At 57.1% G+C, this 56,431-nt stretch carries 49 protein-coding genes (1 of these 49 only partly in view); 22 read left to right on the forward strand and 27 right to left on the reverse strand.

Annotated elements, in window-relative coordinates; translation table 11 throughout:
- Positions 1-294, forward strand: partial view of a YbaN family protein gene (locus AAEZ08_RS15155; RefSeq protein ID WP_102819583.1) — the 3' portion only. Its footprint begins 126 nt before the window's first position; 294 of the gene's 420 nt are visible here — the last part of the coding sequence; the start codon falls outside the window, past its left edge; the stop codon is at positions 292-294.
- A 73-nt stretch (positions 295-367) separates the two neighbouring features.
- On the opposite strand, the gene AAEZ08_RS15160 is transcribed toward AAEZ08_RS15155, so the two are convergent.
- The gene (locus AAEZ08_RS15160; RefSeq protein WP_102819582.1) at positions 368-958 is read right to left on the reverse strand and encodes a tRNA-uridine aminocarboxypropyltransferase; all 591 of its coding nucleotides are present in this window, start codon (positions 956-958) and stop codon (positions 368-370) included.
- 86 nt (positions 959-1,044) lie between these two features.
- Between AAEZ08_RS15160 and AAEZ08_RS15165 the strand changes: the two genes are divergently transcribed.
- Positions 1,045-1,716 (forward strand): glutathione S-transferase, encoded by a 672-nt coding sequence (locus AAEZ08_RS15165; RefSeq protein WP_102819581.1) that lies wholly within the window; start codon positions 1,045-1,047, stop codon positions 1,714-1,716.
- Positions 1,717-1,729: 13 nt separating this feature from the next.
- Here AAEZ08_RS15165 and AAEZ08_RS15170 read toward each other — a convergent pair whose 3' ends face one another.
- Entirely contained in the window at positions 1,730-1,855 is a 126-nt protein-coding gene (locus tag AAEZ08_RS15170; RefSeq protein WP_256054078.1) for a PA1414 family protein, read from the reverse strand.
- A 193-nt stretch (positions 1,856-2,048) separates the two neighbouring features.
- Entirely contained in the window at positions 2,049-3,770 is a 1,722-nt protein-coding gene (gene aceK, locus AAEZ08_RS15175) for a bifunctional isocitrate dehydrogenase kinase/phosphatase (RefSeq protein ID WP_102819580.1), read from the reverse strand.
- Positions 3,771-3,897: 127 nt separating this feature from the next.
- Here aceK and AAEZ08_RS15180 point away from each other — a divergent pair, with 127 nt between their 5' ends.
- Positions 3,898-4,812, forward strand: a complete 915-nt coding sequence (locus tag AAEZ08_RS15180; protein WP_102819579.1) for a DMT family transporter — start codon at positions 3,898-3,900, stop codon at positions 4,810-4,812.
- Between the two features lie 23 nt (positions 4,813-4,835).
- On the opposite strand, the gene cysK is transcribed toward AAEZ08_RS15180, so the two are convergent.
- A complete protein-coding gene (cysK, locus tag AAEZ08_RS15185; protein WP_003280608.1) occupies positions 4,836-5,810 on the reverse strand; it encodes a cysteine synthase A in 975 nt (324 codons plus the stop codon).
- Positions 5,811-5,933: 123 nt separating this feature from the next.
- Between cysK and AAEZ08_RS15190 the strand changes: the two genes are divergently transcribed.
- The 4 genes from AAEZ08_RS15190 to AAEZ08_RS15205 all read left to right on the forward strand — a co-directional run bounded on the left by AAEZ08_RS15190 (position 5,934) and on the right by AAEZ08_RS15205 (position 9,681).
- Entirely contained in the window at positions 5,934-7,004 is a 1,071-nt protein-coding gene (locus AAEZ08_RS15190; protein WP_500124643.1) for a DUF748 domain-containing protein, read from the forward strand.
- 144 nt (positions 7,005-7,148) lie between these two features.
- Positions 7,149-7,997: an AAA family ATPase gene (locus tag AAEZ08_RS15195; RefSeq protein WP_500124644.1), complete on the forward strand. Its 849-nt coding sequence runs from the start codon at positions 7,149-7,151 to the stop codon at positions 7,995-7,997.
- A 51-nt stretch (positions 7,998-8,048) separates the two neighbouring features.
- Positions 8,049-8,453 carry a GFA family protein gene (locus AAEZ08_RS15200; RefSeq protein WP_003280604.1) on the forward strand — a complete coding sequence of 135 codons (405 nt, stop codon included), beginning with the start codon at positions 8,049-8,051 and terminating at the stop codon, positions 8,451-8,453.
- Between the two features lie 49 nt (positions 8,454-8,502).
- On the forward strand, positions 8,503-9,681 hold the full coding sequence (locus AAEZ08_RS15205) for a vWA domain-containing protein (RefSeq protein WP_500124645.1): 1,179 nt from the start codon (positions 8,503-8,505) through the stop codon (positions 9,679-9,681).
- Between the two features lie 77 nt (positions 9,682-9,758).
- Here the strand turns inward: AAEZ08_RS15205 and AAEZ08_RS15210 are convergent, their stop codons facing one another.
- From AAEZ08_RS15210 to AAEZ08_RS15220, 3 genes are read right to left on the reverse strand one after another with little or no spacing between them, the layout of a single operon-like run.
- Positions 9,759-10,274, reverse strand: coding sequence for a DUF2937 family protein (locus AAEZ08_RS15210; protein WP_003280602.1), 516 nt, complete (start codon positions 10,272-10,274; stop codon positions 9,759-9,761).
- Complete coding sequence (locus AAEZ08_RS15215) at positions 10,268-11,050, reverse strand: class II glutamine amidotransferase (protein ID WP_003280600.1); 783 nt, start codon at positions 11,048-11,050, stop codon at positions 10,268-10,270. The genes AAEZ08_RS15210 and AAEZ08_RS15215 overlap by 7 nt, the downstream gene beginning before the upstream one ends.
- 44 nt (positions 11,051-11,094) lie before the next feature.
- Positions 11,095-11,571: a hypothetical protein gene (locus tag AAEZ08_RS15220; protein ID WP_003280598.1), complete on the reverse strand. Its 477-nt coding sequence runs from the start codon at positions 11,569-11,571 to the stop codon at positions 11,095-11,097.
- Positions 11,572-11,845: 274 nt separating this feature from the next.
- Between AAEZ08_RS15220 and AAEZ08_RS15225 the strand changes: the two genes are divergently transcribed.
- A complete protein-coding gene (locus AAEZ08_RS15225) occupies positions 11,846-12,286 on the forward strand; it encodes a universal stress protein (RefSeq protein ID WP_003280594.1) in 441 nt (146 codons plus the stop codon).
- A 50-nt stretch (positions 12,287-12,336) separates the two neighbouring features.
- Here the strand turns inward: AAEZ08_RS15225 and AAEZ08_RS15230 are convergent, their stop codons facing one another.
- Complete coding sequence (locus tag AAEZ08_RS15230) at positions 12,337-13,029, reverse strand: DUF6901 family protein (RefSeq protein ID WP_058064680.1); 693 nt, start codon at positions 13,027-13,029, stop codon at positions 12,337-12,339.
- Between the two features lie 151 nt (positions 13,030-13,180).
- Positions 13,181-15,082 (reverse strand): ATP-binding cassette domain-containing protein, encoded by a 1,902-nt coding sequence (locus tag AAEZ08_RS15235; protein WP_058064681.1) that lies wholly within the window; start codon positions 15,080-15,082, stop codon positions 13,181-13,183.
- Positions 15,083-15,352: 270 nt separating this feature from the next.
- On the opposite strand from AAEZ08_RS15235, the gene AAEZ08_RS15240 reads away from it, so the two are divergent.
- Positions 15,353-17,275, forward strand: coding sequence for a transglycosylase SLT domain-containing protein (locus AAEZ08_RS15240; RefSeq protein WP_500124646.1), 1,923 nt, complete (start codon positions 15,353-15,355; stop codon positions 17,273-17,275).
- A 53-nt stretch (positions 17,276-17,328) separates the two neighbouring features.
- Here the strand turns inward: AAEZ08_RS15240 and AAEZ08_RS15245 are convergent, their stop codons facing one another.
- From AAEZ08_RS15245 to yegS, 3 genes are all read right to left on the reverse strand, one after another.
- Positions 17,329-18,126 carry an MOSC domain-containing protein gene (locus tag AAEZ08_RS15245; RefSeq protein WP_102819574.1) on the reverse strand — a complete coding sequence of 266 codons (798 nt, stop codon included), beginning with the start codon at positions 18,124-18,126 and terminating at the stop codon, positions 17,329-17,331.
- A 77-nt stretch (positions 18,127-18,203) separates the two neighbouring features.
- Positions 18,204-19,136: a chemotaxis protein CheV gene (locus AAEZ08_RS15250; RefSeq protein WP_003280588.1), complete on the reverse strand. Its 933-nt coding sequence runs from the start codon at positions 19,134-19,136 to the stop codon at positions 18,204-18,206.
- 121 nt (positions 19,137-19,257) lie between these two features.
- Positions 19,258-20,169 carry a lipid kinase YegS gene (gene yegS, locus AAEZ08_RS15255; RefSeq protein ID WP_181066970.1) on the reverse strand — a complete coding sequence of 304 codons (912 nt, stop codon included), beginning with the start codon at positions 20,167-20,169 and terminating at the stop codon, positions 19,258-19,260.
- A gap of 374 nt (positions 20,170-20,543) precedes the next feature.
- On the opposite strand from yegS, the gene AAEZ08_RS15260 reads away from it, so the two are divergent.
- From AAEZ08_RS15260 to AAEZ08_RS15310, 11 genes are all read left to right on the forward strand, one after another.
- A complete protein-coding gene (locus tag AAEZ08_RS15260; RefSeq protein WP_181066971.1) occupies positions 20,544-21,971 on the forward strand; it encodes an undecaprenyl-phosphate glucose phosphotransferase in 1,428 nt (475 codons plus the stop codon).
- Positions 21,972-22,128: 157 nt separating this feature from the next.
- Positions 22,129-22,566 (forward strand): low molecular weight protein-tyrosine-phosphatase, encoded by a 438-nt coding sequence (locus AAEZ08_RS15265; RefSeq protein WP_500124647.1) that lies wholly within the window; start codon positions 22,129-22,131, stop codon positions 22,564-22,566.
- A gap of 13 nt (positions 22,567-22,579) precedes the next feature.
- Complete coding sequence (locus tag AAEZ08_RS15270) at positions 22,580-24,796, forward strand: polysaccharide biosynthesis tyrosine autokinase (protein WP_500124648.1); 2,217 nt, start codon at positions 22,580-22,582, stop codon at positions 24,794-24,796.
- Between the two features lie 128 nt (positions 24,797-24,924).
- Positions 24,925-26,004 (forward strand): glycoside hydrolase family 5 protein, encoded by a 1,080-nt coding sequence (locus AAEZ08_RS15275; protein ID WP_003280579.1) that lies wholly within the window; start codon positions 24,925-24,927, stop codon positions 26,002-26,004.
- Positions 26,005-26,022: 18 nt separating this feature from the next.
- On the forward strand, positions 26,023-27,210 hold the full coding sequence (locus AAEZ08_RS15280; protein ID WP_500124649.1) for a polysaccharide pyruvyl transferase family protein: 1,188 nt from the start codon (positions 26,023-26,025) through the stop codon (positions 27,208-27,210).
- Between the two features lie 2 nt (positions 27,211-27,212).
- A complete protein-coding gene (locus tag AAEZ08_RS15285; RefSeq protein WP_058064688.1) occupies positions 27,213-28,445 on the forward strand; it encodes an oligosaccharide flippase family protein in 1,233 nt (410 codons plus the stop codon).
- A 64-nt stretch (positions 28,446-28,509) separates the two neighbouring features.
- Positions 28,510-29,760 carry a Coenzyme F420 hydrogenase/dehydrogenase, beta subunit C-terminal domain gene (locus AAEZ08_RS15290; RefSeq protein ID WP_003280575.1) on the forward strand — a complete coding sequence of 417 codons (1,251 nt, stop codon included), beginning with the start codon at positions 28,510-28,512 and terminating at the stop codon, positions 29,758-29,760.
- Between the two features lie 44 nt (positions 29,761-29,804).
- Complete coding sequence (locus tag AAEZ08_RS15295; RefSeq protein ID WP_058064689.1) at positions 29,805-31,058, forward strand: hypothetical protein; 1,254 nt, start codon at positions 29,805-29,807, stop codon at positions 31,056-31,058.
- Complete coding sequence (locus AAEZ08_RS15300; RefSeq protein WP_102819568.1) at positions 31,018-31,893, forward strand: glycosyltransferase family 2 protein; 876 nt, start codon at positions 31,018-31,020, stop codon at positions 31,891-31,893. The genes AAEZ08_RS15295 and AAEZ08_RS15300 overlap by 41 nt, the downstream gene beginning before the upstream one ends.
- Entirely contained in the window at positions 31,886-32,653 is a 768-nt protein-coding gene (locus AAEZ08_RS15305) for a WecB/TagA/CpsF family glycosyltransferase (protein WP_427703142.1), read from the forward strand. Before AAEZ08_RS15300 ends, AAEZ08_RS15305 begins: the two co-directional genes overlap by 8 nt.
- A 450-nt stretch (positions 32,654-33,103) precedes the next feature.
- Positions 33,104-34,204, forward strand: coding sequence for a polysaccharide biosynthesis/export family protein (locus tag AAEZ08_RS15310; RefSeq protein WP_427703141.1), 1,101 nt, complete (start codon positions 33,104-33,106; stop codon positions 34,202-34,204).
- Between the two features lie 582 nt (positions 34,205-34,786).
- On the opposite strand, the gene AAEZ08_RS15315 is transcribed toward AAEZ08_RS15310, so the two are convergent.
- Together AAEZ08_RS15315 and pap are read right to left on the reverse strand one after the other, a co-directional pair.
- On the reverse strand, positions 34,787-35,971 hold the full coding sequence (locus AAEZ08_RS15315) for a thiolase family protein (RefSeq protein WP_500124650.1): 1,185 nt from the start codon (positions 35,969-35,971) through the stop codon (positions 34,787-34,789).
- Positions 35,972-36,534: 563 nt separating this feature from the next.
- Positions 36,535-38,034 (reverse strand): polyphosphate:AMP phosphotransferase, encoded by a 1,500-nt coding sequence (pap, locus tag AAEZ08_RS15320; RefSeq protein ID WP_500124651.1) that lies wholly within the window; start codon positions 38,032-38,034, stop codon positions 36,535-36,537.
- A 333-nt stretch (positions 38,035-38,367) separates the two neighbouring features.
- Here pap and AAEZ08_RS15325 point away from each other — a divergent pair, with 333 nt between their 5' ends.
- A complete protein-coding gene (locus AAEZ08_RS15325) occupies positions 38,368-39,105 on the forward strand; it encodes a 4'-phosphopantetheinyl transferase family protein (RefSeq protein WP_500124652.1) in 738 nt (245 codons plus the stop codon).
- A gap of 180 nt (positions 39,106-39,285) precedes the next feature.
- Positions 39,286-39,693 (forward strand): PA2817 family protein, encoded by a 408-nt coding sequence (locus AAEZ08_RS15330; protein ID WP_038658904.1) that lies wholly within the window; start codon positions 39,286-39,288, stop codon positions 39,691-39,693.
- Between the two features lie 207 nt (positions 39,694-39,900).
- On the opposite strand, the gene AAEZ08_RS15335 is transcribed toward AAEZ08_RS15330, so the two are convergent.
- The 13 genes from AAEZ08_RS15335 to AAEZ08_RS15395 form a co-directional block, all read right to left on the reverse strand.
- The gene (locus AAEZ08_RS15335) at positions 39,901-41,901 is read right to left on the reverse strand and encodes a polysaccharide biosynthesis protein (RefSeq protein ID WP_500124668.1); all 2,001 of its coding nucleotides are present in this window, start codon (positions 41,899-41,901) and stop codon (positions 39,901-39,903) included.
- A gap of 211 nt (positions 41,902-42,112) precedes the next feature.
- Positions 42,113-42,661, reverse strand: coding sequence for a sugar transferase (locus tag AAEZ08_RS15340; protein ID WP_500124653.1), 549 nt, complete (start codon positions 42,659-42,661; stop codon positions 42,113-42,115).
- Positions 42,662-42,679: 18 nt separating this feature from the next.
- On the reverse strand, positions 42,680-43,615 hold the full coding sequence (locus AAEZ08_RS15345; protein WP_500124654.1) for a UDP-glucose 4-epimerase family protein: 936 nt from the start codon (positions 43,613-43,615) through the stop codon (positions 42,680-42,682).
- Positions 43,616-43,625: 10 nt separating this feature from the next.
- Positions 43,626-44,753 (reverse strand): non-hydrolyzing UDP-N-acetylglucosamine 2-epimerase, encoded by a 1,128-nt coding sequence (gene wecB / locus AAEZ08_RS15350; protein ID WP_500124655.1) that lies wholly within the window; start codon positions 44,751-44,753, stop codon positions 43,626-43,628.
- The gene (locus AAEZ08_RS15355) at positions 44,746-45,756 is read right to left on the reverse strand and encodes a polysaccharide biosynthesis protein (protein WP_500124656.1); all 1,011 of its coding nucleotides are present in this window, start codon (positions 45,754-45,756) and stop codon (positions 44,746-44,748) included. Before AAEZ08_RS15355 ends, wecB begins: the two co-directional genes overlap by 8 nt.
- A gap of 32 nt (positions 45,757-45,788) precedes the next feature.
- Entirely contained in the window at positions 45,789-46,646 is an 858-nt protein-coding gene (locus AAEZ08_RS15360; protein ID WP_500124657.1) for a dTDP-4-dehydrorhamnose reductase family protein, read from the reverse strand.
- 6 nt (positions 46,647-46,652) lie between these two features.
- Positions 46,653-47,888, reverse strand: coding sequence for a glycosyltransferase family 4 protein (locus tag AAEZ08_RS15365; protein ID WP_500124658.1), 1,236 nt, complete (start codon positions 47,886-47,888; stop codon positions 46,653-46,655).
- Positions 47,889-48,087: 199 nt separating this feature from the next.
- Positions 48,088-49,146 (reverse strand): glycosyltransferase family 4 protein, encoded by a 1,059-nt coding sequence (locus tag AAEZ08_RS15370; RefSeq protein WP_500124659.1) that lies wholly within the window; start codon positions 49,144-49,146, stop codon positions 48,088-48,090.
- Between the two features lie 54 nt (positions 49,147-49,200).
- Positions 49,201-50,097 carry a glycosyltransferase gene (locus AAEZ08_RS15375; protein WP_500124660.1) on the reverse strand — a complete coding sequence of 299 codons (897 nt, stop codon included), beginning with the start codon at positions 50,095-50,097 and terminating at the stop codon, positions 49,201-49,203.
- Between the two features lie 69 nt (positions 50,098-50,166).
- Positions 50,167-51,315 carry an O-antigen ligase family protein gene (locus AAEZ08_RS15380; protein WP_500124661.1) on the reverse strand — a complete coding sequence of 383 codons (1,149 nt, stop codon included), beginning with the start codon at positions 51,313-51,315 and terminating at the stop codon, positions 50,167-50,169.
- Between the two features lie 2 nt (positions 51,316-51,317).
- Positions 51,318-52,781, reverse strand: coding sequence for a flippase (locus AAEZ08_RS15385; RefSeq protein WP_500124662.1), 1,464 nt, complete (start codon positions 52,779-52,781; stop codon positions 51,318-51,320).
- A 190-nt stretch (positions 52,782-52,971) separates the two neighbouring features.
- Complete coding sequence (locus AAEZ08_RS15390; RefSeq protein WP_500124663.1) at positions 52,972-54,507, reverse strand: MBL fold metallo-hydrolase RNA specificity domain-containing protein; 1,536 nt, start codon at positions 54,505-54,507, stop codon at positions 52,972-52,974.
- A gap of 131 nt (positions 54,508-54,638) precedes the next feature.
- A complete protein-coding gene (locus AAEZ08_RS15395; protein WP_500124664.1) occupies positions 54,639-55,919 on the reverse strand; it encodes a Wzz/FepE/Etk N-terminal domain-containing protein in 1,281 nt (426 codons plus the stop codon).
- Positions 55,920-56,431 lie beyond the last annotated feature (512 nt).

Here is a 56,431-nt window from a genome sequence, read left to right on the forward strand (position 1 = left end):
TTTCTTCTTTTGGCAGCCGCCTGCTTCGTGCGCAGCTCGCAGCGTTTCTACGACTGGCTGGTGGGCCATCCACGCCTTGGGCCCTGGTTTCGCGAATACCTGGAAGGCAACGGCATCCCGCTAAAAGGCAAAGCGTACGCAATCGCCACGATGTGGGTCAGCATCGGCATTTCCTGCTGGCTGGTTCCCCTCATCTGGGCTCGAATAGGCATGTTGCTTAGTGCGACGCTCGTGACCCTGTACATTCTCAAACAGAAAACGCTGACCGCTGGCAAACATTCCGCTGCGGAGTAAGGCGCTCTTTGGTCCGAGCCGGGCTTGGCACAGGCTCGGCAAGCGCTGATGTTCGCGCTCGGCTTTCTGCGCGTTATTGCCGGTCCGCATGGTTGCGACGATAGACCTCTTCGCCCATGGCATTGATCTGGCCCTCGATCAGCGCCTCGAACGGACGCAGCAATGCATCAAATTGACTGGGGGCCTCGAGGACATCCAGCGCCGTAACGATCGCCTCAATTGTCGATAGCGCGCCGGGCATTGGCGCCTTGCGCAACCGGTAGCGAGAAGTCAGCCCTTCAGGCAGTGCCACCCGCGGCAGCGCCGCCAACCATGGATTGAGATGCAGGATCTTGCGCGCCTTGCGCCATGTGCCATCGGGGACGATCAAACGTATGGGTGTTTCACTGCAGCCAAGCCTGCCGACGGGCACGGCATCATCGCCGGGGAAGAGCACATAACTCTGCAGTGCACCATCACAGTCGTCCTCGAAGTACTCGCCGACCTGCAGCGTCGCGTTACGCAGCCCCAAAGCCGCCAGCCTCGCCGTATTCAGGGCGTGCCCTGCTTCACTCGTATGCTGAAGTATCAGTATATGGGTACGGCTATCCAGCGCCGCCGGTATCAGCGCACACAGGCAGCGGGATATAGGGCGCTGACAGCGCGAACATCGTGGACGGGACATGATTCACCTCGGCGGCGGAGTCTGCCATATCAGGCAGCGATCTGCAGAGAGGCTATGCTTGCGCGGGTCCGTCAAAAGGAGCAGGCATGATCACCGTCCATCATTTGAACCACTCTCGCTCGCACCGCGTCCTTTGGCTGCTGGAGGAACTGGAGCTGCTTTACGAGCTGAAGCGCTACCCGCGAGATCCGAAAACGATGCTCGCACCGGCAGAACTGAAAGCCATCCATCCGCTCGGGAAATCGCCGGTCATCACCGATGACGACCTCACCCTGGCTGAATCGGCCGCGATTATTGAGTACTTGCTCGAGCGCTATGGAAACGGGCGACTGATGCCACAGAGTGGTGCCCCCGAATACCGCCGTTTTCGCTATTGGATGCACTATGCCGAAGGCTCTGCCATGCCGCCGTTGCTACTGAAGTTGGTATTTGATCGGGTTGCCGATGGCCCAATGCCATTCTTCATCCGCCCAGTAGCACGTGCGATTGCCAAAGGCGCCAATCGCGCCTTCATCGGCCCGCAGCTAAAGACCCATCTTGATTACATGGAGGCAGAGCTGGAAAAGTCGGAATGGTTCGCTGGAGAGGCTTTCAGCGCAGCGGATATACAGATGAGCTTTCCGATAGAAGCGGCCCATGCCAGAGCCGGACTGGACGAGAGTCGTCCCCGCCTAATGTGCTTCTTGCAGCGCATACAACAGCGGCCCGCCTATAAACGAGCCGTGGAGCGCGGAGGACCCGCCCTGCCCACCGCGTAGACGTCACCCAGCCTTAGCGGGAAGAGCGACGATCCTGTTCGCGGCGAGCGCGGACGGGAATGGGTTGCATACGAGGCGGCTCGATCAAGCCAAGAGCGATCGCCAGCTTCCAAAACATTTCATTGAGCCTTGCTTTCATGGTCAGACCCTCCTGCGAATAACGGGCTACATCGGAGCCATGCGGGCTTCGTGATCAGCATAATCCAACTTCCACCCCGGCGCTCGTGCGCATTGCTGCCGAAAGCCCCCGAACTACCGCCGCTTTGTTACGGCGCTTTACAACTGCGACCGGGGTGGCCCGAAGGCGTTCAACCAAATTCATCAACGGTGTTTCAATTACGGTCGGCCTTGCGCCGGTAAGGAAACACGTCGATCACCTTACCGCCGCGAATGGCGTCCTGCAGCCCCTTCCAATAATCAGCGTCGTACAGCTCGCCATGCAGGCTGGCAAATAGCCGACGCTGGCCATGGTCGGCGAACAGAAAGCGCGGAAACTCCTCCGGAAACACGTCGTTCGGCCCCACCGAATACCAGGGCTCCGACGCCATTTCATCCTCGGGATAGCGTGGCGGCGGGATGTGGCGGAAATTCACCTCGGTGAGGAAGCAAATTTCGTCGTAATCATAGAAAACCACTCGCCCATGGCGCGTAACGCCAAAGTTTTTCAACAGCATGTCACCGGGAAAAATATTGGCCGCAGCGAGCTGCTTGATGGCCAACCCATAGTCTTCCAACACCTCGCGCACTTGCTGTTCGCTGGCGTGCTCCAGATACAGGTTGAGCGGTGTCATGCGCCGCTCGGTCCAGCAATGGCGGACCAGCACGGTATCGCCCTGCACCTCGACCGTCGAAGGTGCAACCTCCAGCAGTTCGGCAAGGCACTCCGGATCGAATTTCGCTTTGGGAAAGCGGAAGTCGGCGAACTCCTGCGTATCGGCCATGCGCCCTACCCGGTCGACGCTCTTCACTAGCCGATACTTTTCGATCACGGTGGCACGGTTGACGCTCTTGATCGGCGAGAACCTGTCCTTGATCAGCTTGAACACGGTGTTGAAACCCGGCAGCGTGAACACCGTCATCACCATGCCACGCACACCTGGCGCCATGACGAAACGATCATCGATGTTGGCCAGATGATCGATGAGCGCTCGGTAGAATTCCGACTTTCCGTGCTTGTAAAAGCCAATCGAGGTATACAGCTCGGCGATGTGCTTGCCGGGCAGAATGCGCTTGAGAAAGCCAACAAACTCGGCAGGAATCGGCACCTCGACCATGAAGTACGAGCGGGTGAACGAAAAGATGATCGACACCTCGGCCTCGTCGGTGATCAACGCATCGGCCACGATCCCCTCGCCCTCGCAGTGCAAAAGCGGGATAACCAGCGGCCACTGTTCATCACAGGTAAAGATACGCCCAAGCAGATACGCCCCCTTGTTGCGGTAGAGCACAGAAACGAACACCTCTACCGTGAGTTCGGGGTCTTTGCAGACCCAGTCGGGCAACGTCTCCTGAAGCTGAGTCTGCATGCGTAGCAGGTCTCCCGACAGGTCACAGTACGGGACGGCAAAAGCGTAATCGCCCAGCAGCTGTTCCAGCATGCCGTTCAGATCGCCGTTAGGCCGGTAGGTGCGTGTCTGTGCCAGGCGTTCATGGGCGCGCACAGCGGGGCGCGTGGTATGGATGAACATGGTGCCGTCGCTGATGCAATCGTGGCTGAACAACCCGCAGAAGATCGAGTTGTACCAGGTCTCCGACAGCTCATCATCGAAGCGTGGATTGATCAGATCGATATACGCACTTTTGATTTGCGGCCAGGCATCGACCTGGAGCAGATCGGCTTGATCGAAATCGGCCAATAGGCGTCGTCGTGTTTCGCCGACTTTTTCTTCGTACAGATTGATCCGCGCAGCTGACGCACGCTGCGCTTCCTGCCACTGGGCTTGCTCGAAGCGCGCCCGAGCGCCTTCGGTGATCAGGCGAAACTGCTCACGGTAGTCGTCGAAGCCAAGAAGGATCTGCCGAGCCATTTCAGCGGCCAGTTTCTGCTGCACCATGATTCACCCGTTACTGGACATGAACGTCCGCCGAGCTTAGCAGCCAACAGTTTGAAAGTCGGTTTCGGATTGCCAGTCGGCGGATCGACGACAACACTTGCAGCTCCCTGAGTTGGAGTCCGTCTGAATGCGCCCGCTCGACATGCTTCGCCTGCTCGCCCTCGCCGCCATCTGGGGCGCGAGTTTTCTGTTTCTGCGCATCATTGCGCCGGTGCTCGGTACCTTTCCCACGGCGTTCTTTCGTGTACTGCTGGCAACCGCAGGGCTGCTGGCCATCCTTCTGTTGCTGCGCACGCGCTGGGATTTCCGCGGCAAGCTGGGCTTGTGCCTGGCGCTGGGCGTGATCAATTCAGGCATCCCATTTGCCTTGTACTCGGTAGCCGCGCAACTTGTGCCGGCTGGCTATTCGGCAATCTTCAACGCTACGACGCCGATGATGGGCGTACTGATCGGTGCACTGTTCTTTGCGGAGGAGCTGACGCTAACCAAGTTGATTGGTGTCTTCAGCGGGCTCGGCGGCGTTGCGCTGCTGGTACGTATCGGCCCGATTCCTTTCGATATGGAGCTGCTGCTTGGTGCACTGGCGTGCCTGGGTGCCACCGCCTGTTATGGCTTCGGCGGCTTTCTCACGCGGCGCTGGATCAACCAGGGCGCAGGCCTCAACAGCGAGATGGTGGCCTTCGGCAGCCAAGTCGGGGCCCTGCTTTGCCTGCTGCCATTGTTCGCCCTGTCGCTGCTGAATGCGCCGCCTGTGAGTTGGGGCGATTCACGAGTCTGGCTAAGCCTGCTTGGGTTAGGTCTCGTATGCACAGCATTTGCCTACATCCTCTACTTCCGGCTGCTGGCGGATATCGGACCGGTGAAGACCCTGACGGTAACGTTTCTGATCCCGCCGTTTGGCGTTCTGTGGGGCGTGCTGCTTCTGGACGAGCCGCTGTCGTGGGCTTATGTACAAGGCGGCGCGCTGATCGCACTGGCGCTGTGGCTAATCTTGCGCCAAACACCCGCCACCCAGACACAAGCCGATTTGCGGCGCAGCTGATTCCGCCAGCTACGCCGCGCGCATTACTGCACCAGTTCCTGGTCGCTGAACATGTCGCTGAACAGCATGCTGGACAGGTAGCGCTCGCCGGAGTCGGGCAGGATCACCACAATATTCTTGCCTTGCATCTCCGGCCGCTCGGCCATACGGACCGCTGCCACCATAGCTGCACCACAGGAGATGCCGCAGAGAATGCCCTCTTCGCGCATCAGCCGAAGAGCCATCTGCTTGGCCTCCTCGTCATCCACCAGCTCGACCCGGTCGACCATGGACAGATCGAGGTTCTTCGGCACAAAGCCTGCGCCGATCCCCTGAATCTTGTGCGGGCTGGGCTTGACCTCGTCACCCGCCAGAGTCTGACTGATGACCGGCGAGCTGGTCGGCTCCACGGCAACGCTGAGGATCTGCTTGCCCTTGGTGTTCTTGATGTAGCGCGACACCCCGGTAATGGTGCCGCCGGTGCCAACGCCGGCCACCAGCACATCGATACTACCGTCGGTGTCGTTCCAGATCTCAGGGCCGGTTGTCTTTTCATGAATCGCCGGGTTGGACGGGTTCTCGAACTGCTGCGGCATGTAGTACTGCTCGGGGTTCGAGGCGGCAATTTCGGTGGCCTTCTCGATTGCGCCTTTCATGCCCTTGGCCGGCTCGGTCAGCACCAGCTCGGCGCCAAGGGCTTTGAGCACCTTACGACGCTCGAGGCTCATCGACGCAGGCATGGTGAGCATCAGTTTGTAGCCGCGCGCCGCAGCGACGAAGGCCAGCCCTATGCCGGTATTGCCGGAGGTCGGCTCGACCAGCGTCATGCCGGGTTTGATCCGGCCACTGTCTTCGGCGTCCCAGATCATCCCGGCACCGATCCGGCACTTTACCGAATAGGCCGGATTCCGCCCTTCGATTTTGGCCATGATGGTGACGCCCTTGGGTCCGAGGCGGTTGATCATTACCAGCGGGGTGTTACCGATGGAGCGTGCGTTGTCTGCGAATATGCGACTCATGGGAATGCCCTGTCCGAGATGTACCAGACCGATCAGCCTATGCGCAGTCCAGGCGTCAGTCCAGCCGAACTCACGGTGGACAACCGGGGTCCATCGTCAACACCCGCTCATCCTCGGAATGCCATGACACGTCGCCTGCTACCTCTGTGGATCGTCCTCGCGCTCGGCCTGCTGCTGGTCCTGCTTCACGTCGCCCTGCCTCATCTGGTACGCAATTACCTGAACGAGAAGATGGCCGACATGGGCGACTATCAAGGCCATGTGGAAGACGTCGACCTGGCCTGGTGGCGCGGGGCATACCGCGTAGAAGGCCTACTGATCGAGAAGAAGGACAAGCGCGTACAGGCACCGCTATTAGAGGCACCAGCTATCGATATCGCGATTAGCTGGGACGGCATCCTGCGGCATCGCGAGATCGTCGGAGAGGTGGTTTTCGAGCAGCCACATCTGAATTTCGTAGACGGCGGCGAAAGCGGCAACTCGCAAAATGGTGAGGGTGTCGACTGGCGCGATCAGCTCGATGCACTGGTGCCAATCACACTCAACGAAATCCGTGTGGTCGACGGCCAGCTTTCTTTTCGCAACTTTTCCTCCGACCCACAGGTGCACGTCTACGCCAGTGACATCCAGGCCAGCCTGTACAACCTAACCAACACCGACGATGCCGACGGCACTCGCACGGCGGCGTTTGAGGGCACCGGCAAACTGTTCAACCAGGCACCGATCGAAGCGACTGCCAGCTTCGACCCTTTTACCGACTGGGAAGATTTCGAGGTCAACCTGCGTGTGACCGACGTACCGCTCAAACAGCTGAACGACCTCAGCCGCGCTTACGCCAAATTCGATTTCGCTGGCGGCACGGGCGACCTCGTAGTTGAAGTCCAGGCCAGCGACAGTCAGCTCGACGGTTATATCAAGCCGCTCCTTCGTGATGTCGATATTTTCGACTATGAGCAGGACATCAAGAACGAAGATAAAGGTTTCTTGCGCGGGCTCTGGGAAGCAGTTGTTGGCGGCGGTCAGGAAGTGCTGAAGAACCAGCGCAAGGACCAGTTCGCCACACGCGTGGAACTGTCCGGCACGACCAAGGACACCGATGTCAGCCCCTTCCAGGCGTTCGTAGCAATACTGCGCAATGCCTTCGTCGAGGCCTTCACAGCACGCTTCGAACGCGCGATGGGTGAAGAAGAGTAGCGCACTGCCGTCACCAGAAACGAGCGCACAGCCATTCAGTGACTGAATGATGCGCTCGCGTTCACAGCCGCACGGCCTTCCCTTATAGTCTTCAACCTGACTACAACGAGCGCCTGCGTGCCAGGCCCGCCGAAGGAATCCGCAATGAAATTCGAAGGCACCCAGTCCTACGTCGCCACCGACGACCTGAAACTCGCGGTCAATGCCGCCATCACCCTGCAGCGTCCGCTGCTGGTCAAGGGCGAACCCGGCACCGGCAAGACCATGTTGGCCGAGCAGCTGGCCGAATCCTTCGGCGCCCGGCTCATCACCTGGCACATCAAGTCCACCACCAAGGCCCACCAGGGCCTCTACGAATACGATGCGGTGAGCCGCTTGCGCGACTCACAGCTGGGCGTGGACAAGGTCCATGACGTCCGCAACTACATCAAAAAAGGCAAGCTTTGGGAGGCCTTCGAGAGCGACGAACGCGTCATCCTGCTGATCGACGAGATCGACAAGGCCGACATCGAGTTCCCCAACGACCTGTTGCAGGAACTCGACAAGATGGAGTTCTACGTCTACGAGACCAACGAGACGATCAAGGCGACTCAGCGGCCGATCATTATCATCACCTCGAACAACGAGAAGGAACTGCCTGACGCCTTCCTGCGCCGCTGCTTCTTTCACTACATCGCCTTCCCCGATCGCGAGACGCTGCAGCGTATCGTCGATGTGCATTACCCAGACATCAAGAAAGACCTGGTCAGCGAGGCGCTGGACGTATTCTTCGACGTGCGCAAGGTACCGGGGCTGAAGAAGAAACCCTCGACCTCCGAGCTGGTCGACTGGCTGAAGCTACTGATGGCCGACAACATTGGCGAGGCGGTGCTGCGCGAGCGCGACCCGACCCGGGCGATCCCGCCGCTGGCCGGCGCTCTGGTGAAGAATGAGCAGGACGTGATGCTGCTCGAGCGTCTAGCCTTCATGAGTCGACGCGCCAACAGCCGCTGATCGGCGCCGGCTTCGTTGGAGCCGGCCGCGTACTCATTGGAGGAAGAAATCATGCAAACGCATACCGGTAGTTGCCTGTGCGGCGTGGTGCGCTATCGCATCGACGCGCCCATCGACGAGCTGACTCATTGCCATTGCAAGATGTGCCGAAAGGCCCACGGCGCCGCTTTCGCCAGCTATGTGGGCGTACCGCTGGATACTCTGCACTTCATGGCAGGCAAGGATCAGTTGGGCGTCTACCACTCCTCCGAACACGTGACGCGCACCTTTTGCATCCGCTGCGGCTCCAACCTGCTTTTCGTCGACAACCGTGAACATGAGGTTGGCGTCGCTGCTGGCACGCTCGACTCGCCATTACCGGCTCCGCCGCAGTCCCACATTTTCGTCGACTCCAAAGCCGACTGGTACGAGATTCACGACGGGCTTCCCCAACACAAAGGCGACAGCACCAGCTGAGCGCCCCGTAAACAGCGCGCCATTCGCTGGCGCGTCAGAGGTTTCTGCCATGCTGCTTGGCCTGTTCAATGAGATGCGCGCCGCCAAGGTACCGGTATCGGTGCGCGAACTGCTGGATCTGATCGATGCGCTGAAGCATCGTGTCGTCTTTGCCGACATGGACGAGTTCTATTTCCTCGCGCGCACGGTAATGGTCAAGGACGAGCGCCACTTCGACAAGTTCGACCGGGCCTTTGGCGCCTATTTCAAAGGTCTGGAGAGCCTGGACCAGCATCTCGAAGCACTGATCCCTGAAGACTGGCTGCGCAAGGAATTCGAGCGCAGCCTGACGGACGAAGAACGCGCGCAAATCCAGTCTCTCGGCGGCCTCGACAAGCTGATCGAGGAATTCAAGAAGCGCCTCGAAGAGCAGAAGGAACGCCACGCCGGCGGCAACAAGTGGATCGGCACCGGCGGCACCAGCCCCTTCGGCTCGGGCGGCTACAACCCTGAAGGCATCCGCATCGGCGATGCCGGCAAGCGTCAGGGTAAGGCGGTGAAGGTCTGGGATCAGCGCGAGTACAAGAACCTCGACGATCAGGTCGAATTGGGCACGCGCAACATTAAGATTGCCTTGCGCCGCCTGCGCAAGTTCGCCCGCCAGGGCGCGGCGGACGAACTGGACATCGACGGCACCATCGACCACACCGCACGTGACGCCGGCCTACTCAACATCCAGATGCGCCCCGAGCGACGCAACGCAGTGAAACTGCTGATTCTGTTCGACATCGGCGGCTCGATGGATGCCCACGTCAAAGTCTGCGAAGAGCTGTTTTCCGCCTGCAAGACCGAGTTCAAGCACCTCGAATACTTCTACTTCCACAACTTCATCTACGAATCGGTGTGGAAGAACAACTTCCGCCGTACCTCTGAACGTACCTCGACGCTCGATCTCCTGCATAAGTACGCCGCCGATTACAAGGTCGTCTTCGTTGGCGACGCGGCGATGGCGCCCTATGAAGTGACCCAGCCAGGCGGCAGTGTCGAGCACTGGAACGAGGAAGCTGGCTACGTCTGGATGCAGCGCTTCATGGAGAAGTACAAGAAACTCATCTGGATCAACCCCTACCCCAAGGACACCTGGGGCTACACCACATCCACCGGCATCATCAAAGAATTGGTAGAGGACCGGATGTATCCGCTGACGCTGAGCGGGCTCGAGGACGGGATGAAGTTTCTGGCGAAGTGAGTTGATCCGTCCGATCGCCAGCCGCTGCCCGGGCCGCGACTAGCCCAGGCAGCCGCCAGTGCAACGCTTAATAGCCATCACGAGCGAAAAGCGCGGTAGCGACGCCGCGAGCGGAACGGGAAGCTTGCTGCCAGCAGCAGACTTTCCATCAACCAGGCCAGCAACAGCGCGCAGCTCAGCCCCCAGGCAATAGCTTCAGGTGCTAGCAGGACCTGAAAGCGGTAGCTGCCCCAGACCTGCTCACGCAGGCTGCGCTCGGCGCCGAGCAATACGTGTATGGCGCGTGCATACCAGGGGCGCTGCATCGCCTGCCACTCGCGTTCCAGCAGGCGGGCACGGCGCACCAGAAGGTCGACACTTTGCGCGTCGTTCTGGAACACCGGGTCGTCACTGTCACGATAATGCTGCACCAGCGCATCCAGATCGCCGCTGAAGAAGCGCTGCGCGGTCTCCTGAAAGCCCTGCAGCCCCTGCTGGGCCTCCAGGCGCCTCGCCTCGACGTGCTTGGCGTAAGCATCAATGAACCCCGGCACCTGCACGCCCACCAACAGCCCCAACGCAAACAGGGTTAAACGCAAATAGCTTCTCAGCATGCGGACACCTTTCCTTGCGCAACGCATTCACCTGACTGCCACAGACTCCACTGCCCGGGCTCGTGCAGCGTCCACTGCTCGTTATTGGTCAGGGGCTCAGTTGCCAGAACGGTAACGACATCGTCGGGGGTCGTTTCGGCATGGAAGTTCACGGTCAGCTCGGCATCGCGCAGCTGCGCGGGGCCGAATGGTGCGCGCCGGGTGATCTGCGCAAGCTTGGTGCTACAGAAACTGAACAGCCATTCACCATTGCTCAGCAAGCAATTGAATACACCTTTGCGACGATACTCATTACAAGCGCCGAGCAGCACCGGCAGCATGTTCTCCGCCGCGCTGCGGTCTGGAAAATCCAACCGAATACGGTTTAGCAGATCGCAGAAAGCTCGTTCGCTATCAGTATCGCCGACCGGCCGGTAAAAGCCCGTGGAGGGTTCGAAATCCGAGAGCTGACCGTTGTGCGCGAAGCACCAATGCTGCCCCCAGAGCTCGCGGACGAAAGGATGGGTGTTGACCAGTGAAACCTTGCCGACGTTGGCGTGACGGATGTGCCCGATCACCACTTCGCTCTTTATCAGGTAGCGCTGCACCATCTTCGCCACTTCGGATTCGCAGCTGGCGACCGGGTCCTGAAACAACCGTAGGCCGCGCCCTTCATAGAAGGCAATCCCCCAACCGTCCTTGTGTGGACCGGTCTTGCCGCCTCGCTGCATGAGGCCAGTGAAGCTGAAAACGATATCGGTTGGAACGTTGGCGCTCATGCCAAGCAGCTCGCACATGCGTTATCTCCCGATAGCTAGCTGAAACCGGAATGCTCTCACACCTAGATCCGGGGATCGGTGCGCAACCGCCCGCGGGACGGCGCGTAGTCCAATTCATCTAAATCGTCGCTCTCGTCTTCCATTCGCTCGCGCAGTGTCCGATTGTCCTCGTCGGCTGCGGCGGCTTCGCTCCGCCTTGCGTACTTGCGCTCGATGGGCCAACGGATCGCCACCAATAGCAAATACAAGCCAAGTGCGATCAATCCGTACATGGCCAAATCCGCTACAGCGCGCCAGGCGTTGTTACCCACCTTGAATGCCAGATCCATTGCGGTAATGGCCACCGCCGGCGCGAACAGCTCCTTGGCCGGATCGACGATGGTGGGGGTGAACAACAATACGGCCACGATCAACCGCAACGGCTCACGCAGCCAGCGCCACATCCAGCGCGTGACCCGGAACCAGAACAGCAGGCATCCCAGCGCTGCTATCCCGTACAGAGCCCAGGCAAGCGAATAATCGGAGTCGAACATCAGCATGGCGTTTTCTCGATGACAAGCCGTTCACAAATGCCAGCAACCGCTGGCAAAACAACTGAAGTAATTCAACGGCGCGACGAGCATGAACAACGGCGCGGCTAAAAAGGCGGCCATGATAACAGCCCATACCCCTTCGCCGTCATCGTCGGTGACAACAAGCCACTGGCGGACCGCCCAGCAAGATCGTATAAACCTGTTAAACGAAAGGGTAATCCCCATTATCGCCGGGACGACCACTGCCTCTGGCGACCGGCACGCAAGGAGAAAACACGCCATGCCCTACCAACACATTCTGGTAGCTATCGACCTCACCGAAGAGTGCCATCCGGTTGTCGCCCGCGCTCAAGCGCTTGCCAGTACATCGGACGCGAAGTTGAGCCTGGTGCATATCATCGAGCCAATGGCCATGGCCTTCGGCGGCGACGTTCCAATGGACCTGTCGATGCTGCAGCAACAGCAATTCGACCAGGCACGCGAGCGTATGAACGGCTTCGCTGACAACTATCCCGGTCTGGCAGCGGAACAGCGACATCTGGCCTACGGGCAACCTCGTCAGGAGGTGCACCGTCTGGCTAAAGAACAGGGTTGCGATCTCATCGTGGTAGGCAGCCATGGCCGCCACGGGCTCGCCTTGCTGTTGGGCTCCACCGCAAACGACATCCTGCACGGGGCACCTTGCGACGTGCTGGCCGTGCGCTTGAAGAAGGCTGAATAGCCTTCCTGAGCTGCGCAGAGTTTTCGCACTCTGCGCAAGATGCGCACGGTTCAGATGGTATCGACGCCCTCGCCTGCACTCATCACCAGGGGGCGGATCTTCTGCAGCTGAGTCTCCAGCGAATAGGTGAGGCTCGATGACATCGAGAAGAAGGCCAGAAACGCCTTGAGGTTGGAGTCGGCGTGACAGGTGTCATGGATGCGCTGCCAGAACGCTTGATTGACCAGCTGCAGTTGCTGGAAAGAGCGTACCAATCCGCGCAGCTCCCAATCGGCATGCCTGCCTTCGCGTAAATTGAAGTACTGCCGCGCCAGATAGAGCGTCACGGCCCGCAAAACGAACTCATGGTTGCTGGCGAATGGCAGGTGCTGCTTGGCCATGGGTTTGAGCCGAGCAAGTACGGGGCAGGCACTGGTCGCCATGATTACCCCGAGCAGCGCACGCAACCCCTCGTCCAGGCCAACCAATTTCGTGTATTCACGCTCGGGCGTGCGTACCCATACCAATGCCTTCTTTACGGCAGGCAGGCCCTGGAAATCCTCGATTACCCGGTGAAGGTCAACCGCGGCAGGACAATGGCTGAAATCGTCCTTGCTAAGCGGACAATTCGAACAACGCTGATGATCTAGACGGGTCCACTTGGGCGCCTGGGCGGCGACTTCCCTGTCGTATTCACGATCCAGCTCAATCCGGTAGCTGAAATCATGTTCATCATCCAAGGTGATACGGTATTCGATTGCCATTGACGCTCCACATGACTGCATTATCCGATGCGGATACTTAACTACGCGCCAGAACGCATGGCATTGATCCACCTCATAAGCCGTGACCGCGAACCATCTCGGCGCGACGCGGATCTGAGGTCCGCGTCTGTCGCCGATCGTAGGGAGCTGACTACTCCTCCAGTTCAGCCCAACGCTCGAGCAACCCGTCGAGCTCCTGCTGCAGCGCTTCGATACGGCTTAGCACCGCTGCCGTCACATCGGCCGACTGCTGATAGAACGCAGGGTCGGATATCTCAGCCTGGAGGGCCTCGATACCCTTCTCTACTTCATCGATCCTGCCCGGCAAGGCTTCCAGCTCACGCTGCAGCTTGTAACTGAGCTTCTTCTTGGCTGGCGCGACCTCAGCGACGGCGGGTGCCTGCTGCGGCTTTTTGCTCTCTTTGGCTTCACCACCCGACTCAGCGACGCCAAGCAAACGCGGCGAACCGCCCTGACGCAGCCAGTCCTGATAACCGCCAACGTACTCGCGCACTTCACCGCCGCCCTGAAACACCAGGGTGCTGGTCACTACATTGTCGAGGAATGCACGGTCGTGGCTCACCATCAACACAGTGCCCTGGAAGCCGAGCAGCACCTCTTCCAGCAGTTCCAGCGTTTCCACATCAAGGTCGTTGGTCGGCTCGTCGAGCACCAGCAGGTTGGCTGGCTTACTGAACAGCTTCGCCAGCAAGAGCCGTGCCCGCTCACCTCCGGACAGCGCCTTGACTGGCGTTCGGGCACGCTGCGGGCTGAACAGGAAGTCGCCCAGATAGCTCAGCACATGGCGATTCTGCCCGTCGATGGTGATGAACTCGCGACCTTCGGCCAGGTTGTCGACTACGGTCTTTTCCAGCTCCAGCTGGTGACGTAATTGGTCGAAATACGCCACTTCGAGTTTGGTGCCGAACTCGATCGAGCCACTGCTCGGCCGCAACTCATCCAACAACAGCTTGAGCAACGTGGTTTTGCCGGTGCCGTTGGCACCAAGCAGCCCGATGCGGTCGCCGCGCTGGATGACCATCGAAAAATCGCGAATCAACGGCTCACCGCCAGGATGAGCGAACGTCACGTTTTCAGCGACGATGACCTGCTTGCCGGACTTTTCCGCCGTTTCTACCTGGAACGTAGCTTTGCCCTGCACATTGCGTCGTTCGCTGCGCTCGGCACGCAGTTCCTTGAGTGCACGCACACGCCCTTCGTTGCGAGTGCGGCGCGCCTTGATACCTTGGCGAATCCACACCTCCTCCTGCGCCAGCTTCTTGTCAAAAAGCGCGTTGGCGGTCTCTTCGGCGGCCAGCTGCTGCTCCTTGTGCACCAGGAAACTCGCGTAGTCACCGTTCCAATCAATCAGGTGGCCACGATCCAGTTCGAGAATCCGGGTGGCCAGATTCTGCAGGAAGGCGCGGTCGTGGGTGATGAACAGTACGGCACCGTTGAAGCCGGTCAGCGCCTCTTCCAGCCAGGCGATGGCACCGATGTCCAGATGGTTGGTAGGCTCGTCGAGCAACAGCAGATCAGGCTCGGATACCAGCGCCTGGGCCAGCAATACACGGCGCCGCCAACCGCCGGACAGCTCAGCCAGCGTGCGATCGGCAGGCAGCTGAAGGCGGCTCAGCGTGCTGTCGACCAGTTGCTGCAGGCGCCAGCCATCCTTAGCCTCGAGCGCCTGCTGCACATGCATCAGCTTGTCGAGATCCGCATCGTTCTGGATGTTCTGACTCAGATGGTGGTATTCGGCGAGCAGCTCGCCGACCCCAGCCAGGCCTTCGGCGACCACATCGAATACGGTGCGGTCGTCCGCACGCGGCAGCTCCTGCGGCAGCTCACCAATCTTCAAGCCCGGCGCGCGCCAGATTTCGCCGTCATCGGATGCCCGATCACCCTTGACCAGACGCAGCATGCTGGATTTGCCGGTGCCATTGCGGCCGATGATGCAGACCCGCTCACCCCGCGCGATCTGCCAGGACACGCCATCCAGCAGCGGCGTAGTGCCGTAGGCAAGGGATACATCGGTGAACTTGAGCAGGGTCATGACTACCTCCGGAAAACAGGGCGCGCATTCTAGCAGATACCGCCTTTTATCGGCCGTTCCCCAACCAAGGTGCTGTTGCTGATCGACGCAGCGCAGGCGGCGAAAGCGTACGCTCGTCGGAAGTCTGGTTTAGTTTGTTACCGGAGCTTAATGCGCGTTTAACTGACCGGTGCGGCACGCTAAGCTAGCCCCTGCAGCAGGCCGTTTCATGTGCCGCTTTGGCGCAGCTCCCGCCTGTCATCTCAACGCCCCCCGTTCTACGGATGTACCATGCGCGGCCGACTCTCCAGTTTGTGTTTCTGCCTGTTCGTTTCAACCATTGGCCTGGATGCGTCCGCCGCCAGCCTCAGTCAGCAACGCCAGTACTATGACCAGGCCAAACAGGCCCTGGCCAAAGGCGACAGCGGGCCCTATCGCCGCTATCAGAGCGCCCTGCGTGACTATCCGCTTGAGCCCTATCTGGCCTACGACGATCTGACCCATCGCCTGAAGTCGACCAGCAATCAGGAAGTAGAGAAATTTCTCGCCGAGCACGGTGACCTGCCACAGATCAGCTGGATGAAGCTGCGCTGGCTGCGCCTGCTAGCAGCACGGGGGGACTGGCAGACGTTCACCCGCTATTACGATCCAAAGATGAACTTCACCGAGCTCGATTGCCTTTTCGGCCAATACCAGCTTCGCAACGACATTCCGGGCGCCGATGCTGCTGCCGAACGACTGTGGCTGGTCGGCAAATCACAGCACAACTCCTGTGATCCGTTATTCGAACTCTGGGAAGCCAAGGGCTTGCTTACCGAAGAGCGGCGCTGGAAACGCACCAAGCTGGCTGTGGAAAGCGGCAATTACGGCGTGGCCAGCTTCCTGGTCAAACGCTTGCCGACGCTGCAGACCCAAGGCCAGCTGATGATCGACGTCGCCCAGAAGCCACAGATGCTTCGCCAGCCAGAACGCTTCGCGCCAACCAGCCCTGCCATGGCAGATGTGGTTTCGATCGGCCTGCGCCGCCTAGCGCGTCAGGATCCAGAGCAAGCGCTGAGCCTGCTGGATAGCTATGCCCGTCGCTTCTCGTTCTCGTCGGAGGAAAAGGTCGCCATCGCACGGCAGATCGGGCTGACACTCGCCAAGCGTTTCGACGGCCGCGCCCTCAAGGTGATGGCTGAATACGATCCCGAGCTGCGTGACAACACCGTCAGTGAATGGCGCGCGCGCTTGCTGCTGCGCCAAGGCCAGTGGGACGAGGTACACAAGCTGACTCAGCGCTTTCCTGAAGACTTGGCCAACACCAACCGCTGGCGTTACTGGCAGGCGCGCAGCCTGCAGCTGGCCAAACCCGAAAGCAAACAGGCAGCCCTGCTCTATCAGCCTGTCGCCCAGGAGCGGGACTTCTACGGCTTTCTTTCCGCTGACCGTATTCAGGCGCCATACAAGCTGAACCACCAACCATTGGCACTCGATCCTAAGGTCGTGCAAAAGGTGCGCAATACCGCGGGCATTCGTCGCGCGCTGGAATTCCATGATCGCGGGCAGATCGTCGATGGGCGCCGCGAGTGGTATCACGTCAGCCGGCTATTCAGCCGCGACGAGATGGTCGCGCAGGCGCGCATCGCCTATGAGAAGGAATGGTATTTCCCGGCGATTCGCACCATCAGCCAGGCGCAGTACTGGGACGATCTGGACATCCGCTTCCCGATGGCGCATCGCAACACGCTGATTCAGGCATCAAGGGCGCGGGAGATTCATCCAAGCTGGGCGTTCGCAGTCACCCGTCAGGAGAGCGCGTTCATGGCCGATGCGCGCTCCCATGTTGGCGCCACCGGTCTCATGCAGCTGATGCCAGCGACCGCCAAGGAAACTGCCAAACGCTTCAACATCCCGCTGGCCTCGCCGCAGCAGGTGCTCAATCCCAACACCAACATCCAGCTGGGCACCGCTTACCTGAGCCAGATCTATGGTCAGTTCAACGGCAACCGGGTGCTCGCCTCGGCCGCCTACAACGCAGGGCCGGGTCGGGTACGTCAGTGGCTACGCAATGCCGAGCACCTTTCGTTCGATGTCTGGGTGGAGAACATCCCGTTCGACGAAACCCGCCAGTACGTACAGAACGTGCTGACCTATTCGGTCATCTACGGGCAGAAGCTGAACTCCCCGCAACCGCTGGTGGAATGGCACGAGCGCTACTTCGAATCGCAGTAGCCTGAGACGCGATAGGCGTGTGCGATAACTAGCTCGAGGCGCCAAGCCTTGGGCTATTCCAGCACCTCGACGGGCATGCCGACCGCCAACTGTCCGGTGCCTTCGGCTATCAGGTTCTGCCCGAAGAAGACACCACCCTGACCTTTGCGATACGACAGCAGCGTATTCAATGGCTCGCGATCCGGGGCACGCTCGGCACTGAGCGGGTCGATAGTGGGGATGACGCATCGCGAACAAGGCTTGACGATCCGGAATGTCAGCTCGCCGATACGGATACGCTTCCAGCTATCCTCTGCATAAGGCTCGGCGCCGCTTACGACTAGGTTTGGGCGAAAGCGCAGCATGTCCAGGGGACGTCCGACACGGCGAATCAGGTCATCCAGCGATGCCTGGCCAATCAGCAGAAAGGGAAAGCCATCGCTGAACGCCGTTTGCTCACCCAAACGCGAGTAGTCCAGATCGACCTGAATGCCGTCATCCTCCGGCAGATAAACCAAGCGACAGGCCTGGCCGAGAAAATACGACAGCCAAGTCGCTGCTGCCTCACCTGCGTCCGGCACAACAGGATTAGCGCTCCATATCTGCACGCAGCGCATCTCTTTGCGGCTCGGCACCTGAACCAGCAACTCCTGCATACCTGGGGCGGCTAGGCGTAACGCGCCATCCTGCCAGCGGGCCTGCAACAGCGCCATTTTGGGTATTGCTCGCTGAGTGAGAAACCGCCCGGTTCCGGCAGCCACCACCATCCAGCGGCGGTCGCCTGCCAACCCTAACGTATCGCTCGCGCAATGCTGCAGCGACTCACCGGCACCGGATTTGAGAGCAAAGCGATAGAGCGAGGAGAGTTGCATGCTGCGCCTCCATGGAGATTGCGCAGCAGCATATCAGGGAGCAGCCGCGTGTTTCAGCAGCTGGAAACAGGGATAGGTCAGCCCTGCTCTTCCATCTTCAACCGATCTTGAATCACATCAACCAGCTTCTCCGGCTGGAACTTGGACAGGAAGTTGTCACAACCAACCTTCTGCACCATCGCCAGGTTGAAACTACCGGACAACGAGGTGTGCAACACCACATAGAGATCACGCAGGCGTGGGTCATGCCGAATCTCGGTGGTCAGACGATAGCCATCCATTTCCGGCATCTCCGCGTCGGTAAAGACCATCAGCAGCTTGTCGGTCAGTACCTCACCGGCGTCCGCCCATGCCTTGAGCATGTTCAGGCCCTTCAAGCCGTCACTGGCGGTGTGGATCTTTAAGCCTAGCTGGCTGAGGGTCTCCCGCAGTTGCGACAGGGCAACCGTAGAGTCATCCACACAGAGCACCTCCCTGCCCCGGGCACGCTCGAGTCCGGGATCGGCCAGGCGCTCGGCGGAAATGCTGGTGTCGTAAGGCACAATTTCGGCGAGCACCTTTTCCACGTCGATCACTTCCACCAGCTCGTCATCGACCTTGGTGATGGAGGTCAGATAGTGCTGGCGACCCGCTGTGGTCGGCGGCGGCATCACCGACTCCCAATTGAGGTTGACGATACGGTCCACGCCGCCGACCAGAAAGGCCTGCACGGTACGGTTGTACTCGGTGACGATGATAGTGCTGCGCTCATCCGGCACCAGCGGCCGCAAGCCGATCGCCCGCGACAGGTCTACTACCGGCAGCGTTTGGCCGCGAAGGTTGACCACACCGCATACCGAGCTGTGTCGGTGCGGCATGAGCGTCATCTTCGGCAGCTGAACGACCTCCTGGACCTTGAAGACGTTGATGGCGAACTTTTGCCGCCCGCCGAGCCGGAACATGAGAATCTCGAGGCGATTCTGCCCCACTAGACGGGTGCGTTGATCGACAGAATCGAGAATGCCGGCCATTTCCAGGCTCCTTGGGAGAACAATGTAAAAGGCATATCGGCCGTATCCGCCGTGGCTTTATGCATCGCCAGCTGTTTTTTTTAACCGGCAGTCTCGTCAACGAAGCCCCAAAGTTTACCCTCTACTGGGGCTCGGCATTGCAACCTAGCAGCGGAGAATCTGCAGGCAGATGCACGCGCAATGCCCCGGCCCGCACCGCAAAACGCAAACGTGCGCCAGTAAGCGGCTCCCCATCGAGATTGATGTCGATTGGTGTTGGCGCGTCAACCTCGAGCCAAGGCACCCGGGCACTTACAGATACCGCGTCGACACCCAGCAGGCCGCCGCTAAGCAGCGTGCCGAGCGTACCGACAGCATCGGCAGGCGCCGGCACGATACACACATCCAGCAGCCCATCGTCGATCGTCGCCTGAGGGCACAATAGTTGTCCGCCACCTGCCTGCCGGCCATTGCCGATGCCAAGCGCTAGAAACTCACCCTCCCATTCGAAGCCCGGTCCGCTGAAACGCCCCCGAGCGGAGTGAATGTCGGCAAAACGGCTCAAGCCGGTCAGCAGATAAGCGCCGCCCCCCAATACACGTTTGAGGTCCTCGGACGTGCTGGCGGTAACTTGGGAGCCGAATCCTCCGGTAGCCATGTTGACGAATGGTTGACCGTTCATCTCACCCACATCGATCGCCCGCGCAGGCTCATCCAGCAGTGCCAGCGCTTCGAACGGATCAAGCGGAACGCCAGCCGCGCGCGCGAAGTCATTGGCACTCCCCAGCGGCACCAGAGCGAGCGTCGCCGTGGTATTCGCCTCGAGCATTGCCATCGCCACCTCGCGCAAGGTGCCATCACCACCGCCCGCAATCAGTGTCGGGTAACCGGCCTCCAGCGCCTCGAGCACCAAGCGTTGCGCATCGCCGGGCTCCCAGGTAACGCGAACTGCCAAGTCCCATCCCAGCTCACGCTGCTTGATGACAGCCTCACGAACCTCCTCATTAAGCGCTTGTTTTCCATGCAGTATCAGCAGCGCCTTGGTCTCGCTCATGGCCGTTCGTTCCTCACTGTTCTCACCGCTGCATCAGACCGATTTGCGACGAGGAAGTTGTGTAGAACAAGCGCAACGGTATTAATCCAAATGTTCGATCAATCGCGCCGCCGGTCAGCGCGCCTTTTCTGATTAGCTTCACCAGCACTCACGCAACTATAACTAAAAGCCTTTTAAAACAGCTGTTTGCGAACAGATTTGAGTTTTGCTCATTTTTTTGGCGGCTCGCTGGGTACTACTGAACTCATCCCGAGAGGCACGGTCGGAGCAGGAGTCCCAATCACGGTTGCGATGGCGGCCTGCTATCACTTTCCGCGTGCCGCGACGATTAATTCGAGATATGAGCCAGCTTTGAGCTGAGGATGGAGCCTTGTATGCGCGTACAGTCAGTTGGAACCCTTGAATATGCTCACCCGAGTTTCGTCGATTACTTTCTGGCAAGCGTCCGCCTGATCCACGGCCTGACGGCCATCCTGCCCGGCCTTCTACTGATGGCTTTCCTGAACGTCCCCACCACTGGGCCGTTCAGCGCATTCCTGGGCTTCTTTGCAGTACTCAGCATCATCATTTTCCACACCGCCGGCATCTACAGCGAAGAAGTGTTCAGCACCCTGCTGCGTTTTCGCGTAATGCTGCTCGCATGGGCAGCGGCGTTCAGCTTCTTGGTCTTCATGCACCAGGGCATGGGGTTGTTCGGCTATTTGGAAGCGAAACACTTAGCCTTCTGGTTCTTCACAAGCACCATTCTGTTCGGTGCGGAACGCCTGGCGATGCTCGCCTTGTTCCGCCGCCTCATGGCGCGCGGAATGTTCCTGCAGAACGCCGTGATCCTCGGCGGCACCGATAACGGCGTCCGCGTTGCCGAGTATCTCCAGAACCACCGAGACATCCGCACTGGCGTGCTCGGCTTCATTGACGACCGCCTCGAGCGCCTGCCGACCGAACTGGCCAACCTGCCGCTACTTGGCAACACCCGTGACCTGGAACGGATGATCCGCGAAGAGAAAGTCACGCAAGTGCTGGTAGCACTGCCTTGGTTCGCCGACAGCCGTATTGGCCAGGTCATCGCAGAACTGCGCAAGCTGCCGGTCAACGTTCTCCTGGTACCTGACATGGTTGCCTTCCGCCATGCCGACAAACGCATCACCGAGATCGGCGGGCTGCCGACCCTGATCGCCTCGGATCTGCCGCTGCGTGGCTGGTCACCGATGTTCAAGCGACTGGAAGACATCGTCATCTCCAGCATCGCCCTGCTCGCCGCCGCTCCGGTCATGCTGGCAATCGCCCTTGCCATCAAACTCGACTCACCAGGCCCCGTCCTGTTCAAGCAGAAGCGCTACGGCTACAACAATCGCCTGATCGAGGTCTTCAAGTTCCGTTCGATGTACCACGAAAAATCCGATGCGAACGCCGACCGCCAAACCACCCGCGGCGACGACCGAATTACTCGCATCGGACGCTTCATCCGCAAGACCAGCCTCGATGAACTGCCTCAGCTGCTGAACGTATTTCTCGGCAGCATGTCCATGGTCGGTCCGCGTCCACACGCCACCGCCACCAAAGCTGCTGGCGTGCTGTTCGAGGATGCTGTGGCCGAATACTCCGCGCGTCATCGCGTGAAGCCTGGCATCACCGGGTGGGCGCAGATCAACGGCTATCGGGGTGAAACCGACACGCTGGAAAAGATCGAGAAGCGCGTCGAGTTCGACCTAGATTACATCGAGCGATGGTCAGTCTGGTTCGACCTTTACATCCTCGTGCGCACTCCCCCGGCATTGATCTTCAACAAGGATGTGTACTGATCGGCGAGCCGCTCTAGTTGCCGCCGAAAAGACCGGAAAAGGTCACGCCGCATAAGGCGTGACAGGAAGGAACTAATGACGCTCCCAAAAATCTCACATTCGTTCACCGCGGGCCCCACCCCGGCGACTGCGAACCAGCAGCCACGAGGTTAACCCCATGTTCAAGAACATCTTGATCGTCTGTGTTGGAAACATCTGCCGAAGCCCCGCGGCCGAAGCGATGTTGACACACAGACTTCGCGGCCAGGACCTGACGATCAGCTCAGCGGGTATTGGTGCATTAGTAGGTAACCCGATGGACAAGACCGCCCACGAAGTACTGCAGGACAACGGGCTGGAGCTTCCGGCCCACTGCGCGCGCCAGGTCGACAGCCACATGCTGCACCAGGCCGACCTGATCCTGGTGATGGAGCATAGCCACATTCAGCACATTCGCCAGATCGCACCCGAGGTGCATGGCAAAACGTTTCTCATCGGCAAATGGCAGGACGAGCTGGAAATTCCGGATCCGTACCGCCAGTCCAAACCCGCTTTTGAACATGTCCACAATCTCCTGACGAAATCCGTCGAGAGCTGGCTTCCTTACCTGAAATGAAGAAGGAACTTCGATGACAACCATGCCCCGCCCAATCTATGAAACCAAAGAGGACAAGGACATCGACCTGGCCCACCTCTTTGACACCTTCATAAACAATCGCGTGCTGATCATGAGCATTACCGGGTTCTTCGCGGCCCTGGGGATCGCTTATGCCTTGCTTGCTACACCGGTCTATCTTGCCAGCGCGATGATCCAGATCGAGCCCAAGAGCGGCCTGCCGAGCCTGACCGATGTGGTCAACAACAATCCGCCGGTGTCCCCGGCGCAAACCGAGATCGCGCTGCTGAAGTCGCGCTCGGTCGTTGGCGGCGCGGTCAGCAACCTGAACCTCGACATCAACATCACGCCCCACCACTTCCCGATCATCGGCGGCTTCATGGCACGCCGGTTCGAGCCGAGCGAAGAAGGCGAGCTGGGCTGGCACCCGGCCGGCCTGGGCGGCTACGCCTGGGGTGGCGAGACCTTGAAGGTCACCCAGCTGGAAGTACCGGACAAGGTACACGGCAAGGAGCTGACCCTTGAGGCTGCCGAAAACAACGGCTTCATCCTGCGCGATCAGGACGGCGAAGTCGTCGTGCAGGGCGTAGTCGGCGAGCCGGTTGAAAACGAAGGCTATCGCGTCACCGTGGGTGAGCTGAATGCACGCCCCGGCACCACGTTCACCGTGGTAAAGAACCGTACCTACAACACCACCGAAAGCTTCCAGCAGCGCCTGTCGGCTGCCGAGCGCGGCAAGCAGTCGGGCATCGTCAACGTGACTCTCGAGGATCCCAACCCTGAACATGCCATCCGAGTGCTGGAAGAGGTGGCAAACCTCTACGTCGAACAGAACATTGCCCGCAATGCTGCTGAAGCGACCCAGAGCCTGGAATTCCTCAACGAGCAGATTCCGACGGTCCGTCGCCATCTTGAAGCGGCTCAAACTGCACTGAACAAGTACCAGACCGGTTCGCGCTCAGTGGATATCACCGCCGAAACGCAGTCCGTGCTCGATCGTATCGTCGACATGGAACGCCAGATCTCCGAGCAGAACCTCAAGCGTACTGAGATGGAGCGCCGCTTCACCCGACAGCATCCGAACTTCCAGGCGCTGATGAACCAGATCAACCAACTGCAACTGCAGAAGGAAGAACTGGAGAAGCAGATCGGCACCCTGCCATCGACCCAGCAGGAACTGCTGCGCTTGACCCGCGACGTGGAAGTTTCCTCGGAAACCTACTCCATGCTGCTGAACAAGACTCAGGAACTGGACATCATTCGCGCAGGTACCGTGGGTAATGTGCGCATCATTGACCACGCGGCTGCCGACCTGGAAAACCCGGTCAAGCCGAACAAGCCTCTGGTTGTGATCGTTGTAACGTTGCTGGGCGCCCTGCTCGCTACCGCCTTCGTCTATGTTCGTGAAGCGCTCAAGCGCGGCGTAGAAAACCCTGAAGACATCGAGCGTACCGGCACCCCGGTATATGCCTCGATTCCGTTCACCGAGAAGCAGGCTGTGCTGGAAAAACGCCTGGCCAACTTCAAGCGTGACAAGAGCACGGCCTCTTACCTGCTGACGGTCAACGACCCGGCCGACCTCGCCACCGAAGCCATGCGCAGCCTGCGCACCAGCCTGCACTTCGCGATGATCGAGGCCAAGAACAACGTACTGATGATCACCGGCCCGAGCCCGGCGGTAGGTAAGTCGTTCGTCACCACCAACCTCGCCGCGGTCGTCGCTCAATCCGGCAAGCGCGTGCTGCTGGTCGACGCCGACATGCGCAAGGGCTACCTGCACAAGGTCATGCGCTGTGACGGTGACAAGGGTCTGTCCGACATCCTTTCCGGCCGCATCACCCTGTTCGATGCCATCCAGAAGACTCAGTTGAACAACCTGCACGTGATCACTCACGGCCAGCTGCCGCCGAACCCGTCTGAGCTGTTGATGCACGAGAACTTCTCTCGCTTCGTCAAAGAGATCAGCCACATGTACGACCTGGTGATCTTCGATACCCCGCCGATTTTGGCGGTCACCGATGCAGCGCTGGTCGGCAGCCAGGCAGGTACCACGCTGATGGTCACCCGCTACGGCCTGAACGGTGTGAAGGAAATCGAAGCGGCCAAGCGTCGCCTCGAGCAGAACGGCCTGATGGTAAAAGGCGTGATCTTCAACGCCGTCGTACGCAAGGCGTCTACCTACGGCGAGTACGGTTACTACCAGTACGAATACGCCAGCACCACCAAATAAAGTGATTCGCATGGCGACGGAACCCCGTCGCCATGCCGAACACCGCATTCACCCCTTTTTATTCAACTGCCTAACAACTGGCCTTTCGAGCGTCAGTATTTTTTTTTGCCTGAGGATAGGTGCTAGCGATGACCAGACACCCCAACCGGCCAGTAGGACGCGCAACACGACTGGCTCTGGCGCTGGTTGCCACACTGACCGCTGCCGGCGCATGCGCTACCGATTGGCCGACTTCAGACAAGGGCCTGGCCCTGCTCGGGGTCAATATCTCTGGCGCCGGATTTGCCCCGCACGTGACTCCGGGCAAGAACGGCACGAACTACTTCTATCCGGAAAAAAAGCACTTCAAGTACTACGCCGATCAGGGCATTCGCCTGATTCGCTTTCCGTTCATCTGGGAGCGAGTTCAACACTCGCTCGACAAAGGATTGAACTTCGATCAGATCCGGTTGCTGAAGAAGACCCTGGATCTGGCCGCCATGAACGGCCAGAAGGTCATTCTGGACATGCATAACTATGGTCGTTACCACGGCGAACTCATCGGTTCGAGCAAAGTGCCCTACGAGGCTTATGCAGCGGTGTGGCGCCAACTGGCAGAACACTTCAAGGGCCATCGCGGCCTGCTGGGCTACGACATCATGAACGAACCCCACGGCACAGTAGGCCTCTGGCCTGGCGCCGCCCAGGCGGCGGTCGACGCAATCCGCGAGGTGGACGACCAGACCTTGATCTTCGTCGAGGGCGAACGCTGGTCTAGCGCTTATCACTGGCCGCAGGTGAATGCCAACTTCCTCATCAACGACCCGGCTGACCGCATCGTCTACGAAGCGCACCTGTACTTCGATCAGGATTTTTCCGGCAAGTACATGGAGAAGACCAGCCGCGACATTGACCCGATGATTGGCGTCGAACGAGCCCGCCCCTTCATCGAGTGGCTGAAGAAGCACGGCCAGAAGGGCTTTCTCGGCGAATACGGCATTCCCGACGACCTGCCCGAAGCAGCCGAGGCGATGGACAACCTGCTCGCCTACCTCAATGACAACTGCGTACCTAGTGCGTACTGGGCCGGTGGCCCCGGGTGGGGCACCTACAGGCTTTCGATAGAGCCACGCGACGGTAAGCACCGTCCGCAAATGGAGCTAATGCGCAAACACCTGGCGAACGATTGCACTGCCATTGGTCCAACCCCTTCGCAAAACGCTGACTGATTCTGGAGTGACTCGAACATGAAATTCGGACTGCTATGGCACTCATTCTCATCCGGCAACCTCGGGGTTGGCGCATTGAGTATTTCCAACATGCTGCTGATCGACCAGGCCGCCCGCAACTGCGGAATCACGCCCGAATTCCTGATCATCGGTTCGTCCGGGCCTTGTGACTATCCACCATCTACCGAGCGCTTCAAGTACGAGTTCATCGAGTTCAACGAGAAGGCGTTGCTCAAGAATCCCCATGGCCTTTACCAGGCGATCAGCTCCTGTGACGCGGTATTCGATATCGGTGAGGGCGATAGCTTCTCCGATATCTACGGTGCCAAGCGCCTGATCAAGCTGTTGGTCAGCAAGGGGATGGCGCTCGGTGGCCGCGTGCCGCTGATTCTCTCGCCGCAGACCATTGGCCCGTTCAAGGCTGACTGGGCAACCAAGACATCGGCATGGGCCATGAAGAAAAGCACCATGGTCTTTGCACGTGACCATCAGTCCTTCGATGTGCTCAAGCAACTCGACACGCCGAACCGTGACGAAGTCATAGACGTCGCCTTTGCCCTGCCCTTCGAACGCAAGACCGAGCATCGAGACCCGGACAAGCTGGCCGTTGGCTTGAGCGTTTCGGCGCTGCTGCATCACGGTGGTTACGAAGGCAGTGCCAACCAGTTCGGTCTGCGAGCCGACTACAAGGCGCTCACCGACCGCCTGATTCGCACCCTGCTCGAGCGCGGCCATGAAGTGCACCTGGTACCCCACGTGATCCCGACCGGATTTGCAGCCGAGGACGACTACACGGTCTCCGAGGAACTGCGGCAGCAGTATCCGGAGCTCAAGCTGGCTCCGCGCTTCAAGGGTCCGATCGAAGCCAAGTCGTACATCAGTGGCATGGATTTCTTCGTTGGTGCGCGCATGCACGCCACCATCGGCGCATTCTCCGCCGGCGTCCCGGTCGTGCCCCTGGCGTACAGCCGCAAGTTCGCCGGTCTTTATCAGTCGCTCGATTATCACCGCGTCGTCGACCTCAAAACCGAGGGCACCGACAGCGCGCTGGAGTTGGTGCTATCCCACCTGGACAACCGTGAACAGCTCAAGGCCGAGGTCGCTGCCAGTGGTGTGATCATCCGCCGCAAGCTGGATGCCTACAGCGCGGCGCTAGAGCAGATCCTGATGTCGCTGCAACAGCCTCAGGCTGCGAACCAGAACTAACCATGCGCGATCATGCCCTGATGGGGGTTACCACGGCGGCTCGGACCGCCGTGCAGCTCGGTACTCTGCTAATCCTTGCGCGAACCCTGGGGCCGAGCGACTTCGGTTTCATTTCAATCGTGATCACCTGGTCGACCATTGTCGCTCTGGTGACCGACTACGGTTTCGGTATGCGCGCACTGCGCGACATCGGTGCCGAGCGCCATCGTGCGGGCGAGATCATGTCTGCGAGCCTGGCGGCGAAGTCCGTACTGGTGCTGCCGGCTTGTGTCGTGCTGCTGCCAGTTATTCTCTTCGTGCTCGACCTGCACACCACCGAGCGCTTCGCTGCGGTGCTGTTTCTGCTTGGCACCCTGGCCTCTTCCTATGGGGATCTGGGGCTTACGGTATTTCGCAGCATCGGTCAGTTCCATCGCGAAACGAAGATCGTCGTGGCAACTGCGCTGGTGCATTTCGTACTCATCGGCGCAGCAATTCTGTTGCACAACGACGTATTGGCTATTGGTGCTGCGTTTCTGCTGTCGCGGCTGATCTATGCGGTGTTCGCTCTACGTGCGCTGTCGAAGATCCTCGCGCTGGGCGGCATTTTGCGCAGCTCCTGGCGGGTACTGGCAGAGCGCTTCAGGTCCTCCACCAGCTTCGCCATCGACAGCGGCGCCACCAACATCTTTGCCCAGCTCGACGTCATTTTGGTCAACCACCTCGCCGGCCGCGAAGCTGCAGGCATCTACTTTGCCGGCTCGCGCCTGATTCAGGGAGCGGTGCCCTTCAGCGTCTTGCTGGCCAGCGTGCATATCCCACGCTTCGCTTATCAGCTGCACAACAAGACGGCCGGGCTGTTCCGCTACGGCGTCCGCATCCTCGGCGAATACGCCGGCATGGGGCTGATCTTCGCCCTGGCGTTCTTCTTTATCGGGCCGCTGTTCACCGACTACTTCCTCGGCGCCGAGTACGCCGAACTGAACACCCTTTGGCTGGCGTTCGCCTGCTTTACCGCGGCGCGTTTCGTCGCCGCAGGGTTGGGCGTGCAGCTGATGGCCATGGGCACGGGCTTTCTGCGCACCTTCGGCATCATCGCCTCGGGCGTGATCACGGTGGCCTGTTATTGGATTTTCATCCCGTCGCACGGGATACAGGCGGCGCCTTGGGTGTCCACTCTGGGCATGGTCGTCCTGACGCTTATCTACGGTTATGCGGTGCTCAACATCTACCGCAAGCAACGGCAACCCGCATGACCGCACTCGTTAAATACTGCCAGTCGCGCAACGCGCGTGGCTGGCCGCTCAAGGGAAGGCAGGTATGAAAGCTCTATTGAATCGCGTGCTCAACAACGACCTGTGCAGCGGCTGCGGCATGTGCAGCTCGGTGGCTGACGACGACGCCATCAAGATCCGCCTGACCGGCGATGGCTACCACCGCCCGGTGCTCAACGACCAGTATCAGAACAGGCCGGTCGCCAATGAGCAGACCAGCGCGGCATTCGCCAAATCCTGCCCGGCGCTGAACCTGGATATTCGCCCCTACAAGTCGGCGAACTATCACCCGATCTGGGGCGAAATCCTCGACACCATGAAGGGCTATGCGACCGACAATGAAATCCGCCAGGCCGGCTCGTCCGGCGGGGTTATTTCGGCACTGGCGCAGTACTGCCTGGAAAACAAGTTGGTCGACGGCGTAATCCAGATCCAGGCCTCGCAAACCGATCCGTTGGAGAACGTCGCCACGATCAGCCGCTCTCGGCAGAACATCATCGCCTCGTCCGGTTCGCGCTATGCGCCGGCCAGCCCAGGTGAAGCGCTGAAATGGGTCGCCATGTCCACCGAGAAGTACCTCTTCATCGGCAAGCCATGCGATGCCGCGGCAGTGCGCCAGATGCAGCAACACGACCCGCGCCTCAAGCAGAACATCCCGTACATCGTCTCCTTTATGTGCGCCGGTACGCCGAGCCTGCAGGGCACCGAGCAGGTGCTGGAAAAACTGGAGGCCAAGCGCAGCGAGGTCACCTCCTTCCGCTACCGCGGTGACGGCTGGCCGGGTCTGACCAAGGCCACCCTGGCCAATGGCGACGAGCGCACCATGACCTACAACGACTCATGGGGAAAAGTGCTCAACCGCCACCTGCAGACGCGCTGCAAGATCTGCCCGGATGGCATCGGTGAGTTCGCCGACATCGTCTGCGCAGACGGCTGGGAAGGCGACGAAAAGGGCTACCCCTCCTTCGAAGAGCGTGAGGGCAATTCGCTGATTCTGGTACGTACCGCAAAAGGTCGCGAACTTTTTCGCAACGCGGAGGCTGATGGCGTTGTCAAAGCGGAAGCTTTCGATACGAACAGCATCTTCGCCATCCAGCCGTTCCAGTACTACCGCCGCACGACGATCCTGCCGCGGCTGTTGGCGATGAAGCTGCTGCTGCTCAAAACCCCTTCGTACAAAGGCTTCGAGCTTGGCAAAGGGGTAAAGGAGATCGGGTTCTATCAGAGCTTCAAGGCGTTTACCGGTTTGCTGGTGCGACGCAAGAAGATCAAGAAGCGGGCGCTGGAAACAGCTTGAAAAGCTGTAGCGCTCAAGGAACCAATACCTAAGGACTCAGGTTGATGACAAATTTCGGCTCACGCTTCTTCTTTTTTCCGCTGTTGATTCTGGCGTTAATCCTGCACTTCTCGGTGTTCGGTGACAGCCCCCACAACCCCTACGGCATCAAGGGGCTGAACGAGCTGTACCTGGCGGTCAGCATCGTGTTCACCATTCTTTTGCTGTTGGCATCGTCAGAAAACGCGCCGCGTGAATTTCGCATCCTCATGTACTACTGCTTTTACACCGCAGTGGTTTTCTTGGTCCTGCCCGCGATTTTTGCGTATTACACCTACGGTCAACCGATCGTCTTCGGCCTTATCGAAGAGCGGCGAGTGCTGTTCTGCCTTGGCTTCGCTCCGCTGCTGTTCCTCGGCAAGCGGGTCAGCACGCTGCAGTTCGAGCGAGGACTGCTTTATGCGGCGCTGATCGCGGCGTTCTTTTCGTGGTGTTTCAAGTTCGGCGTGATTCCCGACACGCGCCTTGAAGTGCGCTCGGACGACCGCCCGGATCGCTCGTCAATCGGACCCTACCTGATCTGTTTCGGTTATTTCTACTGCATCCAGATCTGGTCGAAGGGCATCTCGCCGATCAACGGTGCGGCCCGCAACAAGACCCTGTATTTGGTGATCGCCGCACTACTTCTGCTGACGCTGGTGTTCGCCACTCAGACTCGACAGCTCATTGTTCTGTGTCTGTTGTTCACGCTTTTTTGCCTGCGTGCCAAGGCGGTTATCTGGGCAGCTTCGTTATCGATTCTGCTTTCACCGTTTTATTTCTTCCCGAGCCTGCTCGAGGTTCTCGGCCTGAATACCGAGTTCTATGACAGCACCCTCGAAGGTGTAGAAGACGGCGTGCGCACGCACACCATCGCGTCGATCTTCGCCCATCTGGACCAGGTCAACTGGCTACCCAGCGGATCGCTGTCGCTGATGTGGCAGGACGGCTTCATTCCCTATTTCGGCGAGCATTTCTTCCTTTCCGATGTCGGAGTCTTCGGTACGTTGTTCCGCTTCGGTTTCCTCACGTTCTTCCTTATCCCGATGACGCTGTTCGTTTATCACCGCATCGCGAAGAACATCACCGCAGACATGACCTTTATCTACTCGACGATTCTGGCGTTCTTCGTCATCTGGCCACTCAATGGCTTGTTCGAGTACGGCCAGCCGATCATCACGATGCTGTTCGTCATTCACGCCCTCAAGGCCCGTCACCTTCGCAGCCAGGAACTCATCCATGAACGTCGCGCTTATCCTCAACTACAAGGCAGCTACTGAAACCATCAGTTGCGTTGAGAGCCTGCTCGCTCATTGCCCGGCTCTTAATCACGTCGTGGTCATCGACAACGACTCCCAGGACGGCTCCATGGTGGCGTTCAACCAGTGGCTGGAAGCACAGCCGCGCCCCAACGTCACACTGCTAGCCAACCCGGAAAACAATGGCTACGCCGGCGGCAACAACTACGGGTTGCGCTGGGTGCAGGAAAACCTGCCGGTAACCAACTTCTGGATCGTCAACAACGACACCTACGTCGACAGCGATGCCTTTACCCCGCTGCTCCAAGCGCTGAATGAGAACGACCGCCAGTTCGTGGGCTCGGTAATTCTCAGCGCCGACACCGGACGCCTGGAGTGCTATGGCGGCGGCAAGCTCTATCCGCTACTGGGCAAAGCCAAGCTGCTGGGCAAGGACCAGACGCTGGAAGCCATGGCCCAGAACAGCGAGCAGCCTGATTATCTGATGGGCTGCAGCCTGGCGTTCTCGGCCAAGCTGGTCGAGCGTGTCGGCCTGATGGATGAGGCGTACTTCATGTACTCCGAGGAAGTCGACTGGCAGTTCCAGGCGAAGAAGAAAGGTATTTCCATCCGCGTCGTGCCGACCAGCCGGCTGTTCCACTACGGCTCGCTCAGCTCAGGCGGCCGTTCGGCCTTCTATCACTACTACCGCAACCGCGCGGCGACCCGGTTCAACAAGCGCTTCTACGGCCAGGGCTTTGCTTTCGTGTCGGCCTGTCTCCTTTCGGTGATCACCGTCATCAAGGAGTTCAACCACCCCAGCCTCGCCTGGTCTGGCATCAAGGGCGCCTTCAAGGGAGTAACGATGAGTGTCTAACGAGACTAATCACGCGTTCGGTGTGAATTTCTACACCGGCAGCAAAGCGGCGTTGCTGAACTGCATTCGCGAGGGGGTTCACCAACCCTACTCGTTCGTAGTGACGCCCAACGTCGACCACCTGGCGCAGCTGCAGCAAAACGCTGCACTGCGCGACGCCTACGCCAAGGCACGCCTGCGTTTGTGCGACAGCAGAATTCTCCAACCGCTGCTGCAGCGTCTCGGCGTACAGATCGAAGAGGTCATTCCGGGCAGCGATCTGACCGTCGACCTGCTGCGTTGGGCTGACCGCGAGCGTCTGCGCATTGTTCTGATCGGTGCCACTGAGCAGGAATGCGTGAAACTGCTTACGCTCTATCCTGGCATTACGCTGTATCACCACAACCCACCTATGGGATTCATCAATAGGCCGGAAGAAGTGCAACAAGCACTGCAGTTCGTTCGCGAACACCCTTCCGAATTGGTGTTCTATGCCGTGGGCGCGCCACGCCAGGAAATCCTTGCTAGTTCTATCGAAAGTCATGAGCGAACCGGCATGGGATTTTGCATCGGCGCCTCCATTTCCTTCGCCACGGGCAGTATTAAGCGCGCTCCCGTATGGATGCAGAACTACAAACTCGAATGGCTGCATCGAATGCTCTCCGAGCCCAAACGGCTGGTAAAGCGTTATGCTCATGATGCGCTGTTCATAGTTCCTGCATTTATGCGCGAAAAAAACTACCGCGCTCAAAAAGCGAAGCCGGCGGAGCAGGACTCTTAGGAAATTTATCGAAAAATTGGCTGTAATTGCACCGAAACACGGTGAACCCAGCCAGAACACGACGGTCTATCCCTACTGTGAAAGCACCAGAGGATGGCAATTCAACATCGAACTAGACATAAGCGCCGTCCCGCCTTGGTAGTTTGTACAGCAGACACGCCGCTTACAAGTAAGGGATTAAACCTGCCCAACCGTTTAAGCCGCTGTAGTTATTACCAAAAGGGAATTAAATCGCTTCCGCGCAGCTGAATATAAAAAGCTGCTGGAGATGAACATTCAGGAAGGAGAGAAACTTTGGCTACCGATCCAATTTGGTCGCTGAGGAGTGTGGAGTGATGACTCCGATCCTCTTGGAAAGGCGAAAGAACAACTCGAACGCCTCAAGCAAAAAAGTGAATCAAGCCGTCTCACTCTTTGAAATAAAACCACTCCGTCAAGGATGAACAACCCATGAAACCATTTATTGCTCTTGCTTTTACTTCCGCCCTTGCGCTGCAGGGCTGCGCTTTCGCCCCCGGTCAGTACCTCGATCCCGATGAGTTCAAGGATGGTGCCGAAGCCGAACACGGTACGGTGCAACTGATCCGCATCACACCCGAAATGCTCAAAGGCGAACTGGCATCCGACGTGGGTACGTCGAGCAAGCAGGAACTGCTGAGCTACAAGCCCAGTGCCTACCGCATCGGAGCGAACGACCTCCTCTATATCACTGTTTGGGACCACCCTGAACTGACCGCCCCGTCTGGCCCGCAGCAGCAGCTGGACGCCAACGGTCGTCTGGTCCGTCCTGATGGCACCCTCTTCTATCCGTACATTGGCAATGTCGACGCCGCCGGCAAGACGATCGAAGAACTGCGTACCACCATCGCTCGTCGCCTGACCAACTACATCGACAGCCCGCAGGTGGATGTCTCCATCCTGCGCTTCGGTAGCCAGCGTATTGTCGTTTCCGGTGCATTCAACACTGCCGGCGAAGTACCGGTGACCACTGCACCGATGACCATTACCCAGGCTATCGGCCAGGCAGGTGTGGACACCGAAACTGCTGACCTGACCGGCCTGACCCTCAAGCGTGACGGTCGTGAGTACATGCTCGACGTCGATTCGCTCAACCGTCCCGATTCTTGGCTGCACCAGGTTTACCTGAAAGATGGTGACCAGTTGCACCTGCCGTACAACGACCAGCGCAAGATCTACGTACTGGGCGAAGTGAATCTGCCGCAGGCTTTGTCCTTCAAGGCCACCAACATGAACCTGATGGACGCAGTAGGTACCGCTGGCGGCATTCGCCAGGAAACTGCGGATGGTGAAGCGCTGTACGTGATTCGCGGTGCGGAAAACATGGCCACCGAACCGGCCAAGGTCTTCCAGCTGAACGCCAAATCGCCGACCGCTTTCGCCCTGGCCAAGCACTTCCCGCTGCAGCCGCAGGACGTGGTGTTCGTAGGCCCAGCCAACATCACCCGTTGGAACCGCTTCATCAGCCAGCTGCTGCCTTCGGCTAACGTCATCGGTATCGGCGCCGCTGCGGATTACAACCTGAACCGCTAAGCAACGGCATCGCCTGATCGACGGACGATCAGGCAGAAAGAACCGCAGAGCCAATCACGTGATTGCTCTGCGGTTTTTTTATGCTCGCTGGGAATGTCCTGTGGTCGCTGGGAATGTGTTGCCCTGTCTGGTCACACTGCAATCGTCTGCGGGAGCCGACCTCGAGGCGAAGCGTTTGCTCCTGCCAGGTCCGCACACCATTCGCCGCGAGGGCGCGCCTCCTACAGAGCGGTGTGCATCGTCTGCTTTGTGGGAGGCCCGCCCCGGGGCGAAGCTCTTGCTCCTGCCAGGCCCGCACTCCATTCGCCGCGAGGGCGCGCCTCCTACGGGCGGGTGCACATCTGCTTGTGTGGGAGGCCCGACTCGGGACGAAGCTCTTGCTCCTGCCAGGCCGCACTCCATTCGCCGCGAGGGCGCGCCTCCTACGGGCGGGGATGCACATCTGCCTGTGTGGGAGGCCCGCCCTCGGGGCGAAGCTTTTATTGCTTAAAACCTCGCGAAGCGCCCAGGCGGGCACCCACGTAGGGTGGGCTTTAGCCCACCACACACAACGTTACGCTTGAATTACCGATCCACTGCAGCTCAACGGACCGCTTCGAACAGCCCTGCTGCGCCCATGCCGCCGCCGACACACATGGTCACTACTCCGTAGCGCAGATTACGCCGCTGCAACTCGCGAACGATATGTCCAGCCGTGCGCGAACCTGTCATGCCAAATGGATGGCCAATAGAGATCGATCCTCCATTGACGTTGTACTTTTCGTTATCAATGCCAAGGGTGTCCCGGCAATACAGGCACTGCGAGGCGAAGGCCTCGTTAAGTTCCCACAGGTCGATGTCGTCGATCTGCAGCCCCTTGGCCTTGAGCAGACGCGGCACCGCGTAAACCGGCCCGATGCCCATCTCCTCTGGCTCGCAGCCTGCCACGGTGAAACCACGGAAAAAGGCGCGCGGCTTGAGGCCAAGTTCGATGGCCTTGTCCAGGCTCATCACCAGCGTCATGGACGCGCCATCGGACAGCTGCGAGGCGTTACCGGCGGTGACCGAGCCGTCTTCAGCGAACACGGGCTTGAGTCCGGCCAGGCTTTCCAGCGTGGTATCCGGACGGTTGCAATCATCACCCTCGACCACGCCCTGATGCACGGTGCGCTCGCCGGTGTTCTTGTCCTCGGTGTAGTACTGGACATTCATCGGCACGATTTCATCGCCGTACAGCCCATCGGCCTGCGCACGCGCAGTACGCTGCTGGCTCTGCAGCGAGTAGAGATCCTGCTGCTCGCGAGTCACGTTGTAACGACGTGCCACCAGTTCGGCCGTCTGGCCCATGGTGTGGTAGATGCCCGGCACGCGCTCCTGGATGATCGGATTGAACAGGTGATCGGTGTTGCGGCTCTTCAGGGTCAGGGTGATCGACTCCACCCCGCCGGCAACGATGATGTCGCTGCATTCCGAGGCAATCTGGTTGGCCGCCACGGCGATAGCCTGCAGGCCCGATGAGCAATACCGATTGAGCGTCATGCCGGCACAGTCGATACCTAACCGGGACAACACAGCCACGTTACGACCGATGTTATAGCCCTGCGCGCCCTCATTGGAGCCTGCACCAACGATACAGTCCTCGACCAACGCGGGGTCAAGATCGTTACGAGACAGCAGCGCATCGACGCAATGCGCGGCCATATCATCAGGACGGGTCATGTTGAACTTGCCACGGAAAGACTTGGCCAGACCGGTTCGTACGCTATCGACGATCACTACTTCACGCATGACATACCTCGGAGACTAGGAGCGGTCGCGGGGATGTTGTGACGGCGCTACGCGCACGGATTGTTCCACGACCGCAGGATGGACGGTGATCCGAGCATAGTTCCCACCTCGCCAGCATTGCGACGACCATTCAGTTTGGATATGGACGGCCATCGTTTGCCCGATCGCTCTGGGGGGCGTTCGCTTCAGCACCCACTCACCCTGCCCTGCAGAATCTCACCGGGCACATTCTGTAGCAGCAGAAATCAACATGTTGGTAGCCTGAAGCCCAGCCTACGATGCTTGATACACCAGGCACTGCACCGTAGATGTTTTAGGTCCACGCAGCGGCTGCCAGCTCTCTAACAGAGCTTTATCAATGCGTAATGATGGGCTGAAACCCACAAAGCTATGCCCTGCAGCAGCTTGAACATGCCGATGCGTGACTGCCAGTGCCCGGCGTCAGCGAACCGCGATGCTGCCGCATGTAGGGTGGGCTTCAGCCCACCGACGAGCCAAGACCGAGCGCTACCTATGCCACCGGCCTCAAAGGAAACCAATCTACGGCGTCATCACCTCCCCTTTTAACGGCCCTTGTCGATCGCAGCCTCCAGCGCCTCGTTCAATGTGCGCAGCACCTTGATGCGGGCGAAGCGCTTGTCGTTGGCTTCCACCAACGTCCAGGGGGCGATCTCCGTGCTGGTACGATCAACCATGTCCGCAACCGCGTGGCTGTAGTCATCCCATCGCTCCCGGTTACGCCAATCCTCGTCGGTGATCTTGAAACGCTTGAATGGCGTTTCCTCGCGTTCCTTAAAGCGTTTGAGCTGGGTCTTTTTGTCGATGCTCAGCCAGAACTTCACCAGCACGATATCTGCATCCACCAGCTGCTCTTCGAAATCGTTGATCTCGGAGTAGGCCCGTAGCCACTCGTCCGGAGTGCAAAAGCCCTCCACTCGCTCGACCAGCACGCGGCCATACCAGGAGCGGTCAAATATGGTGAACTTGCCGCGCTCGGGCACATTGCGCCAGAAACGCCAGAGCCACGGTTGAGCGCGCTCCTCCTCGGTGGGCGCGGCGATCTGCACCGTGCGATAGAGCCGTGGGTCAAGCGCACCCGTCACGCGTCGAATCGCACTGCCCTTGCCCGCCGCGTCATGCCCTTCGAACAGCGCCAGCACGCCACGCTTGCGTAGCCTGCGGTCCCGCAATAGTTGCGAAAGCCGCGCCTGCTCTTCAGCGAGCTGCTGCTGGTAGTCGTCCTTGGTGAGCTTCTGGCTCAGATCCAGGCTGTCCAGCAGGCTCAAATGATCCAGATCGATCTGCAGCGGCGCCGAATGCGGCTGCGACGCCGCCTGCCCTGGCTGCTCCGCGGCGGCCAGGGCGGCCTGCAGACCTTCAAGCAGGATGCGGCCGACGGTCAGACTGCGATAACGCTCGTCCGCGCCCTCGATCACATACCAAGGCGCAAAATCCCGGCTGCTGAGCCGCAGGATCTTCTCACCGTGGCGCACGAACTTGTCGTAAGTCTTGGACTGTTGCCAATCCAACGGGCTGATGCGCCAGCTGTGCAGCGGGTCATTCTTCAGCGAATCGAGCCGGGCGTTCATACGCTCCTTGGACAGATGGAACCAGAACTTGAAGATCAGCGCGCCCTCGTCACAGAGCATCCGCTCCAGGCGCTGCGCCCGCGCGGTGGCGAGTTTCAGCTCGGCACCATCGATGCGCCCGTGCACACGGTCCTCGAGCATCTTGCTGTACCAGTTGCCGAAGAAAATCCCGGTGTGGCCCTTCGGCGGCAGGCGTCGCCAGAAACGCCATGCCGGTGGATGCGCGAGCTCTTCGTCGCTGGGCACATCGAAGCTGTCGACACGTATCAGCCGCGGATCCATCCACTCGTTGAGCAGCTTGATGGTTTCCCCTTTGCCGGCACCCTCGATGCCATTGATCAGTATGAGGACCGGGAAGTGCGCTTGGGCCTTGAGCCGGTACTGCGCCTGCAACAGCGCTTTACGCAACTCGGGCACCGCCGCATCGTAGGTCTCCTTGTCGATGGAGTGACCAATTTCGGCTGATTCGAACATCGCTTTCTCCGTCCAGATGATGCGCTCAACCCTAGCAGGCACCCTGAAGGCATAGCGAGCAGCGCGTGAAAAATAACCACAACCTTGATACGGCTTATTCCTCCTGAAGCGGAGCTGCAGCCGTTGGCGACGATGGCGTGCAGTTGATTGCCCACCCTCTCCCTGCGGGGGAGAGACGGCGGGAAGCAGTCCAGATGCCAAGCATCAACCTGGAACGGGACCGATGCCGGTGAAACAGCGCAAGTATGCAAGTGGTAATCCGCCAAGCGAAGTACGGCGCGTCGCCCGAAGCGCGATCACATCCAATACCTGCCTTGAGGCAGAATAGCGACCATGAACGATCTGCCTTCCTACCCACGCTGCTGCACGCCACTCACCGACCACTGGCCGCTACCGCAAGCCTTGGCGGGTGTCAGCCTGATGAGCACACGCTTCGATCCGGCATTGCTCGATCCTGAGGATTTTGGCCGCTGGGAGATTCCCGCACAGAAAGGCGTCAGCAAGCGGCAGGCAGAGTTTCTCGCTGGACGTTTATGCGCTAGGGAGGCCCTTCGAGGCCTGACCGGCATTGCATTCGTGCCGCCAGTGGGTGAAGACCGCGCACCGCAGTGGCCGCGCGGCGTCGTTGGCTCCATCACCCACGGCGCAGGCTGGGCAGGCGTGGTGGTGGGTTCCAGTCAGCAATGGAGCGGGCTGGGACTGGATATCGAGCGCATTCTTGCCCCCGAACGAGCTGACCGCCTGGCCGCCGAAATCCTTACTCCCCGTGAACTGGAGATCTACTTCTCGCTGAACGAAAACGAACGCGCCGAACTGGTCACCCGAACCTTCTCGTTTAAGGAAAGCCTGTTCAAAGCCCTGTTCCCGCTGGTGCAGCAGCGCTTCTACTTTCAGGACGCCGAGGTGCTGGACGCCACTCATCAGGGCCTGGCGCGCCTGCGCTTGCTGATCGACCTCTCCGCAACCTGGCGCAACGGTGCCGAGTTCGAGGGCCAGTGCACTACCTTCGATGGCTACCTGCTCAGCCTGATCAGCATTCCTGTTCAGCCCGTCTCGGTCGACCCAAGCTAGTACTCAGCCCTGCCACCGCGCCCAGAAAAGCGCGGCCCAGCGCTGGCAAGCTGAAGGGCCTGATATCGCCTCATCTGACAAACCGAACCCGCGGGCTTTCAGCGAGTCAACCAGACACCCCAATTCACCGGCGCGCGCGCCTATAATCGCGCCTTTCAGAAAACCGACACAGGTGAACACATGGCCAATCCATACCACGATCACAACCTGGCCCTGCTGGCCCATCTGCGCGGCATCCTGCTCGCCATGGGCGAGGCCGAGCAAGTCTCGGAAGAAAGCCACGCACTGTTCCTCGAGCGCTTCGACGAACTGATCATGAACCTGCAGAACGTGCCGGAAGAGCGCCATATGGGTCAGGACCTGATCTGCCAGGTTTTCCACCGCTATCCCCAGATCGCTCACCTGGTACCGCGCGACCTACTGTGGTTCTTTGGCGGCGACTGCCTGCACTTCATGCCCGATGACGAGATCGCCGTCTTCCAGCAGCTGGAAGAACGCCGCTACGAAGCCGAACAGAACGACGAACCGTTCGACTGGAACCGTGAAAAACAGCTGCTGAGCATGCCGGACGAGGGTGCACGGCACTGATATCTGACACCAGCCAGCCGAATGGCGAGAAGTATTTGCCAGTTGAGAGGCAATCAACGGCCGCTAATAGTGGGGGCTGAAGCCCCCTTGGGAAGGAACGTACTCTCACGGTGGAGGCTGCAGAGCAGATTTGAAATCGCGCCTACCCAACCGCTGGGCTGTTCAGAAGCTGCCAGGAGACCAGGCACCCCTGACGTGTAACTCTACTTACTCAAGCTCTACCCGCCGCTGCTGGTAGATCCAGTCGACGATTTCACCTTCCGGCACATACCCGCTCACCACTTCGCGAAGCAGCTGCCGCACCTGCGGGTAGTCATCGCTTTCCACCGCCTTGAGCAGTTTCGCCAACCTGTCCTTGAGCACATCCCAGTCGAGATGCTCCTCATTGGCGCGCATGATCATCGGATGTTCGGTAGCGCTCACGTTGTCGCCAATCAACAGCTCTTCATACAGCTTCTCGCCGGGCCGCAGGCCGGTGTACTCAATAGCGATATCCCCGTGCGGGCATTTCTCGGACCGCACGCTGAGACCGGACAGATGAATCAGCTTCTCGGCCAGCTCAGCGATCTTCACCGGCTGCCCCATATCCAGCACAAACACGTCACCACCCTGCCCCATCGACCCGGCCTGGATAACCAGCTGAGCAGCTTCGGGAATGGTCATGAAGTAACGGGTGATCTTCGGGTGCGTCACCGTCACCGGCCCGCCGCTACGAATCTGCTGGTAGAAGCGCGGAATAACCGAACCCGACGACCCCAGCACGTTGCCGAAACGAACCATGGTAAAGCGCGTCTTGTTGACGTGATGCACCGAGTCGCCAGCACCAAAAAGCACCGGCGCGGTTTCGCGGCTCAACGCCTGCAGAATCATTTCGGCGACACGCTTGGTGCTGCCCATCACATTGGTCGGGCGCACTGCCTTGTCGGTGGAGATCAGCACGAAGTTGGCCACCCCCGCCTGCACTGCCGCCTGGGCCGTGTTCATGGTGCCAAGCACATTATTCAGCACGCCCTCTGCGACGTTGTGCTCCACCATGGGTACATGCTTGTACGCCGCCGCGTGATAGATCGTCTCCACCTGCCAAGTGCGCATCACATCCAGTAGGCGCTCGGGATTACGGATGGACCCCATGATCGGCACCAACCGAACCGGCAGCGAAGCCCGCTCGATAGCCCGCTCCAGCTCAATGTGAATGCTGTAGAGATTGAACTCGCTGTGCTCGAACAGCAGCAGCGTTTGAGGCTTGTTCGACAGGATCTGTCGGCACAGCTCCGAACCAATCGAGCCACCCGCTCCCGTCACCATCACTACCTTGCCGCAAATGCACTTCTCGAACAGCGTCTGCTGTGGCGGCACGGCGTCGCGCCCGAGCAAGTCAGCAATGTCGACTTCCTGAATATCCTCAACCTTGACACGCCCACTGGCCAAGTCCATGAATCCAGGCACACTGCGAACGTGCAACGGATAGGGCTCCAACGTTTCCAATACCTCACGCCGCCGCGCGCGTGACGCTGAAGGAATCGCCAGCAGAATTTCGTCAGCGCCCGTTTCATCGATCATCTGCTGAATGTGCTTGGGCGAATACACCCGGAGCCCTGCAATTGTACGGTTGGAGAGATTTGGATCATCATCGATAAACGCAACCGGACGCATCGCGCGCCCCAAGCGCAACGCAGCAATCAACTGATTGCCCGCCGCACCGGCGCCGTACACCGCTACCTTTGGCAAACCCGCATCGCGGCCTTTGAACTTAGTGAGCGAATCCGGGGAAAACCAATCACCCATGAAGTACTGGCGCATCACTAAGCGCAAGCCGCCAATCAGGAGCAGGCTCAGCCACCAGTAGTTGAACACCATCGAGCGCGGAATGACCTTGGGCACATCCGTACGCCAATACACCGCCAGAGACAAAAGCAACGCCGAGAGCGTAACCGCCTTGACGATGGCCATCAGCGCATCGTTGCCGAAATAGCGCATCACGGCGCGATACATGCCGAAGCGAACAAAAAATGGAATCGCAATCAGCGGTGCAATGCCAAATAACCAGGCGTGCCCACCGAGTGGCTGCACAAAATCCGCATCACCCACACGAACGAAAAAGGCTAGCCAAAGCGCTAACCATACCAACAGCACATCCGCGGCCACCTGTATGACACGCTTCTGCCGACGTGGCAGCCGTACCAGGCGCGAGCGCAATTTTTCAGCCAATCTCAACACAGGAAAACCTCATACCAATCAACCTTAACGCGCGTTCGTACCAAAAAAGGTATAGGCCCTATTTGCGAGCACTGCCTAACTTACAGAACGGCTAGCTCGCCCCCTGTAGGAGCCAGCTTGCTGGCGAAAGCACACCGCCCTGCATATCTGCGGGAGCGCTGCAGCCTCGATCGAAAATAGCCCAGCAGAAAACACAGCTACCTCACCGAACCCTGTCGCCCGCCCCTTTCCCGGCAACCGTCATAAAGATGTACTTGAAATAGTCCACCACCGTAAGGCTCTGGATCATCCTCTGGTCAGTTTCGGCCAGCAATGCCGGCGTGGACATATCGATTTCATTCACTTGTGCCAGCCCGGTAATCCCAGGTCGAACATCGAATACCCCGCGCTTGGCGCGTTCTTGCGTCAACTCTTCCTGGTTGAACAGCCCGGGGCGCGGCCCTACCAGGCTCATCTCACCCTTGAGTACATTCCAGAGCTGGGGCAATTCATCCAGCTTGGTCTTGCGCAGAAAATGACCGAAACGGGTAATGGAAGCACTACTGGCCAAGTGAGTGGCAACCGATGCGGTATCCACCTTCATGGTGCGGAACTTGACCAAAGTGAACGGCTTCTGATGACGCCCTACCCGCACCTGGCGAAAAACCGGCGAGCCGGTATCGAACAAGCCGATAAGGGTCAGGACCAGCAATACCGGAAAACCAAACACAAGCCCCAACAGCGAAAAAACAAAATCAAACACTCGAATCACAAATTCACCATCAAAAGATCAATTGGAACGCTCGAAGCAGCGCTTGAGCCCTTCTTCCACCGTATAGGGCGGCTTCCAGTCCAGCAATTCGCAGGTCTTGCTGATATCCACCTGCAACGAGCCGAGCAACCGTTGGGCCATGGCCCTTTTGCCTAACAAGGTAGCCCCGAATTGCAGCATGCCAGCCGGGACGGGAATCAACCGCGCAGGCTTGCCCATCGCCCTACCCACGCCACGCAGTAACTCGGTAGTGGATAGATCCTCACCGTCTCCCGCGAGAAAAACCTGGTTGGCGGCGGCGGGATGATCGATGCAACGGATGATCAGATCGACCAGATTGTCGATACCAACTAGAGAACGCTTGTTGTGGATAGCGCCAAGGGGGAGAGGAAAACCTTTTTCGATCCATCGAACCAAGCTGCCGAAGTTACCGGGTGCGCCGGAACCATAGACCAGCGGTGGACGAATAATCACCACTTCGATACCGGTTTCGGCAACCAATTGCATCAGGCCTTGCTCTGCCTCCCCCTTGGACTGAGCATAAGGCTCTGCAGGGCTCGGCGGGTCGTCTGCGCAAAAAGGTCGAGTATTGAAGTTACCGTTTACACCAATCGAGCTGATAAAAATGAAACGCCTCACCCCAGCCCCAACCGCCTGACGCGCCAGATTCAGCGTGCCTTCCACATTGACACGGCGGTACTCAGCTAAAGGGTCGGCTACTTCGTCTTTCATGATATGAGCCCGCGCGGCGGCATGAACTACCACCTGCTGACCTGCCAGCGCCGAGGACCAGTCGGTATCAGCGTAGAATTCGCCTACCACATGGGTCGTCGAGCACAACGAAGGCTTCTGAGAACGAAGCGCGACAGCCAAAGACATGTCCTTCCGTCGGTTCAATACTCTAACGAGTGCGCTCCCCAAAAATCCCGTAGCACCTGTCAGCAAGATATTCATATTTAGCGACTCAGCTTTTGCGCCAGACAGTACGGTTGATGTAGTCGGTGTAGCTCAACACCACTCGTACAACCTGCAGCGACACCGGCCCTCCCTGATAGTCCGGAACCAGAGGAATCGCACGGCTACCGGCCTGATGCTGGCTGGTAATGACCCTGACCGCAGACAGCACTGAGTCCTTCTTCAGCCCGCTCATGATCAGCGTACCTTCATCCATACCTTCGGGACGCTCATGGGCATTGCGCAAGGTCACGGCAGGCAAGTTGAGCAGCGAAGCCTCCTCCGTGATGGTTCCGCTATCGGAAAGGACACAGAACGCCGACATCTGCAGCTTGATGTAATCAAGCAGCCCAAACGGTTTGACGAAGCGAATCAACGGATGCTCCAGCGACTCGCCTAGCGCCTCCAGGCGCTTGCGTGTACGCGGATGGGTCGAGACGATTACCGGAAAGCCATACTCATTGACCAGAGCGCGCAGGGTAGCGAGCAGATCTCGAAGGTTGTCAGGAGTATCGACATTCTCCTCGCGATGCGCACTGACCACGAAGAACTTACCGGCCTGCAGCTGCTCACGCTCCAGCACGTCGGAGGCCTCGATCTTCGGCCTGTAGTAGTCGAGCACCTCGTGCATGTGAGAACCAGTCTTAATGATAGTCTCCGGACGAATACCCTCGGCAATCAGGTAACGACGGGCATGCTCGGTAAGCACCATATTGATGTCGGATAGATGGTCAAGCACCTTGCGGTTGAGCTCTTCCGGCACGCGCTGATCGAAACAACGGTTGCCAGCCTCCATGTGGAACACCGGAATCTTTCGCCGCTTGGCAGCGATTACCGCTAGGCAGGTGTTGGTGTCGCCGTAGAGCAGCAATGCATCGGGCTTCTCCAACTCGAACACCGAATCGGCCTTGGCGATAACTTCGGCGATAGTCTGCGCGGCGGTTTCGCCAGCGGCGCCGAGAAAATGATCCGGTTTGCGGATTTCTAAGTCGTCAAAAAAAACTTGGTTAAGCTCGTAATCGTAGTTCTGCCCAGAGTGTACTAGGACGTGGTTAACCTGGCGGTCCAGCTCAGCGATCACCCGGCTCATTTTGATCAGCTCCGGACGGGTGCCGACAAGCGTCATGACTTTAAGCATTGAGCTGGCCCTTGATGTAATCGAGCTTCAGTAGCAAATCTTTGATACCCGCAACATCCAGGCGCTTGGTATTGTGCGACGTGTAGTCATCAAGTTCGGAGATGTGCGTCTCCCCCTCGACGAAGTACTTTTTGTAATTGAGATCGCGGTTGTCCGCAGGAATGCGGTAATAACGTCCCATGTCTTCGGCCTTGGCCATCTCCTCACGGGAAATCAGTGACTCGTATAACTTTTCGCCGTGACGGGTACCAATCACTTTCACTGGATTGTCATAGGCAAACAATTCCTTGAGCGCCTGAGCGAGGTCCGCCACAGTCGATGCTGGTGCCTTTTGAACAAAAATATCTCCTTGCTCTGCATGCTCGAAGGCGTGAAGTACCAAGTCTACCGAATCCTCCAAAGACATTAGGAAGCGTGTCATGTTGGGATCGGTGACAGTGAGTGGTTCTCCACTTTTGAGTTGATTGACAAATAGAGGAATCACTGAGCCACGCGAAGCCATCACATTGCCATAGCGGGTCGCACAAATTACAGGGCCGCTCGTAGGAATAAGTCGAGATTTGGCGACCATCAACTTTTCGGACATTGCCTTCGAGATGCCCATAGCATTGATCGGGTAGACGGCCTTATCAGTCGAGAGCACAACCACGCGCGCTACACCAGTTGCGATGGCCGCATTGAGTACATTTTCAGTGCCGATAACATTGGTTTTAACTGCCTCCATCGGATAGAACTCACAGGACGGTACCTGTTTGAGGGCAGCTGCATGAAAAATATAATCGACGCCTGCCATAGCATTAGTCAAACTATTATAGTCCCGTACATCCCCAATAAAGAACTTGACCTTTGCACTGGCCAAGGCAATGCGCATATCCTCTTGCTTTTTCTCGTCGCGACTAAATACGCGAATCTCCTTGACATCGGTATCAAGGAAACGTTTCAGCACGGTATTACCGAAAGACCCAGTACCACCGGTGATCATCAGAATCTTGTCGTCAAACATTTTCTATTTCCAATCTAATAAAATGAGTGTACTCAGCGCTGATCGCGCATTTGTTCGAGCAATTCACGCCAAGTGGGCGGAGTGTAGCCGGTAGCGTTCTGAAAATTTGTAGAATCGAGAGAACGGTCTATTACCAAATTATCGTCTGGTTCGATCTTAATTTCCTTTCCATATACCTCAGCCGCCAGCTTGAGTAAGCTATACTTATCAATTGGTTTGACCGACACATGATATAAACCATGCAACTGTCGCGACGGTATCACGTAATCACGGATAACTCGAGCCAACTCGACGGTAGGTAACCCAGAAAAAATCGCCTTGCGATAGCCCTTGACGGAACCATTCTGAGATAGAAACCAGTCCAGCAGTGCATGGTTACTGCTTAGTTCATGGCCTATGATCGAGGTTCGAAGCGTGACTGCGTGGGGAAGGTCTCGTAACTCACCTATGTATTTCGACTTACCGTACAAATCCTCCGCATCGGATAGGTCTGATTCTACGTATAGCCCCTTACTACCAGAAAAGACACAATCGGTACTTACATGAATCAGCCGAGCCCCACCCAAAGCACATAACCGTGCTAAACGATGCGGCAGCAAAGCGTTGATCGGAAGTGCAACGAGTGGATCGTTCGCATCGGCAAGTTGCTTAATCAACCCTACACAATTGACCACTATATCGGGACGTACGCGCGTCAAGACCGTGGTCAGTGCATCGTGATCAAGCACATCAATACCAGAGAGGATGCATTTCTGGTGCTTCTCACTAAAATAAGACAGGCCCGCAGAGTTGCGAAGCGTACCCCATACCTCCAGCTCGGGAGAGGTACTTAACACTCTGAATACGTCATGCCCAAGCATGCCGGTAACACCCAGAACCAATGCTCGCATCGCTTACTACCTCTTTTTTATATTAGCTCTCAACGCTAGTATTTCAACCAGACGCTGAGCTTGACGGCCCATGTCGAAATTTTTATTAAAATAAAGCAGCCCTGCAGTTCCCATCTTATCGAGTTCCGCCTGGGTCAGGGATTTGAGAGTCAAAATACTATCTACTAACGCTCCCGCGTTGTCAGGTTGGCACGTAATACCTGCGCACGATTCTTCGATAATACGGGCGCCCTCTCCACGCAACGAAGCAATGATCGGCTTTCCTGCGGCAAGATACGCCTGTACTTTACTGGGAATGGTATAAGAAAAAATTTCTTCATCTTTTAGAGACACCAACAAGGCGGAGGAGTGTTCATAGATCTGCGGCATTGCCTCCATGGGGAAGCGGCCCGCAAGAACCAGGTTATCTAGCCCTAGGGAAGCCTTGCGCTCTCTTACCCAATCGAGGCGACTACCACTCCCTACCAAAACAAACTTTATTCCAAGCTGTGGGCGCAACAATTCGGCAGCCTCAACAATAGTCTCTATCGATTGAGCAACCCCAATGTTTCCGGCAAAAACCACGCAGAAAGCTGACTGCAGTTCTTTTAGAAGCTGCGGAGCGACTTCCGGCGCCTTATCTCTTTCGGTGGGAAACGCAATGGAGTTTGGGTAGTAAACAAGTTTGCTGCTGCAGGCATAACGGGCTACGGGTTCAAAAAAAGCGCGCGACTGCAACAACAATGTATCGCAACAGGCATAGATTCCTCGAACCATCCAACCCGCTAAACGAAGTGCCTGAGGGTTACGAACAAACCCTGTCGCAGCCAGACTCTCAGGCCAAAGATCTTGAATCCAGGCCGCCAGATGCGCGCGCTTGAGCCACTTTAGAGGAATGGCAGGAATCACCTGAGTAATTGGCGACATAGCGAACACCAGAATGCTATCGAACTTGCGCCCCCTTAGAAGCCACGGCAAGAGGAATAGTCCGGTGATAACAAAAGATAAATAGTTCAGAATTAGGTTCCTTGAACCACCCCGACCGCGGGGCCATAAAGGTACGCGTATCACCTCAACGTTATCAGAAAAGTATTCGCGCTGAACTCCCCAGACCTTATAGCCAGCGAAGACTTTCCCACTTGGATAATTCGGCTTAGCAGTTGCAACGGTAACATCATGCCCCAAATCACTGAGCTTTCTTACAAGATCATTTATTATGAAGGTTTCAGGCCAAAAGTATTGAGATAGGACTAACACCCGCATCCAAGCACCTTAAGTTGAGGAGGACTCATTATGAGCTTGCTTTACGCCACTGGCCGGCGAATGATAAATCGCCTTATAGAGCATACACAACGCATTAGTTGGTGCGCATTCACCGAATCATAAATTAAGCCGCTCTTACGCCCCGTAACTGACAGCATAATTGGTCATAACTTGCAAAGCCAAACAAGGAGGCAATCCTTTAGCCCAGACGATTCAATGCAAGGTTATAAATTTTCAAATAACGACTAGTCATTGCCTCGATAGAAAATTCTTGTACTGCCTTTAACTTAGCCGAATTACGCTTATCTAAACCGCCCTTCATCTGCCGCACCACTCTGCGCATATCTTCCATGTCGTCCAGTCTAAAAAACGAGACCTGTGTATCATCAAACATTTCGCGGAAAACCGGTATATCAGAACACATTATATTAGCCCCACATAACGAAGCTTCGACTAGTGCCAGACCAAATCCTTCGCTTCTTGACGGAATCACATATGCATCAAAAATATAATTATAGACATAAGCGCTAGGCAAAAAAGGAAAAAACAAACAGCGATCCACTACTCCAAGCTCCGCAGCGAGTGCAACAAGATTGCGCTTCTCCGGTCCGTCCCCAATGATAACAACCGCAACGCTCGGATCCGCTTCCGCGAAGCGTACAAGCTGTTCTAGCCCCTTCCCTTTAGTTTGATTACAATATGTGCCTAACACAAAGTAATCATTCTGTTTTAACTTATAAACGGCGGACACCAGCCTAGGATTAGGCGTAACATCGGTGTCAGCAACGGAGACACCATTATATACATATGAGATATCAGATTTTGGCAATAGAGCCTGATAATAGCCAACCGCTCCATCAGTCAAGCACACCAATTTATCAAACTTGCGCCAAGCAAATAACCAAATACGAGTAAATATTAAAGAGACAACTTTTCCGTAGTAATTTTCCAGCTCTTCGGCAACATAATTATGAATTGTAGATACGCAAGAAAAATTTTTAAAAAACTTATGAGCTGAAACATATAAATCAGGCCGAAGGTTATGCGAATGAACAATGTCATATTTCGAAAAGTCATGCCTACGGAAGAAGGCAATTTTGTAGGCACTGGATCCTTTTGGCACAGGACGATCAACCTTTTCGTCGAAATAAAGGACATCAACATGATGTCCGCGATCAATTAAACCAGAGACTATATTTAGAGCGACAGTAATTGTCGCAGAGCGACTCAGAGAAGGCAAAACCATAGCAATCCGCATAACTCCTCCGCAAAACAACCACCTATACACATGTGCAACATAAGCCAGTCGCCATCAACTACGGCTTGCATACCGCAGATACGATGTACAGGCCGAGAAAACTCTTCTCAGCGCATAGAGACTTAGCATAGTGCGTGGAGAAAACAACCCAGCCGTCATCAACCGTCGGAATCCTGTCGCTATGCGACCTGATCTAAAATGCAGACATGCCGAAAATAGATGAGCTGACGCAATAAATCTATCAGAGTTAATCCCCCCTTCATTAGCAGTAGCCGCAAGTGATTGAGCAACAACAATAGATTCTTCCGACTTTTCAAAGCTAGAAATAGCGTAAGTTTGGGAGGCTACATGCACTCGAAACGAGGAAAGAATTGTCGAGTGGTACATGAAGGAAGCCGCATTCGCCAATCTAAGCCAATATTCAAAGTCTGGAATTTGCCGTAAGTCAGTCCGCCACCCTCCAAAATCATTAAATAATGATCGGGAAAAAATCGCACCCGGCCCAATAGGGCAATAAAACTTTTCAAACATAGATTCTTTATCAAAAAATCTAGGATGAAAATCTTTGATTCTTTTGCCACGCCCATCAATTAATTGATAACCAGGAAAGACAACCACCTTACCCGGCATGCTTTCAGCATCAGCCACAAGATGCTCAATAGCACTATCATGCAAGAGATCATCAGCACTTAAATAAGAAAGATAATCGCCGGACGCCCTTTTCCAACCGTAGTTCAAGGCGTCCGATTGCCCACCGTTCGGCTTACTTAAGACCAATACGCTATCTGCAAACTCGCGGCAGACTTCAACCGTATTGTCAGTGGACCCATCATCAACAACAATGCATTCTATATTTCTATAAGACTGCGCAACAATCGAACGCAGAGTATCTTTAATATATTTCTCACCATTATATACCGGAACAACTATCGAGACCCGAGGATGATTCATATCACTCACACAAAGCAAATGTTATAGCGCCGAATTTACATGCATTTCATTTTGCAAAGTATAGAAACATTATGCGCCTTTATAAATAGAAAGGAGCCAAATCAAAAGAAAAGGTACAAAAAACATCTGGTCTTGCCAATAAAACAGGCCGATGAGCAAATTAAAAACCAACATCATATAGGCTGAATTTCTTTCTCGCGAAGAAAAATTAATAGTTACGTATCTAAAGGAGGCGAAATACACTAGAAACAAACAAGGCAATGCCAAAAATCCACCATCATATAGGACGGAGAGATAAAAATTATGGGGATCGCCAAGCTCACTTCGCGCTGAACCGAATCCATTACCCCATAAAATATTCATACCGGAAGAGAGATAAGCATCTAGCAAGGATAACCACATGCTATATCTTTCGATATAATTCTCGGGATTCTGGAATCGTTTCAAGATATCAGTTTGAAAGAAAGTTATTGCACTAATAAAGCCTACGAGAATTACAGCAAAAATCGGCAGATAGGTCTTGCGAAACTTATATTCGACAAGAAACCAGTAGCTCATTGCTATAAATAAAGATAACAGAGCAGATCGTGACCCCACAAGCAGTAGCGCTAGCGCCAACCATCCAAATATTATCGGCCGAAAACCGGTATAAGCTAGAGATAAAAGATATATAAACCCAAGCCCATAACTTAAAACATTCGGATCGGGCAGTAAACCTACGCCATCTACGTACCGGTAAACCAAAACACCATTATCGTACCCTGGGATAGTAACTCTTCCATACTCCGTCACTCCAATTGAGATATAAGATAAAACAAGCAGCGCAGAAATGAAAAATATTGCAATAACCCAAACACAACCATTAGCAAGCAATGGTTTTTCCGGTTTAGGCAACAGAAACAAAAGGATAACGACAACCGTCATGCTTCCAAAAATCAAATAGCGCTGCAGCAAAAAATCGACATTATTTGAAAAAGCGAAACCAGGAATCCAAGAAATTAGAAATATAATAAAAACCAGTGACATCTCTCTTGTTCTGAAAGAGATCTTGATTCTATTAATTAAAATTAAAAACACAGCTAAAGAAGTAAATAACAATAGTAAGTCTAAGACATTATTAAGCTTTATACGACCAATAATCACAATAGGGTAAAACCCTACTGCCGCCATCAACAACCACAAGACTAAGATATTTTTGATTGGAGTATAAACAATCATGACTAATTACCGACACCGCTAATCGGAGCCGAGCGATTAATATCCGTTTTACGCTCCTTCCACATGAGTACCGAGACAGCGCAGACCGTTAACCCAAAAAGCGTCATCCTAAGATAGATACTATCAACCAAAGCGATAGTGTAGGCTAAAATTGCTACCAAAATAAAAAAAGATGTTTTTTTGCTAAACAGCCCCCGACTCGCCCATCCTTGGTGGCACCAGCATGCTCCAAACATTAAACCTGAGTCAGCAATCATTCTTATTAACCAAGCTATTGCTGCCCCTGAAAGCCCGTACTTTTCAGTCATCCACCATACCAGCAGCAGAAAAAATGGAAACTGGAAACAATGGATAAGCGCAATAATCCGAGGTGCGTTTGCGCTTTGCATAAAAGTGAATGGGATATGAGCTAAACAGTTGATAAAAATTCCAACCGAAAATATTTTCAAAATAACTGTGCTTTGCTCAGAAAATTCTTCTCCAATCCATAGCCGAAGTATCTCTGAGGCAAAAATTGCAATAAAAGAGGTTAAAGGTAGCATTATTAAAAAAAGCCAAGTAACGGCTTTATTAAAAAGCAGCTTTGCGTGCCCATTCCTTAAAGATATATGCGCGGTGAAAGTTGGAAATAAGACAGCTGTAAGCGCTCCTGGTAATATCCAGAGCCTCAGGATCATCTCTTGGGGTGTCGTATAATAAGCCACAGCAGCCGCAGACAAAGTGCCGGCTATGATGAAACGATCAACATAGCCCATCAAAGGGCTTACTATATTGCTAAGAGTGAGCCAGCCGCCAGATACACATAGCGGTCGCAGGTGCGCTTTATGAACTGCTAGTCCTCCGTGCTCTACAGGGAGCACACGCCATGCATACCAGCCATGAATCGCGCAGGCGATGATGCGTCCTGCGGCTAATACTCCAGTAACAACATCCAGCCTTGTCGACCCATAAAGCACCACGACCACCGGACCGAGAAATGTCAATAGCCCCATAGGGAGTCGAATGGCATTAATAATACCGAAAGCGTGGCGTGCCTCCAGCACCCCTCTAAAGCCAGAAGTCAACACAATGGCAGGCATAGCCAGCGCCATCAGCAGCACTGAGTTAATTGCCTCATACTGATCCGGCACAGATTGAATAAAATCGATCCCCCAAAGAGAGGTTGATGCCATCAAGAGACCAGCTAAGAGACCTAAGCCAGTCATTAAAACCAACGCTGTGGACACTAGCGAACCAATACGTTTCTCATCTTTTTCCACCATCGCAACGGAAAGCTGCTGCGTCAGCGCCCTTCCGAGGCCAAGATCAAAAAGGCCAAAATAACTTACAACTGCCCATATCAAAGTCAACAACCCAAAACGAGCATCCCCCAACTCGCGGATAAGAATAGGTATGCAGAAGACTGCTACAACCAGTGGAAGGCCAAGCCCTATAAGATTATAAAGAGAGTGTTTAACAATTTTCATCGATTACTCTTTGTCCTGCGTTTGGCAGATTGTAGATGCGTCGGGAATACGTCTGCTCGGCGGGCCCACCGATTCGTCCGCAGCTGATCTGCGCACCGCTTGCAGCCCGATTGCTGCCTTGGCTTCGTTACAACAATGCTTAAAGCAAAGCTTGCCTTGATCGTAACCTCAACAATGGTAGGTAGTTTGCTCATATATGGAAAACGCCCTCACCAGCCGCATCACGTGCCCCGGCGACGATGATTCGCGCCTGGATCCTGTTGTGTTGCTTGTAACCTTCATGAAGCCGGGCGCCTAACGCTCCCTTCGCCCCCACATCCCCATGCACCACCCGTATCTCACTCGGCCACTGCTGCATCCCAGTCACAAAATCCACCAACCCTTTCTGATCCGCATGAGCAGAGTAGCCGCCGATACTGGTGATGCCAGCGCGGATATCGATGCGCTCGCCATCGAGGTCTACGTAGCCGCCTTTCGGGCCGTAGGTTTGGATGGCATGTCCCGGCGTGCCCTTGGCCTGGTAGCCGACGAATAGGACGTTGTGCCTTTTATCGCCGAGCATGGCTTTGAGGTAATTGACGATGCGGCCACCGCTGCACATGCCGCCACCGGCTATAACGATAGATGGGCGTGCGGTCTGGGTCAGATGGTTGACGATACGCTGGTGGTCGCTGTGGCTGTCTATGGTGATCAGTTGTTCGAAGGCCAGCGGGCAGCGGCCGGACTGGATGCGGTCGCGGGCTTCCTGATTCCAGAAGGGCTTTAGGCTTCGGTAGGTCTCGGTGAAGCGGCTGGCGAGGGGCGAGTCTAGGATGACTGGGATTTCGGGCCAGTTGGGTTCGGTGTTGGGATTGGCGTTATCGCTGCTCCCTTTTCCCCTCACCCCAGCCCTCTCCCCGGAGGGGAGAGGGGGTTGTACGGTGTTGGGGCTGGCCGCTTGGATGATCTCCTCAAGTTCGTAGAGCAGTTCTTGGGTGCGGCCGATGCTGAATGCGGGGATGAGGACGGTGCCGTGGTCTTCGAGGGCTTGCTCGATAACGGCTTCGAGCCGCTTTCGGCGGTTGGCACGGTCTTCATGGAGGCGGTCGCCGTAGGTGCTTTCCAGCACCAGGATGTCGGCGCGCTCCGGTGATTCCGGAGGAATTAGAAAGGGTGCGTGCGGCGCACCGAGATCGCCGGAGAAGACTACGCGTTTGCTCTGCCCCGTTTGCGGGTAGGTCAGATCGATTTCAACGTAGGCCGATCCGAGGATATGCCCAGCACGCTGCAGCCGTATGCGGGCTTGCAACTCATCGGTATCGGCCAAGGTGAACCATTGCTGGTACGGCAATGCAATGAGCCGCTGCTCGATGACGCGGATGTACTTTTCGATCTGTGCCTGGTCACGGCTGAAGCCCAGTTTGAAGGCATCCTCTAGGACGATCGGTAGAAGCTTTGCGGACGGCTCGCTGCATAGGATGGGGCCGTCGAAGCCTGCCGCGAGAAGATAGGGTATCCGCCCAACATGGTCGATGTGCACATGGGTGGCCACTAGCGCTTTTATGGTGTCTAGCGGAAATTCGATGGCGAGCCGATCCGCGCCGGGCTCGCTCGGGATCGATGCGTCGTTGCCCTGGAACAGCCCACAGTCAACCAACAGGCTGCTGGTGGCATTCATATGCAGTTGGTGGCAGGAGCCGGTAACGCCGTCCTTGGCGCCGTGATGTTCTATTTTTGGATAGCTCATGGTTATTCCTTTAACGATGTCACCCAAGATGCCCGCGACTAGCTAGTCACGGGCCCGCTGAAAAAATAAGCGGGGATTCTACCGAGTTTCAGAACTGCTGAGTTGCCAGCAGTATTCCGACGGACGGATGGTCAGATCGAGGCCACGGGACGGCGCAGGTTTCTCACCAGGGCGATGAATAACCCGAGCATACCGCCGAGTACCAGCGCGAGCGCAACGATCAATGCTTTCTTGGGTTTGATGGGCCGGCTCGGCTCTACGGCTGCTTGGTCGATAGAGACCAACTTGAGCGATTCGGTATCGAACTGCAGAGCGCGCAGTCGTGCGGCTTCCTCGCGCCAGGCGGCAAGGTTTTTCAGGAACAGGTCTTCGTTTTCGCGGCTGTTCAGCACTTCAATTTGGCGGTTGTGCTCGAGCAATTTGAGTTCACGGGCAATCTGCGCGATGCGCGGCTCGGTGAAGTCATCCGAGCGACGAGCCAACAGCGCTTTACGCTCGGCCTCCAGCGCATCGCTGCCCATGAAGTAGAGCGGTATTTGCTGGTTGTTGACTTCAGTGCGGATCACGCTGCCCTGCCCCGTGATTTCGGCGGCGCCAAGGGATGAAGGCGTAGTGGGTTTGCTGATACCCAACGAGGTTGCGATGCGGATCGCCTCGTTAAGCTGGTTGATACGGTTGTCACGGCGGGTTCTAAGCTGCTGACGCAACGCAGAAAGCTCGTCGTTCAGTTCGGCACGCTTGAGGGCGTCCGCTTCGCTCAGTTTGGCGATTTTGACTTCCTTGCTCGCCTCGTAGTTGGCGCGAGCGGCAGCCATGTTCTTTTCCAGCTGGCTGAGACGGTTACCGATCAGGGTGTCGAGATCGGCTGCTACTTCCTGACGAACGCTATTGAGCGAGTACTGCACGAAGCCGTTGACGATCTGAACGCCGTTGAGGTCTTGCGGGTAGGTCAGTTGAATGCCAACGAAGGGGGTGGTTCCTTCGGGCTTTTTCGCGTCAGGCTGCAGCAACTTGATCGCGTCGTCGTTAAAGGCTTCGAACGTTTGCTCCAGGCTACGGCCGGGCTGGGCCAGATCAGCGAAGAGTTGCTGATTGTCACGGAAGAAACCGAGGCGGTTCTCATAGGAATCAAGCGCAGCGCCAACTTGACCCAATGCTTGCTTCGGTGACAGCTTGTAGATCCCCAGGTGATTGAGCTCGTCCAGGTCTTTGATTGCGGCCGGGCGCAGTACGCTCTGAACGGTGTAATAGCGCGTTGCGGACATAGCGTAGGCAAGCCCAATGAGGCCAGCCAGGAAGGTCACTGCGATGATCAGCGTTTTTTGCTTCCATAGCGCGCCGACGAGCTGGACCAGATCAATCTCATCATGGGTAGCAGAATGAAGGTGTTGCGGAGGGACTACAGCGTTCACGTCGAATTCCGTCTCGTCGGTAAGGCAGCGTAGCGAAAGGCTGCGCCGGCACGATCTGAAAAAGATTGAAAAGTTCCGTCCAATCTTTAGCGGGTTGGCATTTTGCCACCTAGATCACAAAAAACAAGCGAGGCGTTGGGCGAAAAACGAGGCAAAACGCCGCGGCAGACGAGCGGTAACTAATAAAGAGCTTTGCGGCGGATGCTGGGCGTTGGGTTGCCATAGAGCGAGAGCATTCGCCCGAGGGCGGGCCTCCCACAGAAGTTGCCGGAGTGTATGCGGAGATTGCGTCGGAGATGAGCGTTGCGGCGGATGCTGGCCGTGGGGTTGCCAAAGAGCCAGAGCATTCGCCCCGAGGGCGGGCCTCCTACAGAAGCTGCCGGGGTGTATGCGGAGATTGCGTCGAAGAAGTGCGTTGCGGCGGATGCTGGGCGCGGGGTTGCCAAAGAGCCAGAGCATTCGCCCCGAGGGCGGGCCTCCTACAGAAGCTGCCGGGGTGTATGCGGAGATTG

The sequence above is a fragment of the Pseudomonas sp. E45-MNA-CIBAN-0222 genome (assembly GCF_040310405.1).
In the GTDB taxonomy this organism is placed as follows: Bacteria; Pseudomonadota; Gammaproteobacteria; order Pseudomonadales; family Pseudomonadaceae; genus Stutzerimonas; species Stutzerimonas stutzeri_AC.

Excerpts from the sequence above, each read along its gene's own strand:
- AAEZ08_RS15160 (WP_102819582.1), bottom strand. The coding sequence starts at position 958 with ATGTCCCGTCCACGATGTTCGCGCTGTCAGCGCCCTATATCCCGCTGC.
- AAEZ08_RS15165 (WP_102819581.1), top strand. The coding sequence starts at position 1,045 with ATGATCACCGTCCATCATTTGAACCACTCTCGCTCGCACCGCGTCCTT.
- AAEZ08_RS15170 (WP_256054078.1), bottom strand. The coding sequence starts at position 1,855 with ATGAAAGCAAGGCTCAATGAAATGTTTTGGAAGCTGGCGATCGCTCTT.
- aceK (WP_102819580.1), bottom strand. The coding sequence starts at position 3,770 with ATGGTGCAGCAGAAACTGGCCGCTGAAATGGCTCGGCAGATCCTTCTT.
- AAEZ08_RS15180 (WP_102819579.1), top strand. The coding sequence starts at position 3,898 with ATGCGCCCGCTCGACATGCTTCGCCTGCTCGCCCTCGCCGCCATCTGG.
- cysK (WP_003280608.1), bottom strand. The coding sequence starts at position 5,810 with ATGAGTCGCATATTCGCAGACAACGCACGCTCCATCGGTAACACCCCG.
- AAEZ08_RS15190 (WP_500124643.1), top strand. The coding sequence starts at position 5,934 with ATGACACGTCGCCTGCTACCTCTGTGGATCGTCCTCGCGCTCGGCCTG.
- AAEZ08_RS15195 (WP_500124644.1), top strand. The coding sequence starts at position 7,149 with ATGAAATTCGAAGGCACCCAGTCCTACGTCGCCACCGACGACCTGAAA.
- AAEZ08_RS15200 (WP_003280604.1), top strand. The coding sequence starts at position 8,049 with ATGCAAACGCATACCGGTAGTTGCCTGTGCGGCGTGGTGCGCTATCGC.
- AAEZ08_RS15205 (WP_500124645.1), top strand. The coding sequence starts at position 8,503 with ATGCTGCTTGGCCTGTTCAATGAGATGCGCGCCGCCAAGGTACCGGTA.
- AAEZ08_RS15210 (WP_003280602.1), bottom strand. The coding sequence starts at position 10,274 with ATGCTGAGAAGCTATTTGCGTTTAACCCTGTTTGCGTTGGGGCTGTTG.
- AAEZ08_RS15215 (WP_003280600.1), bottom strand. The coding sequence starts at position 11,050 with ATGTGCGAGCTGCTTGGCATGAGCGCCAACGTTCCAACCGATATCGTT.
- AAEZ08_RS15220 (WP_003280598.1), bottom strand. The coding sequence starts at position 11,571 with ATGCTGATGTTCGACTCCGATTATTCGCTTGCCTGGGCTCTGTACGGG.
- AAEZ08_RS15225 (WP_003280594.1), top strand. The coding sequence starts at position 11,846 with ATGCCCTACCAACACATTCTGGTAGCTATCGACCTCACCGAAGAGTGC.
- AAEZ08_RS15230 (WP_058064680.1), bottom strand. The coding sequence starts at position 13,029 with ATGGCAATCGAATACCGTATCACCTTGGATGATGAACATGATTTCAGC.
- AAEZ08_RS15235 (WP_058064681.1), bottom strand. The coding sequence starts at position 15,082 with ATGACCCTGCTCAAGTTCACCGATGTATCCCTTGCCTACGGCACTACG.
- AAEZ08_RS15240 (WP_500124646.1), top strand. The coding sequence starts at position 15,353 with ATGCGCGGCCGACTCTCCAGTTTGTGTTTCTGCCTGTTCGTTTCAACC.
- AAEZ08_RS15245 (WP_102819574.1), bottom strand. The coding sequence starts at position 18,126 with ATGCAACTCTCCTCGCTCTATCGCTTTGCTCTCAAATCCGGTGCCGGT.
- AAEZ08_RS15250 (WP_003280588.1), bottom strand. The coding sequence starts at position 19,136 with ATGGCCGGCATTCTCGATTCTGTCGATCAACGCACCCGTCTAGTGGGG.
- yegS (WP_181066970.1), bottom strand. The coding sequence starts at position 20,169 with ATGAGCGAGACCAAGGCGCTGCTGATACTGCATGGAAAACAAGCGCTT.
- AAEZ08_RS15260 (WP_181066971.1), top strand. The coding sequence starts at position 20,544 with ATGCGCGTACAGTCAGTTGGAACCCTTGAATATGCTCACCCGAGTTTC.
- AAEZ08_RS15265 (WP_500124647.1), top strand. The coding sequence starts at position 22,129 with ATGTTCAAGAACATCTTGATCGTCTGTGTTGGAAACATCTGCCGAAGC.
- AAEZ08_RS15270 (WP_500124648.1), top strand. The coding sequence starts at position 22,580 with ATGACAACCATGCCCCGCCCAATCTATGAAACCAAAGAGGACAAGGAC.
- AAEZ08_RS15275 (WP_003280579.1), top strand. The coding sequence starts at position 24,925 with ATGACCAGACACCCCAACCGGCCAGTAGGACGCGCAACACGACTGGCT.
- AAEZ08_RS15280 (WP_500124649.1), top strand. The coding sequence starts at position 26,023 with ATGAAATTCGGACTGCTATGGCACTCATTCTCATCCGGCAACCTCGGG.
- AAEZ08_RS15285 (WP_058064688.1), top strand. The coding sequence starts at position 27,213 with ATGCGCGATCATGCCCTGATGGGGGTTACCACGGCGGCTCGGACCGCC.
- AAEZ08_RS15290 (WP_003280575.1), top strand. The coding sequence starts at position 28,510 with ATGAAAGCTCTATTGAATCGCGTGCTCAACAACGACCTGTGCAGCGGC.
- AAEZ08_RS15295 (WP_058064689.1), top strand. The coding sequence starts at position 29,805 with ATGACAAATTTCGGCTCACGCTTCTTCTTTTTTCCGCTGTTGATTCTG.
- AAEZ08_RS15300 (WP_102819568.1), top strand. The coding sequence starts at position 31,018 with ATGAACGTCGCGCTTATCCTCAACTACAAGGCAGCTACTGAAACCATC.
- AAEZ08_RS15310 (WP_427703141.1), top strand. The coding sequence starts at position 33,104 with ATGAAACCATTTATTGCTCTTGCTTTTACTTCCGCCCTTGCGCTGCAG.
- AAEZ08_RS15315 (WP_500124650.1), bottom strand. The coding sequence starts at position 35,971 with ATGCGTGAAGTAGTGATCGTCGATAGCGTACGAACCGGTCTGGCCAAG.
- pap (WP_500124651.1), bottom strand. The coding sequence starts at position 38,034 with ATGTTCGAATCAGCCGAAATTGGTCACTCCATCGACAAGGAGACCTAC.
- AAEZ08_RS15325 (WP_500124652.1), top strand. The coding sequence starts at position 38,368 with ATGAACGATCTGCCTTCCTACCCACGCTGCTGCACGCCACTCACCGAC.
- AAEZ08_RS15330 (WP_038658904.1), top strand. The coding sequence starts at position 39,286 with ATGGCCAATCCATACCACGATCACAACCTGGCCCTGCTGGCCCATCTG.
- AAEZ08_RS15345 (WP_500124654.1), bottom strand. The coding sequence starts at position 43,615 with ATGAATATCTTGCTGACAGGTGCTACGGGATTTTTGGGGAGCGCACTC.
- wecB (WP_500124655.1), bottom strand. The coding sequence starts at position 44,753 with ATGCTTAAAGTCATGACGCTTGTCGGCACCCGTCCGGAGCTGATCAAA.
- AAEZ08_RS15355 (WP_500124656.1), bottom strand. The coding sequence starts at position 45,756 with ATGTTTGACGACAAGATTCTGATGATCACCGGTGGTACTGGGTCTTTC.
- AAEZ08_RS15360 (WP_500124657.1), bottom strand. The coding sequence starts at position 46,646 with ATGCGAGCATTGGTTCTGGGTGTTACCGGCATGCTTGGGCATGACGTA.
- AAEZ08_RS15365 (WP_500124658.1), bottom strand. The coding sequence starts at position 47,888 with ATGCGGGTGTTAGTCCTATCTCAATACTTTTGGCCTGAAACCTTCATA.
- AAEZ08_RS15370 (WP_500124659.1), bottom strand. The coding sequence starts at position 49,146 with ATGCGGATTGCTATGGTTTTGCCTTCTCTGAGTCGCTCTGCGACAATT.
- AAEZ08_RS15375 (WP_500124660.1), bottom strand. The coding sequence starts at position 50,097 with ATGAATCATCCTCGGGTCTCGATAGTTGTTCCGGTATATAATGGTGAG.
- AAEZ08_RS15380 (WP_500124661.1), bottom strand. The coding sequence starts at position 51,315 with ATGATTGTTTATACTCCAATCAAAAATATCTTAGTCTTGTGGTTGTTG.
- AAEZ08_RS15385 (WP_500124662.1), bottom strand. The coding sequence starts at position 52,781 with ATGAAAATTGTTAAACACTCTCTTTATAATCTTATAGGGCTTGGCCTT.
- AAEZ08_RS15390 (WP_500124663.1), bottom strand. The coding sequence starts at position 54,507 with ATGAGCTATCCAAAAATAGAACATCACGGCGCCAAGGACGGCGTTACC.